At 61.3% G+C, this 56,190-nt stretch carries 55 protein-coding genes and 5 pseudogenes (2 of these 60 cut by a window edge); 35 read left to right on the forward strand and 25 right to left on the reverse strand.

The features are described from left to right. Together B5E41_RS06005 and B5E41_RS06010 are read right to left on the reverse strand one after the other, a co-directional pair. Positions 1-569, reverse strand: partial view of a UdgX family uracil-DNA binding protein gene (locus B5E41_RS06005; RefSeq protein WP_088391847.1) — the start only. Its footprint begins 886 nt before the window's first position; only the first 569 of its 1,455 coding nucleotides appear in the window; its start codon is at positions 567-569; its stop codon lies beyond the left edge, outside the window. Continuing rightward, positions 569-1,801 (reverse strand): putative DNA modification/repair radical SAM protein, encoded by a 1,233-nt coding sequence (locus B5E41_RS06010; RefSeq protein WP_088391849.1) that lies wholly within the window; start codon positions 1,799-1,801, stop codon positions 569-571. Before B5E41_RS06010 ends, B5E41_RS06005 begins: the two co-directional genes overlap by 1 nt. Before the next feature lie 266 nt (positions 1,802-2,067). On the opposite strand from B5E41_RS06010, the gene greA reads away from it, so the two are divergent. Together greA and B5E41_RS06020 are read left to right on the forward strand one after the other, a co-directional pair. Continuing rightward, on the forward strand, positions 2,068-2,544 hold the full coding sequence (gene greA, locus B5E41_RS06015; RefSeq protein ID WP_004672775.1) for a transcription elongation factor GreA: 477 nt from the start codon (positions 2,068-2,070) through the stop codon (positions 2,542-2,544). A 26-nt stretch (positions 2,545-2,570) separates the two neighbouring features. After that, complete coding sequence (locus B5E41_RS06020) at positions 2,571-3,629, forward strand: glycosyltransferase family 4 protein (protein ID WP_088391851.1); 1,059 nt, start codon at positions 2,571-2,573, stop codon at positions 3,627-3,629. Between the two features lie 217 nt (positions 3,630-3,846). On the opposite strand, the gene B5E41_RS06025 is transcribed toward B5E41_RS06020, so the two are convergent. Then, positions 3,847-5,181, reverse strand: coding sequence for a dicarboxylate/amino acid:cation symporter (locus tag B5E41_RS06025; protein WP_088391853.1), 1,335 nt, complete (start codon positions 5,179-5,181; stop codon positions 3,847-3,849). Between the two features lie 225 nt (positions 5,182-5,406). Between B5E41_RS06025 and B5E41_RS06030 the strand changes: the two genes are divergently transcribed. Together B5E41_RS06030 and B5E41_RS06035 are read left to right on the forward strand one after the other, a co-directional pair. After that, entirely contained in the window at positions 5,407-7,281 is a 1,875-nt protein-coding gene (locus B5E41_RS06030) for a sensor histidine kinase (RefSeq protein ID WP_088391855.1), read from the forward strand. A gap of 4 nt (positions 7,282-7,285) precedes the next feature. After that, the gene (locus tag B5E41_RS06035) at positions 7,286-8,632 is read left to right on the forward strand and encodes a sigma-54-dependent transcriptional regulator (protein WP_088391857.1); all 1,347 of its coding nucleotides are present in this window, start codon (positions 7,286-7,288) and stop codon (positions 8,630-8,632) included. Positions 8,633-8,638: 6 nt separating this feature from the next. On the opposite strand, the gene B5E41_RS06040 is transcribed toward B5E41_RS06035, so the two are convergent. Further along, positions 8,639-9,106: an Lrp/AsnC family transcriptional regulator gene (locus B5E41_RS06040; RefSeq protein ID WP_009992419.1), complete on the reverse strand. Its 468-nt coding sequence runs from the start codon at positions 9,104-9,106 to the stop codon at positions 8,639-8,641. Between the two features lie 231 nt (positions 9,107-9,337). Here B5E41_RS06040 and trxB point away from each other — a divergent pair, with 231 nt between their 5' ends. The 6 genes from trxB to B5E41_RS06070 all read left to right on the forward strand — a co-directional run bounded on the left by trxB (position 9,338) and on the right by B5E41_RS06070 (position 15,682). Next, positions 9,338-10,312, forward strand: a complete 975-nt coding sequence (trxB, locus tag B5E41_RS06045) for a thioredoxin-disulfide reductase (RefSeq protein WP_088391859.1) — start codon at positions 9,338-9,340, stop codon at positions 10,310-10,312. Positions 10,313-10,334: 22 nt separating this feature from the next. Beyond that, positions 10,335-11,231 carry a LysR family transcriptional regulator VtlR gene (locus tag B5E41_RS06050; RefSeq protein ID WP_064803999.1) on the forward strand — a complete coding sequence of 299 codons (897 nt, stop codon included), beginning with the start codon at positions 10,335-10,337 and terminating at the stop codon, positions 11,229-11,231. Positions 11,232-11,785: 554 nt separating this feature from the next. After that, on the forward strand, positions 11,786-12,079 hold the full coding sequence (locus B5E41_RS06055) for an ArsR/SmtB family transcription factor (RefSeq protein ID WP_064804001.1): 294 nt from the start codon (positions 11,786-11,788) through the stop codon (positions 12,077-12,079). Further along, on the forward strand, positions 12,079-13,245 hold the full coding sequence (locus tag B5E41_RS06060; protein ID WP_088391861.1) for an MFS transporter: 1,167 nt from the start codon (positions 12,079-12,081) through the stop codon (positions 13,243-13,245). The genes B5E41_RS06055 and B5E41_RS06060 overlap by 1 nt, the downstream gene beginning before the upstream one ends. A gap of 25 nt (positions 13,246-13,270) precedes the next feature. Next, positions 13,271-14,395, forward strand: a complete 1,125-nt coding sequence (locus B5E41_RS06065; RefSeq protein ID WP_064810921.1) for an alkene reductase — start codon at positions 13,271-13,273, stop codon at positions 14,393-14,395. Positions 14,396-14,881: 486 nt separating this feature from the next. Continuing rightward, the gene (locus tag B5E41_RS06070) at positions 14,882-15,682 is read left to right on the forward strand and encodes an aminoglycoside phosphotransferase family protein (protein WP_088391863.1); all 801 of its coding nucleotides are present in this window, start codon (positions 14,882-14,884) and stop codon (positions 15,680-15,682) included. On the opposite strand, the gene B5E41_RS06075 is transcribed toward B5E41_RS06070, so the two are convergent. Continuing rightward, positions 15,679-16,701 (reverse strand): NAD-dependent epimerase/dehydratase family protein, encoded by a 1,023-nt coding sequence (locus B5E41_RS06075; protein WP_088392023.1) that lies wholly within the window; start codon positions 16,699-16,701, stop codon positions 15,679-15,681. The two genes, B5E41_RS06070 and B5E41_RS06075, sit on opposite strands and share 4 nt — an antisense overlap. 94 nt (positions 16,702-16,795) lie before the next feature. Between B5E41_RS06075 and B5E41_RS06080 the strand changes: the two genes are divergently transcribed. Together B5E41_RS06080 and B5E41_RS06085 are read left to right on the forward strand one after the other, a co-directional pair. Next, complete coding sequence (locus B5E41_RS06080; protein WP_088391865.1) at positions 16,796-17,722, forward strand: LysR family transcriptional regulator; 927 nt, start codon at positions 16,796-16,798, stop codon at positions 17,720-17,722. A gap of 36 nt (positions 17,723-17,758) precedes the next feature. After that, entirely contained in the window at positions 17,759-18,268 is a 510-nt protein-coding gene (locus B5E41_RS06085) for a GrpB family protein (protein WP_088392025.1), read from the forward strand. A 105-nt stretch (positions 18,269-18,373) separates the two neighbouring features. On the opposite strand, the gene B5E41_RS06090 is transcribed toward B5E41_RS06085, so the two are convergent. Next, complete coding sequence (locus B5E41_RS06090) at positions 18,374-18,661, reverse strand: DUF2188 domain-containing protein (RefSeq protein ID WP_064804010.1); 288 nt, start codon at positions 18,659-18,661, stop codon at positions 18,374-18,376. A gap of 229 nt (positions 18,662-18,890) precedes the next feature. Here B5E41_RS06090 and B5E41_RS06095 point away from each other — a divergent pair, with 229 nt between their 5' ends. Next, a complete protein-coding gene (locus B5E41_RS06095) occupies positions 18,891-19,988 on the forward strand; it encodes a calcium:cation antiporter (RefSeq protein ID WP_088391867.1) in 1,098 nt (365 codons plus the stop codon). A 39-nt stretch (positions 19,989-20,027) separates the two neighbouring features. Here B5E41_RS06095 and B5E41_RS06100 read toward each other — a convergent pair whose 3' ends face one another. The 6 genes and pseudogenes from B5E41_RS06100 to B5E41_RS06125 form a co-directional block, all read right to left on the reverse strand. Further along, the gene (locus B5E41_RS06100; protein WP_088391869.1) at positions 20,028-20,717 is read right to left on the reverse strand and encodes a glycosyltransferase family protein; all 690 of its coding nucleotides are present in this window, start codon (positions 20,715-20,717) and stop codon (positions 20,028-20,030) included. 72 nt (positions 20,718-20,789) lie between these two features. Beyond that, positions 20,790-21,659 carry a 3-deoxy-manno-octulosonate cytidylyltransferase gene (locus tag B5E41_RS06105; protein WP_088391871.1) on the reverse strand — a complete coding sequence of 290 codons (870 nt, stop codon included), beginning with the start codon at positions 21,657-21,659 and terminating at the stop codon, positions 20,790-20,792. A 47-nt stretch (positions 21,660-21,706) separates the two neighbouring features. Beyond that, positions 21,707-22,612 (reverse strand): glycosyltransferase family 8 protein, encoded by a 906-nt coding sequence (locus B5E41_RS06110; protein ID WP_088391873.1) that lies wholly within the window; start codon positions 22,610-22,612, stop codon positions 21,707-21,709. Between the two features lie 180 nt (positions 22,613-22,792). Then, positions 22,793-23,179: a type II toxin-antitoxin system VapC family toxin gene (locus B5E41_RS06115; protein WP_088391875.1), complete on the reverse strand. Its 387-nt coding sequence runs from the start codon at positions 23,177-23,179 to the stop codon at positions 22,793-22,795. Continuing rightward, positions 23,176-23,358 (reverse strand): annotated as a pseudogene (locus B5E41_RS32650) (type II toxin-antitoxin system Phd/YefM family antitoxin); the annotation flags it as partial. The pseudogene B5E41_RS32650 and the gene B5E41_RS06115, both read right to left, overlap by 4 nt. Before the next feature lie 47 nt (positions 23,359-23,405). Further along, on the reverse strand, positions 23,406-24,608 hold the full coding sequence (locus B5E41_RS06125) for a pyridoxal phosphate-dependent aminotransferase (RefSeq protein ID WP_088391877.1): 1,203 nt from the start codon (positions 24,606-24,608) through the stop codon (positions 23,406-23,408). A 268-nt stretch (positions 24,609-24,876) separates the two neighbouring features. Here B5E41_RS06125 and B5E41_RS06130 point away from each other — a divergent pair. From B5E41_RS06130 to B5E41_RS06145, 4 genes and pseudogenes are all read left to right on the forward strand, one after another. Then, positions 24,877-25,405 (forward strand): annotated as a pseudogene (locus B5E41_RS06130) (ArnT family glycosyltransferase); the annotation flags it as partial. A 157-nt stretch (positions 25,406-25,562) separates the two neighbouring features. Continuing rightward, positions 25,563-27,944: a marine proteobacterial sortase target protein gene (locus B5E41_RS06135; RefSeq protein ID WP_088391879.1), complete on the forward strand. Its 2,382-nt coding sequence runs from the start codon at positions 25,563-25,565 to the stop codon at positions 27,942-27,944. Beyond that, entirely contained in the window at positions 27,934-28,695 is a 762-nt protein-coding gene (locus B5E41_RS06140; RefSeq protein ID WP_088391881.1) for a class GN sortase, read from the forward strand. The genes B5E41_RS06135 and B5E41_RS06140 overlap by 11 nt, the downstream gene beginning before the upstream one ends. Before the next feature lie 59 nt (positions 28,696-28,754). After that, a complete protein-coding gene (locus B5E41_RS06145; protein ID WP_088391883.1) occupies positions 28,755-29,897 on the forward strand; it encodes a PQQ-dependent sugar dehydrogenase in 1,143 nt (380 codons plus the stop codon). Positions 29,898-29,918: 21 nt separating this feature from the next. Here B5E41_RS06145 and B5E41_RS06150 read toward each other — a convergent pair whose 3' ends face one another. Further along, positions 29,919-30,350 carry a hypothetical protein gene (locus B5E41_RS06150; RefSeq protein ID WP_245303057.1) on the reverse strand — a complete coding sequence of 144 codons (432 nt, stop codon included), beginning with the start codon at positions 30,348-30,350 and terminating at the stop codon, positions 29,919-29,921. A gap of 174 nt (positions 30,351-30,524) precedes the next feature. Here B5E41_RS06150 and B5E41_RS06155 point away from each other — a divergent pair, with 174 nt between their 5' ends. The 3 genes from B5E41_RS06155 (at position 30,525) to B5E41_RS06165 (ending at position 32,718) form a co-directional block, all read left to right on the forward strand. Next, entirely contained in the window at positions 30,525-31,415 is an 891-nt protein-coding gene (locus tag B5E41_RS06155; protein ID WP_088391887.1) for a DMT family transporter, read from the forward strand. A 486-nt stretch (positions 31,416-31,901) separates the two neighbouring features. Then, complete coding sequence (locus B5E41_RS06160; protein WP_003561293.1) at positions 31,902-32,117, forward strand: cold-shock protein; 216 nt, start codon at positions 31,902-31,904, stop codon at positions 32,115-32,117. Positions 32,118-32,265: 148 nt separating this feature from the next. Further along, entirely contained in the window at positions 32,266-32,718 is a 453-nt protein-coding gene (locus B5E41_RS06165; protein ID WP_011426247.1) for a BA14K family protein, read from the forward strand. A 61-nt stretch (positions 32,719-32,779) separates the two neighbouring features. Here B5E41_RS06165 and B5E41_RS06170 read toward each other — a convergent pair. After that, positions 32,780-33,656 (reverse strand): annotated as a pseudogene (locus tag B5E41_RS06170) (oxidoreductase). A 35-nt stretch (positions 33,657-33,691) separates the two neighbouring features. Here B5E41_RS06170 and B5E41_RS06175 point away from each other — a divergent pair. Next, a complete protein-coding gene (locus tag B5E41_RS06175) occupies positions 33,692-34,150 on the forward strand; it encodes a winged helix-turn-helix transcriptional regulator (RefSeq protein ID WP_088391889.1) in 459 nt (152 codons plus the stop codon). Here B5E41_RS06175 and B5E41_RS06180 read toward each other — a convergent pair. The 3 genes from B5E41_RS06180 to B5E41_RS06190 all read right to left on the reverse strand — a co-directional run bounded on the left by B5E41_RS06180 (position 34,147) and on the right by B5E41_RS06190 (position 36,791). Next, positions 34,147-35,523, reverse strand: a complete 1,377-nt coding sequence (locus B5E41_RS06180) for an ATP-binding protein (protein ID WP_011426250.1) — start codon at positions 35,521-35,523, stop codon at positions 34,147-34,149. The two genes, B5E41_RS06175 and B5E41_RS06180, sit on opposite strands and share 4 nt — an antisense overlap. A gap of 74 nt (positions 35,524-35,597) precedes the next feature. Continuing rightward, positions 35,598-36,299, reverse strand: a complete 702-nt coding sequence (locus B5E41_RS06185) for a response regulator (RefSeq protein WP_011426251.1) — start codon at positions 36,297-36,299, stop codon at positions 35,598-35,600. Continuing rightward, positions 36,300-36,791, reverse strand: a complete 492-nt coding sequence (locus tag B5E41_RS06190) for a MarR family winged helix-turn-helix transcriptional regulator (protein WP_088391891.1) — start codon at positions 36,789-36,791, stop codon at positions 36,300-36,302. A 260-nt stretch (positions 36,792-37,051) separates the two neighbouring features. On the opposite strand from B5E41_RS06190, the pseudogene B5E41_RS06195 reads away from it, so the two are divergent. Beyond that, positions 37,052-37,249, forward strand: a pseudogene (locus tag B5E41_RS06195) (branched-chain amino acid aminotransferase); the annotation flags it as partial. Positions 37,250-37,292: 43 nt separating this feature from the next. On the opposite strand, the pseudogene B5E41_RS06200 reads toward B5E41_RS06195, so the two are convergent. Further along, positions 37,293-37,547, reverse strand: a pseudogene (locus B5E41_RS06200) (hypothetical protein). Between the two features lie 183 nt (positions 37,548-37,730). Beyond that, entirely contained in the window at positions 37,731-38,348 is a 618-nt protein-coding gene (locus B5E41_RS06205) for a DUF1236 domain-containing protein (protein WP_088391893.1), read from the reverse strand. Between the two features lie 285 nt (positions 38,349-38,633). Here B5E41_RS06205 and B5E41_RS06210 point away from each other — a divergent pair, with 285 nt between their 5' ends. Further along, on the forward strand, positions 38,634-39,326 hold the full coding sequence (locus B5E41_RS06210; protein WP_088391895.1) for an MBL fold metallo-hydrolase: 693 nt from the start codon (positions 38,634-38,636) through the stop codon (positions 39,324-39,326). Positions 39,327-39,334: 8 nt separating this feature from the next. Here B5E41_RS06210 and B5E41_RS06215 read toward each other — a convergent pair whose 3' ends face one another. From B5E41_RS06215 to B5E41_RS06230, 4 genes are all read right to left on the reverse strand, one after another. Beyond that, positions 39,335-39,676, reverse strand: coding sequence for a tRNA-binding protein (locus B5E41_RS06215; RefSeq protein ID WP_011426255.1), 342 nt, complete (start codon positions 39,674-39,676; stop codon positions 39,335-39,337). Positions 39,677-39,687: 11 nt separating this feature from the next. After that, complete coding sequence (gene proC, locus B5E41_RS06220; protein WP_088391897.1) at positions 39,688-40,515, reverse strand: pyrroline-5-carboxylate reductase; 828 nt, start codon at positions 40,513-40,515, stop codon at positions 39,688-39,690. 1 nt (position 40,516) lies between these two features. Beyond that, the gene (locus B5E41_RS06225; RefSeq protein WP_004680153.1) at positions 40,517-41,017 is read right to left on the reverse strand and encodes a type III secretion system chaperone family protein; all 501 of its coding nucleotides are present in this window, start codon (positions 41,015-41,017) and stop codon (positions 40,517-40,519) included. Between the two features lie 388 nt (positions 41,018-41,405). Next, on the reverse strand, positions 41,406-41,666 hold the full coding sequence (locus B5E41_RS06230) for an accessory factor UbiK family protein (RefSeq protein WP_064810952.1): 261 nt from the start codon (positions 41,664-41,666) through the stop codon (positions 41,406-41,408). A gap of 204 nt (positions 41,667-41,870) precedes the next feature. On the opposite strand from B5E41_RS06230, the gene lgt reads away from it, so the two are divergent. The 6 genes from lgt to B5E41_RS06260 all read left to right on the forward strand — a co-directional run bounded on the left by lgt (position 41,871) and on the right by B5E41_RS06260 (position 47,861). Beyond that, positions 41,871-42,719, forward strand: a complete 849-nt coding sequence (gene lgt, locus B5E41_RS06235) for a prolipoprotein diacylglyceryl transferase (protein ID WP_088391899.1) — start codon at positions 41,871-41,873, stop codon at positions 42,717-42,719. A gap of 18 nt (positions 42,720-42,737) precedes the next feature. Beyond that, entirely contained in the window at positions 42,738-43,838 is a 1,101-nt protein-coding gene (locus B5E41_RS06240) for a class I SAM-dependent methyltransferase (RefSeq protein WP_088391901.1), read from the forward strand. A 109-nt stretch (positions 43,839-43,947) separates the two neighbouring features. After that, complete coding sequence (gene pgeF, locus B5E41_RS06245) at positions 43,948-44,742, forward strand: peptidoglycan editing factor PgeF (protein WP_088391903.1); 795 nt, start codon at positions 43,948-43,950, stop codon at positions 44,740-44,742. A gap of 5 nt (positions 44,743-44,747) precedes the next feature. Continuing rightward, a complete protein-coding gene (locus B5E41_RS06250; RefSeq protein WP_088391905.1) occupies positions 44,748-45,899 on the forward strand; it encodes a M24 family metallopeptidase in 1,152 nt (383 codons plus the stop codon). 102 nt (positions 45,900-46,001) lie between these two features. Further along, positions 46,002-46,823: a hypothetical protein gene (locus B5E41_RS06255; RefSeq protein WP_088391907.1), complete on the forward strand. Its 822-nt coding sequence runs from the start codon at positions 46,002-46,004 to the stop codon at positions 46,821-46,823. Between the two features lie 105 nt (positions 46,824-46,928). Further along, positions 46,929-47,861, forward strand: a complete 933-nt coding sequence (locus B5E41_RS06260; RefSeq protein WP_011426263.1) for a ribose-phosphate pyrophosphokinase — start codon at positions 46,929-46,931, stop codon at positions 47,859-47,861. 202 nt (positions 47,862-48,063) lie between these two features. On the opposite strand, the gene B5E41_RS06265 is transcribed toward B5E41_RS06260, so the two are convergent. Continuing rightward, complete coding sequence (locus B5E41_RS06265) at positions 48,064-49,608, reverse strand: hypothetical protein (RefSeq protein ID WP_088391909.1); 1,545 nt, start codon at positions 49,606-49,608, stop codon at positions 48,064-48,066. Between the two features lie 334 nt (positions 49,609-49,942). Between B5E41_RS06265 and B5E41_RS06270 the strand changes: the two genes are divergently transcribed. From B5E41_RS06270 to B5E41_RS06290, 5 genes are all read left to right on the forward strand, one after another. Beyond that, the gene (locus B5E41_RS06270; RefSeq protein WP_085860135.1) at positions 49,943-50,557 is read left to right on the forward strand and encodes a 50S ribosomal protein L25/general stress protein Ctc; all 615 of its coding nucleotides are present in this window, start codon (positions 49,943-49,945) and stop codon (positions 50,555-50,557) included. A 226-nt stretch (positions 50,558-50,783) separates the two neighbouring features. Beyond that, the gene (locus B5E41_RS06275) at positions 50,784-53,135 is read left to right on the forward strand and encodes an EAL domain-containing protein (protein ID WP_088391911.1); all 2,352 of its coding nucleotides are present in this window, start codon (positions 50,784-50,786) and stop codon (positions 53,133-53,135) included. Positions 53,136-53,159: 24 nt separating this feature from the next. Continuing rightward, positions 53,160-53,873: a substrate-binding periplasmic protein gene (locus B5E41_RS06280; protein ID WP_088392027.1), complete on the forward strand. Its 714-nt coding sequence runs from the start codon at positions 53,160-53,162 to the stop codon at positions 53,871-53,873. An 89-nt stretch (positions 53,874-53,962) separates the two neighbouring features. After that, the gene (gene pth, locus B5E41_RS06285; protein ID WP_088391913.1) at positions 53,963-54,694 is read left to right on the forward strand and encodes an aminoacyl-tRNA hydrolase; all 732 of its coding nucleotides are present in this window, start codon (positions 53,963-53,965) and stop codon (positions 54,692-54,694) included. Further along, positions 54,691-55,152, forward strand: coding sequence for a GNAT family N-acetyltransferase (locus tag B5E41_RS06290; RefSeq protein WP_088391915.1), 462 nt, complete (start codon positions 54,691-54,693; stop codon positions 55,150-55,152). Before pth ends, B5E41_RS06290 begins: the two co-directional genes overlap by 4 nt. Before the next feature lie 9 nt (positions 55,153-55,161). On the opposite strand, the gene clpS is transcribed toward B5E41_RS06290, so the two are convergent. Further along, the gene (gene clpS, locus B5E41_RS06295) at positions 55,162-55,473 is read right to left on the reverse strand and encodes an ATP-dependent Clp protease adapter ClpS (protein ID WP_088391917.1); all 312 of its coding nucleotides are present in this window, start codon (positions 55,471-55,473) and stop codon (positions 55,162-55,164) included. A 325-nt stretch (positions 55,474-55,798) separates the two neighbouring features. Here clpS and ychF point away from each other — a divergent pair, with 325 nt between their 5' ends. After that, a protein-coding gene (gene ychF, locus B5E41_RS06300) for a redox-regulated ATPase YchF (protein ID WP_088391919.1) crosses the window boundary here: on the forward strand, positions 55,799-56,190 show its beginning. 712 nt of this gene lie beyond the right edge of the window; only the first 392 of its 1,104 coding nucleotides appear in the window; its start codon is at positions 55,799-55,801; the stop codon falls past the right edge of the window.

Genomic DNA, 56,190 nt, shown 5'->3' on the forward strand with positions numbered 1-56,190 from the left:
GCAATCGTCAGGCGCTCCCCGTTCCAGGCCGCCGAGCCCTTGGGCGTGGCAATCAGCCAGTCCATGTCGGTGAAACGGCGTTGGAAAAAGGGAGCCGTGCGCCTGACGATATGATGGTCCGGCTCGAACCAGGCGAGGAATTTCCGACGACCTGCCGATACCGCGCCGACCTCCTTGAAACGGACGAAGGCCGTCATCTTGTGCGCGTCACGCTGAACGTTCTTCGCCATCAGCCTGGCCCGCACGATATCCTCATCGGAAGAGACTTCAAGCAGCTGCCGGTCCAGTTGCAGCCGCCAGAGCAGGCGGTAAAGCAGGGAAAACCGCGCCGGATCGGAATGGCAAAGAACCGTCTCCGCAAGCTCAATGAAGGCGGGCGGCACCGTCATTGGCTTGCGTGATGTCGCAGGCTCCGGCGGCATGGCGTCACGTTGAAACGAAAGATCGGCCTCGTTGCTTTTTTCGCGCCAGTCGATCTCCTCGGGCAAGATGCCGGCGGCCGCCAGGGCGCGTGCGGCATCGCGCCATTCGCCAAGCTCTCCCCGTCCCGCAAGCACGACCCGGCGCATCACAGCAACGACAATTGTTCAGGCTGCGGCTCGAACATGGCGCGCAGGTCCGGGCGGTCGATCAGCCGGCGGGGCGACCAGCCTTCCGCTGAGATGAAGGCTTTGACCTTCTTGATCGAAACTCCGAGCCGCAAGAGATCGTCGAGCCGGAGCCGGCGAAAACGGCGCGCCGAAACGATGGCCTTCACCGTCTTGGTGCCGAGACCGGGCACGCGCAATAACCGCTCGCGCTCGGCTTTGTTGATGTCGACGGGAAATTCAGCCCGGTTGGCAAGCGCCCAGGCAAGTTTCGGATCGAGATTGAGATCGAGCATGCCGCCCGCCTGGTTTGCGGTGATCTCGTCGATGCCGAAACCGTAGAACCGATAGAGCCAGTCGGCTTGGTAAAGCCGATGCTCGCGCATCAGCGGCGGCTTGATCAGCGGCAGGTTCTTCGAAGCATCGGGGATCGGGCTGAAGGCCGAATAATAGACACGCCGCAGGCCATAGCTGCTGTAGAGCCGGCCGCTGCTCGCAAGGATGGTCGCGTCGTTCGCCCCATCCGCCCCGACGATCATCTGCGTGCTCTGGCCGGCCGGGACGAAACGCTGGCGTTTCCCGGTCTTAAGCGTCGGTTCGCCGGCCGCTTCAATCTTCAGCCTGAGATCCTTCATCGATCGCCGGATATTGGCCGGCTTCTTTTCCGGTGCGAAGCGGGTGATGCCGCTGTCGGTCGGCAGCTCGATATTGAGCGACAGCCTGTCAGCATGAAGCCCCGCCTCCTCGATCAGACGCGGCGATGCCGCCGGGATTGCTTTGAGATGGATATAGCCGCGGAAATGATGCGTTACACGCAGCTCGCGGACGATACGGACCATCTCCTCCATCGTGTAATCGGAAGAGCGGATGATGCCGGACGACAGGAACAGGCCTTCGATATAGTTGCGGCGGTAGAATTCCAGCGTCAGCCAGACAACCTCCTCCGCCGTGAAGCGCGCCCGCTCGACATTGCTGGAGGAGCGATTGACACAATAGGCGCAGTCGTAGATGCAGAAATTGGTGAGCAGGATCTTCAGAAGCGAAATGCACCGCCCATCCGGAGCATAGGCATGACAGATGCCGGAACCCTCTGTCGAACCCAGTCCGCCGCTTGTGCTCGAATCGCGGTTCACAGTGCCGCTGGAGGCACAGGAAGCATCGTATTTCGCGGCATCTGACAGGATGGCCAAGCGTTCGGTTAGCGACTTCTTCATTAGAATGTTCTCTATATGTTCCATGGCCTAAAGTCAAATCCCGCCGCCGCCGCCTCTGCCCCGTTTTGGGGCACTTCACCCGATGGATCAGCGGGTTGCGTTTCATTTATGCGAATTTTCTGGAAATCAGCCGTGGCGATCTGCTATAAGCACGCGACTAGGATTGTGGCACGGTTCCGAAGTTCCCTTCGGGACCTGTTTTCTTTTGTGTGTGCCTGACTGTGCTGACGTAAGGCGGGCGGCCACAAGGAGTGAAGGACAGAAAAATGGTTGATAAGGTACCGATGACACAGGGTGGTTTCGTCAAGCTGCAGGAAGAGCTGCGCTGGCGTCAGCAGGAGGAGCGCCCGCGAATCATCGAGGCGATCGCCGAAGCCCGTGCTCATGGCGACCTTTCCGAAAACGCCGAATACCACGCCGCCAAGGAAGCCCAGAGCCACAATGAAGGCCGCATCACCGAGCTGGAAGACCTGACGGCGCGCGCCGAGGTCATCGACCTGACGAAGATGTCGGGCGACAAGATCAAGTTCGGCGCCAAGGTGAAGCTCGTCGACGAGGACACCGAGGAAGAAAAGACCTATCAGATCGTCGGCGACCAGGAAGCCGACGTCAAGGCCGGCCGCATCTCCATCTCCTCCCCGATCGCCCGTGCGCTGATCGGCAAGGAAGTCGGCGATTCCATCGAGGTCAACGCACCCGGCGGCTCGAAGGCCTACGAAATCCTCCAGGTTTCCTGGGGCTGATCGCCCGCCAGACATGAGATCCATCCTTGCCGGACATTCGTGACGTCGAGATCATCGCGCCCAATTTCAAGCGCCGGCTCTCCGGCGTCACGTCGACCATCGTCCAGCTGATCCCATGCCAGATCCGGCTCGGCATCCGGATCGTGACCCTCGGCCCCGGCCTGCCGGAAGGCCTGCCGAAACTGGGGTGGTCACAGCTCCCTGGTCTGTGGCGCAAGCCGGCGCGCCGGCGCCATCGCGTCTGGCACGCCCGGCGCAACAATGAGATGGCCGCCGGCATCCTGCTTCGCCATTTCTTTCGCATGCCGTTGAAGCTCATCTTCACCTCGGCCGCGCAACGCCGCCACACCGCCTATACGAAATGGCTGATCCGCCGCATGGACGCGGTGATCGCAACCAGCGACCGTTCCGGCTCCTTCCTCGAAGTGCCGCACACCGTCATCCAGCATGGCGTCGACCTTTCTCTCTTCCATCCGCCGGAAACGGCCGAGGACGGCATTGCTGCGACCGGCCTGCCCGGCCGTTATCTCGTCGGCTGCTTCGGCCGCGTTCGCCATCAGAAAGGCACCGATCTCTTCGTCCAGACGATGATCGAACTCTTGCCACAGCACCCCGAATGGACGGCCGTCGTCTCCGGCCGCGTGACGGCGGAGCACGTGGGCTTTGGCGAAAAGCTCAAGGCCGATGTCGCCGCCGCCGGCCTCGCCGACCGTATCCTTTTCCTCGGCGAAGTGCCTGACATCAAGGTCTGGTATCGCCGCCTGACGCTTTACGTCGCCCCTTCCCGCAACGAAGGCTTCGGCCTGACGCCGCTCGAAGCCATGGCGTCACGGACCGCCGTGGTGGCATCGGATGCGGGCGCCTATGCCGAGCTCATCGCCGAAGGCGAGACTGGCTCGGTGGTGGCCGCCGGCGATGGTGAGGCGCTGACGCGGGCAATCGCGCCCTATATCGCAGATCCGGCGCTGGCGATCGCGCATGGCGAGAATGCGTTGCGTCATGTCCGGGCGAATTTCGCGCTGGAGAAGGAAGCAAACGCGATCGGCGCAGTCTACGATCGCCTTCTCGGCGGCAATCGCGGCTGAGCGGAGCGAGAAGCGGCCTCTTGAAAAGGACGGCCACCCCTCCTCCGTCATGCTCGGGCTTGTCCTGAGCATCTGCCTCGGGTCGATAGGGCAGCAGATCCTCGGCACAAGGCCGAGGATGACGTCGCATAGAGAACGAGATCTATCGACAAGCGAACGGCCCGTCGGATGACGGGCCGCTGCAAATATTCAGAATGACGAACAGGTCGGCCTGCTATTATTCCGCCGGCTGAAGTCCGCCGGCCGCAGCGCCCTCTTCCGCCTGGCCGCCCAGCGCTCTAGCGAGCCGCGCCGTATCCAGCTCGTTTTCCCAACGGGCCACGACGATCGTCGCGACCGCATTGCCGACAAGGTTGGTCAGCGCGCGGCACTCCGACATGAAGCGGTCGATGCCGAGGATGAGCGCCATGCCGGCGACCGGCACGGAGGGCACGACGGAGAGCGTCGCGGCAAGGGTGATGAAGCCGGCACCGGTGATGCCAGCGGCACCCTTGGAGCTCAGCATCGCCACCAGGAGCAGCAGGATCTGGTCGCCCCAGGAGAGATTGATGCCGGTTGCCTGGGCGATGAAGAGGGCTGCCAGCGTCATGTAGATGTTGGTACCGTCGAGGTTGAAGGAATAGCCAGTCGGAATGACGAGGCCGACGACCGAGCGCTTGCAGCCGGCCTTTTCCATCTTGTTCATCAGGCCCGGAAGGGCGGCTTCCGAGGACGAAGTGCCGAGCACCAGCAAGAGCTCTTCCTTGATGTAGCGCAGCAGCGCCACGATCGAGAAGCCGTTGTAGCGGGCGACCGCGCCGAGCACGATGAAGACGAAGAGCAGCGACGTGATGTAGAACGTGCCGATCAGCATGGCGAGGTTGGCGATCGATCCGACGCCATACTTGCCGATGGTGAAGGCCATGGCGCCGAAGGCGCCGATCGGGGCAGCCTTCATCAGAATGGCGACGAGCTTGAAGACCGGAGCCGTCAGGGCGTTGAGGAAATTGACGACCTGCTCGCCCTTTTCGCCGACCATGGCGAGCGCGATGCCGAAGAGCACCGAGAAGAACAGCACCTGCAGAATATCGCCGTCGGCAAAGGCGCCGACGATCGTCGTCGGGATGATATTCGTCAGGAAGCCGACGATGCTCTGCTCATGCGCCTTATCGGCAAAGGTGGCAACGGCCTTCGGGTCGAGCGAAGCCGGATCGATGTTCATGCCGGCGCCGGGCTGCACGACATTGGCGACGATCATGCCGATCACCAGCGCCAGCGTCGAGAACGTCAGGAAGTACAGCATCGCCTTGCCGGCGACGCGGCCGACCTTCTTCAGGTCGCTCATGCCGGCAATGCCGGTTGCGACCGTCAGAAAGATCACCGGCGCTATGACCATCTTAACCAGCTTGATGAAGGCGTCGCCGAGCGGCTTCAACTGGGTGCCGAGATCGGGATAGAAATGGCCGAGAAGGATACCCGCCGCGATGGCGGCGAGAACCTGAACATAAAGATGAGTATAAAAAGGCTTCCTGCCCTTGCTGTCTGCGACTGCATCCAATGGTGCTGCGATCATGATATCCTCCTAAGGGCTCGCCCGGAACGAACTCCGGCCTCCCGAGCCGTTCGCTTCACTCCAACAGCTCAGCCGTTGTTGCGCTGTTCTTCGCAATCGCCGTGCCAATTTCGTGCCATCCGCATAAGCCGTTGTTTTCATCTCAGAAAAAATTTCTGACGGGCCAACAACCGATCCTGACAATGCGAAAACCCACACAAATCCATTTGCGTCCCGTGCGGAAAAATGCACAAATCCGTCATGTCCTTGTCAGTCTCGCAAAGGCTTTGGCCCTCCCTGCCCTTGCACCACCGCATTCGCCGGATGTGGTGGGCCTATGTGGTGCTCGCCCTTTCGGCCGTCGTCGGAGGTCTCTTGGCGAGTGGCGAGGTCGGCCGGCGCCGGGCGGAAGCGGCCCTGGAGGAACAGGCCCGCACCGATGCGAGGATGAACGTGGCGCTGCTGCGCACCGTCCTCGAAAAATACCGGGCGCTGCCCTTCGTGCTGTCGCAAGATACCACGCTCGCCGCCGCCCTGGCGGGACGCGACGCTGGCACGTTCGAGCAGTTGAACCGGAAGCTTGAGACGCTGGCCGCCGGTACGAAGGCCGCCGTCATCTACGTCATCGACAAGGATGGTATCGCGGTTTCGGCCAGCAACTGGCGTGAACCGACGAGCTTCGTCGGCAACGACTATCGTTTCCGCGAGTATTTTCGGGGCGCCGTCGCTCAAGGGCAGGCCGAGCATTTCGCGCTCGGCACCGTCAGCAAGAAGCCCGGTCTTTATATTTCGCAGCGGATATCAGGCAGCAACGGTCTCCTGGGCGTCGTCGTCGTCAAGGTGGAATTCGACGATGTCGAGGCGGATTGGCATGCCTCGGGCGCCCCGTCCTACGTCATCGACGATCGCGGCATCGTCCTCATCACCAGCGTTCCCTCCTGGCGATTCATGACGATCGGCCGCATTGCCGAGGATCGGCTGACCGCGATCCGCGAGAGCCTTCAATTCGGCGACGCGCCGCTGCAGCCGCTGCCGCTCGATATCATCAGGCACCTTGGCGACAGGCTTGCTGTCGTCGAGATCGTCACGCCCGGCGGCGCCGGAAAGACCAGCTTTCTCGATGTCGGGATGCCGATCCCTGCGACAGGCTGGCATCTGCAGCATCTTGTTGCATTGGGGCCGTCCGTCGATGCGGCGGTCCGCGAAACGCGCATGCAGGCGCTGCTCTTGCTATTGCCGCTCCTGGCGGGGGCAGCCTTCCTCTTGCGGCGCCGCCAGACGATCACCCTCAGGATCTTCAGGGAGCAGCAGGCGCGCGAAGAACTGGAACATCGCGTGGCCGAGCGGACGCTGGATCTCAGCCAGGCGCGCGATCGCCTCCAGGCCGAGATCGCCGGCCATCGCAGCACCGAGCAGAAGCTGCAGGCGGTGCAGCAGGATCTGGTGCAGGCCAACCGGCTGGCGATCCTGGGGCAGGTTGCCGCCGGTGTCGCCCATGAGATCAACCAGCCGGTGGCGACCATCCGCGCCTATGCGGACAATGCCCGCACCTTCCTCGACCGCGGCCAGACGGCGCGCGCCGGTCAAAATCTCGAAAACATCGCCGCACTGACGGAGCGCATCGGCTCGATCACCGAGGAACTGAAGACCTTCGCCCGCAAGGGCCGCGGTGGCGCCGAGCCGACAGGCTTGAAGGACGTCATCGAGGGGGCGGTGATGCTGCTGCGCAGCCGCTTTGCCGGCCGCATGGATACGCTCGATATCGCGCTGCCACCGGCCGAGCTGCAGGTCATGGGCAGCCGGATCCGCCTCGAGCAGGTGCTCATCAACCTGCTTCAGAACGCCCTGGAGGCCGTGGCGCCGAAGGCCGAAGAGGGGCGCGTCGAGGTCAGGACATCGGCCGATGCGGAGACGGTGACGCTGACGGTTGCCGACAACGGCCCCGGCATTTCTCCTGAAATCCGCAAAGGCCTGTTCACGCCGTTCAACACCTCGAAGGAAAAAGGTCTCGGCCTCGGGCTTGTCATCTCCAAGGATATCGTCGGCGATTACGGCGGCCGAATGGAGGTCGAGAGCGATGGCGAGGGAAGCCGGTTCATCGTTCATCTGAGGAAGGCTTGAGATCATGGACATGGCCATACCCGTTGCTTTGATCGACGATGACGGCGATCTGCGCCGCGCCACGGCCCAGACGCTGGAGCTCGCCGGCTTCTCCGTTTCCGCCTATGACGGCGCCAAAGCGGCGCTGGCCGACCTGCCGGCCGACTTTTCCGGCCCGGTCGTCACCGATATCCGCATGCCCGAGATCGACGGGCTGCAGCTGTTCGCCACGCTTAAAGACATGGATGCCGACCTGCCCGTCATCCTGATGACCGGCCACGGCGATATCCCGATGGCCGTCCAGGCCATCCAGGACGGCGCCTATGATTTCATCGCCAAACCCTTCCCGGCCGACCGGCTCGTCCAGAGCGTCCGCCGCGCCAGCGAGAAACGTCGGCTTGTTCTGGAAAACCGCATGCTGCGCAAGGCTGCCGACGATGCACAGGAGACTTTGCCGCTGATCGGCCAGACGCCGGTCATGGACAATCTCAGGAAGATCCTTCGCCACATCGCCGATACCGATGTCGACGTGCTGGTCGCCGGCGAGACCGGCAGCGGCAAGGAAGTGGTGGCGCAGATCCTGCATCAGTGGAGCCATCGCCGAAACGGCAATTTCGTGGCACTGAACTGCGGGGCGCTGCCCGAAACCGTCATCGAAAGCGAGCTGTTCGGTCACGAAGCCGGCGCCTTTACCGGCGCCCAGAAGCGCCGCACCGGCCGCATCGAACATGCAAGCGGCGGCACGCTGTTCCTCGACGAGATCGAGAGCATGCCTCTCGCCACGCAGGTCAAGATGCTGCGGGTGCTGGAGATGCGCGAAATAACCCCGCTCGGCACCAACGAGGTGCGCCCAGTCGACCTGCGCGTCGTAGCGGCCGCCAAGATCGACCTTGGCGACCCCGAGGTGCGCGGCGATTTTCGCGAGGACCTCTATTACCGGCTGAATGTCGTGACAATTTCGATTCCGCCGCTGAGGGAGCGTCGCGACGATATTCCGCTGCTGTTTTCCCACTTTGCCGCCCGCGCCGCCGAGCGCTTCCGCCGCGACGTGCCGCAGCTTTCGGAGGCGGTTCGCCGCCACCTCGCCTCGCATCCCTGGCCCGGCAACGTCCGCGAACTCTCCCATTATGCCGAACGCGTGGTGCTGGGCGTCGAAGGCGCCGCCGCCCCGTCCCTTCCCCCACAACCGACCGGCGGCACACTGCCCGAACGGCTGGAACGCTACGAGGCGGAAATCATCCGCGACGCGCTCGCCAGCAATGACGGCGACGTGCGCCGCACCATCGAAGCGCTCGGCATTCCGAGAAAGACCTTTTACGACAAGCTGCAACGCCATGGCATCAACCGGGGCGGCTATGCCTCGCGCAAATAGGCTGTTTCAGACTTCGACCAGTCCCAGCTTCTTCACCTGCCGGATCGTCAGCATGGTGCGCACGGTATCGACATGTTCGTTCGCCGTCAGCACCTCGATGACGAAATCCTGGAAATGGGTGAGGTTTTCCGCCACACAATGCAGCAGGAAATCGCTGTCGCCCGAAACCATCCAGGCCTGGCGCACCAACGGCCACTCGGTGGTGGCGGCGGCAAACGCCTTGAGATTGCCTTCCGACTGATGTTTGAGCCCGACCATGCAGAAGGCGACCAGATCGAATCCGAGCTTCGGGCTGTTCAGCATGGCGTGATAGCCTTCGATGATGCCGGCTTCCTCGAGCTTGCGCACCCGGCGCAGGCAGGGCGGCGCCGAAATACCGACGCGATCGGCGAGTTCGACATTGGTCATGCGGCCGTCGGCCTGCAGCTCCCGGAGGATCTTTATGTCGATGACATCGAGCTCGGTGCGACCCACATCATGGCCTTTCTTTAATTCTCCGCGGCGAGCTTCTATATAAAGCTGCGGAATACGCAAGAAAGTTTCAAGCCGATGACGGATTCTTGCACAACAGGGTGATTTGCCTTGTTGGTAACGCAAGGCTGCCCTTGAATAAAAGCATTGGACGTTCATAAATGGCGCATGGACCGCGAAACGGCCGCAATCGCCTTTTAGCCGCCGCCCTCCTGCCAGTCGAAAGGAAATGACATGCCCGCCCGCCACACGAAGGTGCTCATCATCGGTTCCGGACCCGCCGGCTATACTGCCGCGGTCTACGCCGCGCGCGCCATGCTGAAGCCGGTTCTGATCGCCGGCCTCGAACAGGGCGGCCAGCTGATGATCACCACCGATGTCGAGAACTATCCGGGCTTTGCCGATCCGATCCAAGGTCCCTGGCTGATGGACCAGATGCTGCAGCAGGCAAAACATGTCGGCGCCGAGATCGTCAACGACCTCGTGACCGAGGTCGACATGAACCAGCGGCCGTTCGTCGCCCGCACCGACAGCGGCCAGGTCTGGACCGCCGATACGCTGATCATTGCCACCGGCGCCAAGGCCAAGTGGCTCGGCATCGAAAGCGAACAGCATTTCCAGGGCTTCGGCGTTTCGGCCTGTGCCACCTGCGACGGTTTCTTCTATCGCAACAAGGACGTGATCGTCGTCGGCGGCGGCAACAGCGCCGTCGAAGAGGCGCTGTATCTCTCCAACATTGCCAAGTCGGTGACATTGGTACATCGCCGCGACACTTTCCGCGCCGAGAAAATCCTGCAGGAACGTTTGTTCGCCAAGGAAAACGTCAAGGTGCTGTGGAACACCGAAGTGGCCGAAATAACCGGCACGCCGGCCAAGCCCCCGATGCCGCAATCCGTCACCGGCGCCCGCCTGCGCGACGTCAGGACCGGTGCGATCACCGAGATGCCGATCGACGGCGTCTTCGTCGCCATCGGCCATGCGCCGGCAACCGAACTCTTCAAGGACAAGCTGAAGCTGAAGGACAACGGCTATCTCTGGACCGCGCCGGATTCGACCGCGACCAGCCTTGAGGGTGTTTATGCCGCCGGCGACGTGACCGACGACACATTCCGTCAGGCCGTCACCGCCGCCGGCATGGGCTGCATGGCAGCGCTCGAAGCCGAGCGATATCTGACGGGTCACATGCCCGTCGCCGTGGCCGCGGAGTAAGATCGGCATGAGAGGCGGGGGAATGCCACTGGATTGGGACAAGCTGCGTATTTTCCACGCGGCGGCCGAGGCGGGTTCTTTCACGCATGCGGCGGATAAGCTGCATCTGTCCCAATCCGCCATCAGCCGCCAGGTGAGCGCGCTCGAGCAGGATGTCGGCACCAAGCTGTTTCACCGCCATGCGCGCGGCCTGATTCTGACGGAACAGGGCGAACTGCTCTATCGCACCGCTCATGACGTGCTGCTGAAGCTCGAAACCGTGAAGATGCAGTTGACCGAGACGACGGAAACGCCGTCCGGCAAGCTGCGCGTCACGACAACGGTCGGTCTCGGCCAGGGCTGGCTAACCGACAAGATCCAGGAATTCCTGCAGCTCTACCCAGACGTTCAGATCCAGCTGATCCTCGACAATGAGGAAGTGGATGTGAACATGCGTCATGCCGACTGCGCGATCCGTCTGCGCCAGCCGCAGCAGTCCGACCTCATTCAGCGCAAACTCTTCACCGTGCATATGCACGTTTATGCGGCGCCCTCCTACATCAATCGCCATGGCGAGCCGCAGAAGATCGAGGATCTCGACAATCACCACATCATCACCTTCGGCGAGCCGGCGCCGAGCTACCTGCTCGACGTCAACTGGCTTGAGGTCGCCGGCCGCTCCTCGGACAACAAGCGCATCCCGCATCTGCAGATCAACAGCCAGACCTCGATCAAGCGCGCCTGCCTGCTCGGAATCGGTGTCGCCTGCCTGCCGGACTATATCGTCGGGCGCGACCCCGGCCTTATTCAGCTGCCGATCAATGCCGACGTACCGTCTTTCGACACGTATTTCTGTTATCCCGACGAAATCAAGAATGCGGCCAAGCTGAAGGCTTTCCGTGATTTCATCGTCAGCAAGGCCAGAAACTGGAATTTTTAAGCCAGATTTATGGAATGATTTCCATACTATGCATTGGGCGCATGACTGGCATGCACAAATGAGGGTTGCCGTTTGCCCATTAAACCACCATATCGCACATAGCTGATGCACATGGTGGCTTTTCCTCCCAGTTCCACCGCATTAGCTGTTCCCCTCTGGAGGTTTTTGAACCTTCACACTTATAAGGGCCCTGGTTTTCCAGCGGCCCTCTTTTTTTTGCCTTGCAGCTTAGGAATATGCCGCGCCGCAAAAAAATTGTGCGGCGCATAACAGGTATGCACAAAAAAGCATTGAAACCTGCCTAAGGAAGCACCATATCCAACCCAGCTGATGCATTTCGTGGTTTCTCTCCCAGTTCCACCGCATTAGCTGTTCCCCTCTGGAGGTTATTGACCTTCACAATTCAAAGGGCCCTGGTTTTCCGGTGGCCCTCTTTTTTTGCCCAAAATTTACTCACGCGCCAAAAGCCGCCGCCTCACGTCTCCGTGATTTGCATATCGGCATGCGTCGAACCATATATCGAGAAAATTCGATTTATGGATCGACCGACCGCGATGGATAAAGACGAAATCATCAAGGCACTCGCCCACCCCACCCGGATGGACATTCTGAGCTGGCTGAAGAATCCCGAGGAACATTTCCCCACGCAGGAGCATCCCTTCGAAATGGGCGTCTGCGCCAGCCAATTCGAGCGCTGCGGCCTATCCCAATCGACGGTTTCCGCCCATCTCGGAACGCTGCACCGCGCCGGTCTCGTCACCACCAAACGCGTCGGCCAGTGGATCTTCTACAAGCGCAACGAAGAAACGATCGCCGCTTTCCTCAAGCAGCTGACACAGGATCTTTAATGCCCCTCGCCCTTCTCGTCCTCGCCTTGAGCTCCTTTGCGATAGGCACGACCGAATTCGTCATCATGGGTCTGCTGCCGGAGGTCGCCACCGATCTCTCGGTGACGATCCCACAGGCCGGATGGCTGGTAACTGGTTACGCGCTGGCAGTCGCGATCGGCGCGCCCGTCATGGCAGTCTCGACCGCTAAATTGAAACGGCGCACGGCGCTGATTGCGCTGATGGCCTTCTTCATCGCCGGCAACCTGCTTTCCGCTCTGGCGAGCGATTATTGGGTGCTGATGATCGCCCGCGTCGTGACCGCTCTCTGCCACGGCGCCTTCTTCGGCATCGGCTCGGTCGTCGCCGCCGGACTGGTTGCGGAAGACCGCAAGGCCCGCGCCGTCGCGCTGATGTTCACCGGCCTCACCCTTGCCAACGTCCTCGGCGTGCCGCTCGGCACCGCGATCGGCCAGGCCTATGGCTGGCGCGCCACCTTCGGCGTCGTCACCGTCATCGGCATCGTCACCATTCTTGGACTGATCGCCATCCTGCCGAAGGACAAGAAACAGGAAAACGGCAGCATCCTGCGCGAGATCGCGGCACTCAGGAATGGCGGCCTCTGGCTGGCGCTTTCGACCACCGTCTTCTTCGCTGCCTCGATGTTCGCCCTCTTCACCTATATCGCGCCGCTCCTGCGTGATGTCACCGGCGTTTCGCCGGAAGGCGTCACCTGGACGCTGTTCCTGATCGGCCTCGGCCTGACCGTCGGCAATCTCATCGGCGGCAAGCTTGCCGATTGGCGGCTCGGCGTAACACTTGCCGGCGTCTTCGCCGCGATCGCCGTCACCTCGCTTGCCTTTAGTTATACGAGCCGCTTCTTCATCCCGGCTGAGATCACCCTCTTCCTCTGGGCGACCGCAAGCTTTGCCGCCGTGCCGGCGCTCCAGGTCGGCGTCGTCGGCTTCGGCAAAGATGCGCCGAACCTCGTTTCGACGATCAATATCGGCGCCTTCAACACCGGCAATGCATTCGGCGCTTGGGCGGGCGGCCTGGTAATCGATGCCGGCTTCGATCTCACCCGCGTTCCGCTCGCCGCAGCCCTGATGGCCCTGGTCGGCCTGGGTGCGACGGCGCTCACCTATCTCTCCGCCAGGGGCCGGGCTGCGCTTGCCCCCGCAGAGTGATCCTCCCGCAAAAGAAAGGACCATCATGGCAAAGCTTTTCGAACCCACCAAGGTTGGCGATATCTCCGTCAAGAACCGCATCGTTATGGCGCCGCTTACCCGCAACCGCTCGCCGGGCGCGATTCCCAACGACCTCAATGTCGAATATTACCGCCAGCGCGCCACGGCGGGCCTGATCATCACCGAAGCGACCGCAATCACCCATCAGGGCCAGGGTTATGCCGACGTGCCCGGCCTCTACAGCAAGGAAGCACTCGCCGGCTGGAAGCGCGTCACCGACGCCGTCCACGCAGCCGGCGGCAAGATCGTCGTCCAGATGTGGCATGTCGGCCGCATCTCGCACACGACGCTGCAGCCGGACGGCGGCAAGCCGGTCTCCTCGACTAATCGCATCGCCAAGGCCAAGACCTATCTGGTCAATGCCGACGGCAGCGGCAGCTTTGCCGATACCTCCGAGCCCCGCGCGCTCGAAACCGCCGAGGTCCCCGGCATCATCGAGGATTACCGCAAGGCAGCCCGCGCCGCCATCGATGCCGGCTTCGACGGTGTCGAGATCCATGGCGCCAATGGTTATCTGCTCGATCAGTTCATCCGTGACGGCGTCAACGACCGCACCGACCAATATGGCGGCTCGATCGAGAACCGCGCCCGCCTGACCTTCGAGGTCGTCGATGCCGTGGTGAGGGAAATCGGCGCAGGCCGTACCGCAATCCGCATCTCGCCGGTGACGCCGTCGGGCGAAAGCTATGATTCCAATCCGCAGGCGACCTTCACCCATGTCATCGAGGGGCTGGCAAGATACGGCCTCGCCTATATCCACGTCATCGAAGGCCAGACCGGCGGCGAGCGCGACTACAAGCAGGGCGACAACCCCTCCTTCGATTACAGAGCGCTGCGCCAGGCCTATGAAAAAGCCGGCGGCAAGGCGAACTGGATGGTCAATAACGGCTATGACCGCGATCTCGCGATCGACGCCGCCGAAAGCGGCCGCGCCGATCTGGTCGCTTTCGGCAAACCCTTCATCGCCAATCCCGATCTCGTCGAACGACTGGCAAAGAACCTGCCGCTCAACACGCCCGACCAGTCGACCTTCTACGGCGGCACCGCCAAGGGCTATCTCGACTATCCCACTCTCGAAAAGGTCGCCTGAGGTTTCAGGCGCACATCAAGAAATCTCGCCTCTCGGCGGGATGTCTCAGGCTGGCCGAAAACCACCGCAAACCCCGCGACATCATCCTTGGCCTGGTGCCGGGGATCTGTGCCGGCCCAATTAAGCTACTGAAAAAATAGATGTTTTCCTGGTCAGGCAATTGCAGTCGTCAGATGCTCGGCACAAAGCAACTGCCGTCCGGTTCGCGTCGGAAAATGCCCCCACCCTAACCCTCTCCCCGTTCTGACGGGGAGAGGGGACGTGCCATTCCGAGAGGCGGATGGGAGGGAGAGGTCGCGGCAAATCCCCTTCGCCCCGTTTACGGGAAGAAGGTGCCGGCAGGCGGATGAGGGGCTGGTTTCGCCGATCTCCGGAACCGGACACCGTGGCACAAGGCGTGGCATGACGGAGGAGACTTTGTCGACAAATACAGAAATCCCACTGAGAGGTGGGATTTGTGCGTTCAATATCTCTATATAGGATGTCATGTTTGCACCCTATCTCGATCGCTGGTCGCTCATGTCGGACGGCGAGCCCATCATCACCCATTCCAGCCGCCTGCTGCCGGTCCTCTGGCAGGAGAGACCCGCCATGCTGAAAGTGGCGACCGATATCGACGAACGATACGGCGCGCTGTTGATGCAATGGTGGGACGGCGACGGCGCGGCTCATGTCTATGCACACGAAGGCGACGCCGTATTGCTGGAAAGGGCAACCGGGAAACGCTCCCTGCTTGCCATGGCGACGGATGGAGAAGACGACGAAGCGAGCCGCATTCTCTGCCGCACCGCAGCGCGGCTGCATGCGCCGCGCGAAAGACCACCCCCCGATCCCATTCCCCTCACCCGCTGGTTCCGCGATCTCGAACCGGCCGCCGGCAAACATGGCGGCACGCTTGCCGATTGCTCGGCGATCGCCAAAGCCCTCCTTGCCGATCCGCGCGATCTCTCCGTCCTCCATGGCGACATCCACCACGGCAACATTCTCGATTTCGAGGAGCGCGGCTGGCTAGCGATCGATCCGAAACGGCTCCACGGCGAGCGCGGTTTCGATTTCGCCAATATCTTCGCCAACGAGGAATTGCCGACCATCACCGACCCCGCCCGCTTCCGCCGCCAGCTCGCCATCGTCTCTGCGGAGGCGGGGCTGGAGCCGCAGCGGCTGCTGCAATGGATCGCCGCTTATTCTGGCCTTTCCGCCGCCTGGTTTCTCGGCGACCCCAATATCGAACAGGCGGAAACGGCCTTGACGGTCGCGCGGATCGCGCTGGCCGAGCTGGCGGTCTAAGGCGCCTTCTGCAGCGTATGCCCGATAAAGGCGGCCGCGGTGTCACGATGCGCCTCGGGCAGGCAGCCGAGAGCCACCAGTGAGGCTCTGACCGCCTCGTCGATCGGCGTCTGCGGCTCCTCGCCAAGTTCGGCGACAAGCTTGGCGTTGTTCATCCTGAGCGGCACTTTCCAGAGATAGCGCATCTCGTTGATCTCCCGCATCAACGGAACGAAAGGCGCGGCGAGCGGCACGATCCACCAGGGAAACCGCCCGATTTTCGCCTTGCCGCCGGCGACACGCTTGATCGCTTCTGCCATCTGCATGCCATCTGCATCCCAGAAGCCATCCATATGATAGACGGCGAAGGGCGGCAGCTGATCGGCCCGCTCGATGAGCCGGGTGATGGTTTCCGCCATGTCGGGCAGATAGGTCCACTGATGGCCGATGCCGCGCCGTCCCAGATTCTTAATGGTGCCGACCGGCTTGCCCGGCGTCACCAACCCCGATGAGAACCAGCTATTGGCCGTTGCGCCCGGACCGAAGAAATCGCCAGCCCTGACGACGATCGCGCCGGTGCCGGATTGCGATGCCGCCTTCAGCCGCTTCTCCATCTCGACGCGGATCGCTCCCTTCTTTGTAAGGGGATGCTGCGGGCTTTCCTCCGTCGGCGACTGCAGGGCATCGGGACCGAAATTATAGACGTTGCCCGGCAGCACGATCCGCGCCCCGGCGACGCGAGCGGCAGCGATTGTATTGTCGAGCATCGGCAGCACAAGCCTTTCCCAATCGCGATAGCCGGGCGGATTGACCGCGTGGACAATCAGGCCAACACCTTCAGCCGCCTTCAGCACGTCGCCGGCATTCATCGCATCGCCCTGCAGCCATTCGAATGCCGGCTCGTTCTTCGACGCCTTGGCGGCATCACGGTTGAGCGCCCGGATGCGCCAGCCACGGGCCCGAAGCCTGCGGGCGATCGCGCCGCCGATACCGCCGGTCGCGCCGAGAACCAGTGCCGTGATCTTCGTCTCTCCATTCATCGCAATGATCTCCTTCAATTGCATGAGATGACTATGCTCCTGCTTTCAGATAAACAAAATTGACGAAATAGGTAGACCGGCTATACAAAAACATATGACGCTCGAGCCAAGCTGGGATTTCTACCGCAGTTTCGTGACCGTGCTCCAGCAGGGCTCGCTTTCGGCCGCTGCGCGCGAACTGGGGCTGACCCAGCCGACGATCGGCCGCCATGTCGATGCTCTGGAACAGGCGATCGGCGCCGAGCTCTTCATCCGGTCGCCGAACGGCCTCGTCCCGACCGACGCCGCACAGGCGCTGAAACCCTATGCCGAAACGCTGGCGGCAACCGCCGCCGCCCTTTTGCGCACCGCATCCGGCGAGCGCGAGAGGGTAGCCGGAACGGTAAGGGTCAGCGCCAGCGAGGTCGTCGCCGTCGAGATCCTGCCTCGGATTTTCGGGCCCTTGCAGGAAGTCTATCCCGAACTCCAAATCGAGCTCTCGGCATCCGATACCATCGAAGATCTGGTAAACCGCGAGGCCGATATCGCCGTACGCATGGCCGAGCCGCAGCAGGATGCTCTCATCGTGCGCCGCATCGGCGACATCCCGATCGGCTTCCACGCCCACCGCCGCTATCTCGAACGGCACGGCACTCCGCAAGCCATGGCGGACCTCGCCAACCACCGGCTCATCGGCTTCGACCGGCAGACGGCCTACGTTCGCATGGTGATGAAGCGCTATCCCGCGTCCGAAGGCATCAAATTCTCCTACAGGACCGACAGCAATCTTGCCCAGCTCTCTGCAATCCGCGCCGGCGTTGGCATCGGCTTCTGCCAGATCGGACTGGCCCGAGAAAACCCCGACCTCGTGCATGTCCTTGCCGATGCGTTCGAGATTCCGCTCGGTACATGGGTGGTCATGCACGAAAGCCTGAAGACCTCACCGCGCTGCCGCGCCACGTTCGACGCGCTGGTCCAGGGGCTCCGGACTTACCATCGTCATTCCACAGGCGCGCAAGCGGAAATCGAGATCGATTTTTGATGAGAATCATGTGCAATCTCACAGCATCCTATGGAGATGACGATGCACAAGCCGGTTGAACTCGTGAGCTATGACAGGGTATGGCCGGATGCTTTCCAGCGCATCCAAGCCAAGCTGCTGGCCTTGCTGCCGCAGGCGCTCACCATCGATCACGTCGGCAGCACCGCCATACCTGATATGACCGCCAAGCCGCTCATCGATATCGACATCGTTCTTCCCGCTCTCGAGCATATCGAGAGTGCGACACAGGTACTTCTCTCGCAAGACTACGAGCCGCGCGGCAACCGCTATGACGACGAGGTTTGGGCATTCTTGTCGAGAGGTTCGGTGCCGGCCGAACGAGTCTACCTTTGCCCGGCCGGCAACGGTACGCATCGAAACAGGCTGGCTTTCCGGGATTATCTCATCGCGCATCCGGAGGCGGCGGCCGATTATGCCGCGCTGAAACGCAGGCTGGCAGCCGAATTCAGGATGGACGGCGATCGCTATACCGCTGAGAAGCGCGAATTTGTCGACACGATCGTCACGCGGGCATTGAAGGGATAGAGCATCTCGCGCAAAAGCGTGCGCCAGTTTGCGATAACGGCATGCGCAAACACGAGGACCTAAAGCGCAGCGAGCGAATCTGAAAGATCGCGACGCGCTCTAGGGTTAATGTCCGGCGCTCTGCGAGGCTCCAGCCGATCGCTCCTGCCATAGGCCATCGACCACCTCGGTTTCCGGCCGGTCGCCGCCCTCGGCATATTCCTCATGCCATTTGCCGTTTTCGTCCTGCCAGCTGATCTCGGCGGAATCGCCCCCGACCTGCTGTTCGGCCGCGACGATGCGCGCAGCTTCGAGCGCCTCGGCATGGGTCGGGAATGCCTCGGAATAGACGCCTCCCAGCCTGTAGGCCCAACCGCCGTCATGCGGCACGACTTCATAGACCACCTTGATCATGCATCCGTCTCCTCATCATCTTGTTGCGCATGCGCATGCTTCCGGACAGGGTCCGGATCATCGCGGCCGCGTGACGAGAATTCGAGGACGCCGCGATCTGCTTTCCGGCCCCGATGGCGTCAGTATTCCATTAAACGTCGAAGACTGCAAATAGCAGAGTGCCGCCGCGTGCTTCCCATCCGAAATCAGCGACTTAATTAAAGGCGTGAATCGCAACGGGAGCTGAGATTTGGGCATCGCGTCACGCCTTAAAGAGGAGAGGTTTCTGGTCCTTGCACTCGTCGTCTCGGTGACTGCCTATCTTCTGGAGCATACGGTCATGGAGATGGGGCCAGGCCTGGCGCTCATCGCCGCCGCAGCACTCGTCGCCACCATCGTGCTCGCTTCGATCCGCGTCGCCCATCATGCCGAACTGCTAGCCGTCAAGGTCGGCGATCCCTACGGCACGATGATCCTGACACTTTCTGCCCTCGCCGTCGAAGTCATCATTCTCGCCATCATGATGAGCGGCGAAAGCTCTCCAACGCTGGTGCGCGACACGATCTATTCGGCCCTGATGCTCGATATCAACGGCATTCTCGGTCTCGCCGCCCTGCTCGGCGGCCTCAAGCATGGCGAGCAGCCTTATAACGACAATTCGGGAAAGACCTATGGCGTGATGATCCTGACCGCCATGGGCATTTCGATGATCGTGCCGGAATTCGTGCCGCGAGATCGGTGGCATTATTACTCCGCCTTCACCATTGTCGCGATGATCGCTCTCTACGGCCTCTTCCTGCGCATGCAGGTCGGCCAGCACAGCTATTTCTTCAGCTACAGCTACCCGCGCTCCGAGCGGAAGAAGGAAAGTCGCGACGAACACGGCGCTGACGGACCGGCCGCCGTCTCGATCGCCACCATCCTCGTCGGCGTCGTCGTCATTGGCCTGCTGGCGGAGTTCATGTCGACCTTCATGACCGAAGGGCTGCGCGACAGCGGCGCACCAATCGCCGTCACCGCCGTCGTCGTCGCGGCGATTTCAGCCGCGCCCGAAATCCTGACCGCCTTGCGAGCGGCTCTGAGAAACCGCATGCAGGCGACCGTCAACATTGCCATGGGCGCCTCGCTTTCCACCGTCATCCTGACGGTGCCCGTGATGGAGGCGATTGCACTTTATACCGGCCAGCCCTTCATCATGGCGATGACCCCGGTGCAGACGGTGATGGTGACGATCACCTTGATTGCCGCGGCGATCAACCTCAACGACGGCGAGACAAACGCCATCGAGGGCATGACACATTTCATCCTCTTCGCCACCTTCGTCATGCTGACGGCTCTGGGGCTCTGAGGACTCCCTCCCCGCGGAGGAAGGGAAAGAACAGGCTGTTTAGGCGGGCTGTTGGGCGAAGAGCAGACGTTCGCGGGCTGCGAACCATTCATCGGCGTAATCGTCGTTCTTGTATTCCTCGAAATACGGCCCGCCGTCGGTGAAATGGACGTTCTTGGCGTCTTCGCGGTAGTCGTATTCATTGACGAGGTAATTCCATATCACCGGCAGTTCGCCGATGAGGTCGTCGTTCTCAAGCCACTTGAACTGGTGCAGCTGCAGGCCGGTCGCCGTGTTGACGTAGTCGGGCGTCAGGGCGCGGCATTTGTCGTTGTTGAAGAGAATGAAGCTCGACCAGTTCTTCTTTTCGTACTTGGTCTGCGTCTGGCCGAGGAACTTGGTGTCGATCTTCGGCTGATAATCGTGTTTGACGCACATGACGGCGTAACGCTCGTCGCGCAATGCCCAAAGCTCGGCGATATCGGCACGCATCAGCATGTCGCAATCCATGAAGATGCTCCAGCCCTCGAAACCGCTGAGATAGGGCGTCAGGAAACGCGAGAAGGAGAACTCCGTGGATTGCAGCGCGTTGCGCTCGCGGGTGAAAATCCCGCCAAGATTGGAAAGTGCAATGGGCGAGAACTCAACCGGGATCGACGACTTCTCGATGATGCTCTGCACGAGAACGTGGTAGGCGACCACTTCCTTGGGATCGAATCCCACAAAAATTCGGACGTTTTGTTGTTCCATTGTCCACCTTGATCGTCAGTATCGGCAACAGCTTTCTTGCCACCCACGCCTGTTAGCAAAGGCCCGCGACAGTCATCCCTTCGACTTTTCGAGAAAACGCTGCTTACGGGTTTTCGGTTTGAAGCGCCGAAAGAAATTGTCGACGGCGCGGATGAATTTGGTGACGGACATCAGCCTGTCGATCTGGCTGTTCGTATTGTCGAGCCGCTCCGACAAGACCTCGGCCGCAGTCATCGCGATCTCGATCGGCGGCACCTCAGGAAACCGTTTGGCGAGCGCCGAATAGGGGCTGGCATCGACGCCGCCCATCATTGAGATCGACCCCATGCGCGCGAAGAGGCGCAGGAAGATCTGCTCGAACGTCCAATCGTGAACGTCGAACACCTTCCACTTCTCGCTCCGCTTCGCCGAAAAGCCGGCAAGCAGGATCTTGCCCGGCAACTGCAAATCGGCGAGCCACAACGCTACCGCAAAGCCGCTCGTCGCGATCTTGCCGATCGGATAGAGATCGGCGAGCATTTGCGTCAGATCAAGGTGGCGGGCCTCAGCGCCTTCGAAGCAGCTCTTTTCGCTGAAATTTTCCTCGACGGAGACCCGGATGTTGACGACACCGAGGAAATCGTCGCCGCCAAAGAAGCGCAAGACATCCGCCGCCTCGCGCCGGTGGACGATATGGGCGCCCATCACGTCGCTGCGGGCAACCAGCATGGAGTGGCCGACGAAGGGTTCGTCGAGCACCTTGTAGACCTTGTTGAAGAAGACGTAGAGCGCCGTCTCCGGCAATTTGCTCCGCAGCCGTTCGATATCGACCGCCTCGCTGTTTGCTACCAGCACGATATGGGAATAGCCCGACAACAGCGCCTTCCACGCTTCCGGCGTCAGGAAATTGAAGCCATCATCCGGAGTGGTCGTAGCCTTGTTATCGCTGGGAATTGCTTCCATATCGCCTCACATGCACTTTCCAAGGACGACGCGCTCCGCCCGCCCGACTAGCTGTTGCTGAAATAGGCGCGCATCCGGGCAAGCCGCCTCAGCCCGCCGATCTGCTTTCCCACATGCGAGAGGAAGCCCGCCACTCGGTCCGTCATCGACGGTTGCCTGCAGAAGGACGCCCAGGGCGTGTTGCGAAGATCCTCGGCATAACGATTGGCCATCCGCCGGTGCACCCAGGGAACGTTCGCCTGCCACGGTTTCTTGCGGCCGGTGAAATGAAAGATGGCCGGCCGATCGACGAAAGGCAGCAGGCCCGTTTGTGTATTCCAGCGCGGATCGAGCACCAGCCAGTCGCGGTCAAAAGTGACGTTCAGCGCATCCTGGTCGTTATTCTCGAACAGATGCGACCGCTCCTCGAAGATTTCCCGGGTCCTGGCGAAGAGCCCCCTCGCCCGGCAGGACGACCAGTCAAACAGCAATACGCCGGCATTGAAGTAGCGGCCGCCCTCACCCATGCCGATCTTGCGCTGGCGCGCGCCTGATTTCTCGGGAAAGGCCATGACATAGTCGTCGACGGCGGCAAGCGCCTTGCCTTGAAAATCAAGGGTGAAGAGTTCGTCGACAGCCGCAACCGCCAGCACGTCGGCGTCGAGGTAAAGCAGGCGCTCGATATGGTCGGGTATATCCCGATCCATGTAGAGCCGCGCCAGTGTGGCCGCCGACCAGCGGCCCCGCGCCTGAAGGCCGGTGTCGGCCGTCTTATAGGGCAGCACCCTGATCGCCATACCATGAAGCCGCCCAAAATTATTGACCTCGGCGACCTGGTGCGGCTTGAGGTCGATGCCGAGAAGCAGGAACTCTACATCAGCATTTGTAAGATTGCGCTTAACGGAAAGCAGAGTGCAGCAGGCGGCCGGGAGCATGTTAACGTCAGAACAGACGATGACGGCACTCTGCTGCAAAATCCGGCCCCCCGAAGCGGCAAATTGAACTTGATGCCGGATATCTAGTTGGTTTGGCGGCTGCCCGCAACCGCAGATCATCCGCCCCACCGGCACTCCGCGTCACGTTTTGAATCGGAATTCAACGACTTGCGAGGCGAAGCGGAATCTGTGCGGCAGCGCGTTGAATCGGGACGTGAGCTATAGTCGCAATGCCAGAGGATGATCGACGAGCAGCCGGTCGACGGTGGCAAGCTGCAGGGCCTTCGACCTTGCACGCGCCGGCAGCAGCCGATCAAAGGGATCGCGCGTCTCCAGTTCGGGATCGGCAGCGGTGATGACATGCTGAATTTCGATCCCCAGCAGGATCAGCCCTATTTCCTCAAGAGAACCGGCAATGTCTTCGAGCGGTATGCCGGGATCCAACGTTCCCAGACGAGCCCTGATCGCCGTCTCCCAAAGGCTTGCGACGCTGACGAAGCCCACGGTTTTGCTGTCGCCGAGCAGCGACGCGATCTCTGGAAATCGCGCGCCGGCGTCCTTCCTCAGGATCGCGAGAACGATACGAGTATCAAGAAGAAGTCTCATGACCCCGGCAAAGGCCTCAGGAGGAAATCCTCCGGCAGCGGATCGTCAAAATCATCCGTGAATGGCACGGGATAGGGAATACCCCGAGCCCGAAGATATGCCTGACCGGCCTCCAGATTCAAACCGCCGCGTTTCTGATGGGGCACGAGGTCGAATACGGGCCGGCCGTTTCGGGTCACGAAAGGCCCGCCGTCACCGGCAGGCCCTCGATATGATGGCAACAGGCCTACTTGCAAGCGCCGCAGAAGCGCTGGATGCGGCGGCAAGCTTCCTCAAGCAGATCTTCCGATGTCGCATAGGAGATCCGGAAATTTGGGCCGAGGCCGAAGGCGGAGCCGTGAACGACGGCGACGCCTTCCGATTCCAGAAGCTCGGAAACGAAATCTTCGTCCGTCTCGATGATCTTGCCCGACGGCGCCGCCTTGCCGATCAGGCCGGCGCAGGACGGATAAACATAGAAGGCGCCTTCCGGCACCGGGCAGACGATACCCTTGGCCTGGTTCAGCATGGAGACGACGAGGTCGCGGCGGCCTTCGAAAATCTTCTTGTTCTCGGGGATGAAATCCTGCGTGCCGTTCAGCGCCTCGACAGCCGCCCATTGGGCGATTGACGTCGCACCCGAGGTCTGCTGACCCTGGATCATGTCCATCGCCTTGATGAGCTGAATCGGCCCGGCGGCATAACCGATACGCCAGCCGGTCATCGCATAGGCCTTGGAAACGCCGTTCATCGTCAGCGTGCGGTCGTAGAGCTTCGGCTCGACTTCGACGGGCGTGACGAATTTGAAGTCGCCATAGGTCAGGTGCTCGTACATGTCGTCGGTCAGCACCCAGACATGCGGATGCTTCATCAGCACATCAGTGAGCGCCTTCAGCTCGGCATGCGTATAGGCGGCGCCCGTCGGGTTGGATGGCGAGTTGAAAATGAACCACTTCGTCTTCGGCGTGATCGCCTTTTCGAGATCGGCAGGCTGGAGCTTGAAGTTATGCTCCTGGGTGGCCGAAACGAAAACCGGCGTGCCGCCGCAGAGCGCCACCATCTCCGGATAGGAAACCCAGTAAGGCGCCGGGATGACGACTTCATCGCCCGGGTTCAGCGTCGCCATGAAGGCGTTGAACAGGATCTGCTTGCCGCCGGTGCCGACGATCGTCTGCTCCCAAGAATATTCCAGACCGTTCTCGCGCTTGAACTTGGCGGCGATCGCCTTGCGCAGCTCGGGGATGCCGGAAACCGGCGTATACTTCGTCTCGCCGCGGTTGATCGCGTCGATGGCAGCCTTCTTGATGTTGTCGGGCGTATCGAAATCCGGCTCGCCTGCGCCGAGGCCAATGACGTCGCGTCCTTTTGCTTTCAGCTCACGCGCTTTCTGGGAAACGGCGATGGTGGCTGAAGGCTTCACACGGGAAAGAGCATCGGCAAGGAAGGCCATGATATCGGTCCTATTGGTTGAAACGGGCAGAAAGCCGGGACCGGAGTTCTGCGGTTAGCTCTATGTCCAATGTATGACGGCATTTCAAGGGCAAAGGCGTGATGGAGGCAATGATTCTTATTGATCGTTTCGCCGCACCGGCGGTAGGTCCGCCGTGATTTTCGCCGAGGCTCGCGCGCGCGAACGCAGCCGGCCGCGCCGGCGGCGAGATCCCGCTCAGGCCGATCTTCCTTTCGATCCGATGCCGCCGCCTGTCGCGCTGCGTCGGGCCGGACCAAGCTATCAGGGCCGCGAGTTCCGGATTGTCAGCTATATCACCGCCCTGCTCTACCAGCTCTTCGGCTGGCACGACTGGTACGGCCGCGTGGTTGCGGCTGCCTTCGGTCTGGTGACGGTGTTTTCTCTGCACAGGCTGACGGCGCTGTGCTGGGGCATCATGCACGCCCATGCGGCGGCGCTTGCCTATGCGCTGATGCCGGCAGCGATCATGATCGACGGCTCGTTTCTTCCAGATCCCGCGATGCTGGCCCTCGTGACCCTCGGCATCTGGCTGTTCGTCAAATACTGGGCCGGCGGCAGCGGCTGGCTCTTGCCGCTTGCCACGGCGAGCGTCTCGCTCGGCGCACTGTCAAAGCCGCCAGGCCTCGTCGCCGGCGCTGTCATCTTCTATTTGATGGTTTGCTGGATTCTGGTGAAGAAACAGAAGCAGGCAACCCAGGTCTCCCTGTGGGGGCTTGTGAGCTTGGCTATCGTCGCCGCTTATTTACAGCTGGGTGATTTATCTCTGCCGTAATCATGTTTTTCGTCTTTTAAAATCAGAGAGATCGCCGGATTCTATCGCCGCCACGAATAAGCCGCAACAAATGCCGCACGCCGCCGCAATTCGGTCGCGAGCGCGCCGAGATCGAAGCTGCATCATTCCCTCATCCAAAATTGGTTATTGAGGGTAGGCCAATGTTTCTGGAAGATGAGTTCGCCATCGGGCGCATACGCATGCGCCGGATCTCCATTTCATGTCTTGTCGCCGTCACCGCTTTTGTCGCATGCATCGCCGCGATGCTGGGACTTGCCTCCGCCGCCCGCGCCGAGACGCGGCAGGCATCCGGTGAGCTCGCGGCCCTTGTCCGGCCGAACGACGTCAATAGCGGCTCGCTGCTCTTCCCGTCGAAGGAACCGGGCTTTTATGTCGAAGCGCCGCGGCTGAAGACCGATGTCGCAATCGATGTCTCCGGCCCGATCGCCAGGGTGAAGGTCACCCAGCGTTTCCAGAACCCGAGCCAGGGCTGGGTCGAGGGCACCTACGTCTTCCCGCTGCCCGACAATTCGGCTGTTGACGCGCTGAAGATGCAGATCGGCGAACGCTTCATCGAAGGCCAGATCAAGCCGCGCCAGGAAGCCCGCGAGATCTATGAGCGGGCCAAGGCCGAGGGCAAGAAGACGGCGCTGCTCGAACAGCAGCGGCCGAACATCTTCACCAACCAGGTCGCGAATATCGGTCCCGGCGAAGAGATCGTCGTGCAGATCGAATATCAGCAGACGGTCCATCAGTCCGGCGGTGAATTCTCGCTGCGCTTCCCGATGGTCGTCGCGCCGCGCTATAATCCGGCGCCGATCGTCCAGACCGTCGAGTTCAATAACGGCGCCGGCTTCGCAACACCGAGAGACCCGGTGGAAAATCGGGAGAAGATCGAAGCCCCGGTGCTCGACCCGCGCGAGAATGCCAGGATCAACCCCATCTCGATGATCATCAACCTCAAGGCCGGCTTCCCGCTCGGTGAGGTCAAATCCTCCTTCCACGACGTCGATATCGGACAGGACGGCGACCAGGCGAGAACGATCCGCCTGAAAGAAGACGCGGTTCCTGCCGACAAGGATTTCGAGCTCACCTGGAAAGCCGCTCCGGGCAAGACGCCAAGCGCCGGCCTCTTCCGCGAAGCGATCGATGGCAAGACCTATCTGCTTGCCTTCGTCACCCCGCCCACCGCGCCGGATGCGGCAGCGCCGGCAAAACGCGAGGTGGTCTTCGTCATCGACAATTCCGGCTCCATGTCCGGCCAGTCGATCGAACAGGCAAGACAGAGCCTGGCGCTTGCCATCTCCAGGCTCAATCCCGAGGACCGCTTCAACGTCATCCGTTTCGACGATACGATGACGGATTATTTCAACGGCCTCGTCGCCGCCATCCCCGATAACCGCGAAAAGGCCATCGCTTACGTCCGAACCCTAAACGCCGATGGCGGCACGGAAATGCTGCCGGCGCTCGAGGACGCGCTGCGCAACCAAGGCCCGATCGCAAGCGGAGCGCTGCGCCAGGTCGTCTTCCTGACGGATGGAGCGATCGGCAACGAACAGCAGCTCTTCCAGGAAATCACCGCAAACCGCGGCGATGCCCGCGTCTTCACCGTCGGCATCGGCTCGGCGCCGAACACCTATTTCATGACCAAAGCCGCCGAGGTCGGCCGCGGCACCTTCACCCAGATCGGCTCGACCGATCAGGTGGCAAGCCGCATGAGCGAACTCTTCGCCAAGCTGCAGAACCCCGCAATGACCGATATCGCCGCAACCTTCGAAGGCATCGAAGCCGAGGATATCACGCCGAACCCGATGCCCGACCTCTATAGCGGCGAACCCGTCGTTCTGACGGCGGAACTGCCGCAGGAAAAGCCTACCGGCAAGCTGCAGATCGTCGGCAAGACAGGCAACCAGCCCTGGCGGGTCGAGATGGACATCGCCAATGCCGCAGACGGCAACGGCATTTCCAAGCTCTGGGCGCGACGCAAGATCGACGATTTCGAGGCCCGCGCCTATGAGCACCAGGATCCCGCGGCACTCGACAAGAACATTGAGACGGTGGCGCTCGCCCATCACCTCGTCTCGCGCGTTACCAGTCTGGTCGCCGTCGACGTCACGCCGTCGCGGCCGGCAACCGAAACGCTCGGCTCGGCGAAGCTGCCACTCAACCTGCCCGAAGGTTGGGACTTCGGAAAGGTCTTCGGCGAAAATGCTGTCCCGTCTGGCGGCGCAGAACGCCACGGCGCGGCCACGCCGGTTGGAAGCGCCGAACCGCAACGGACCGCAGCCGCAACGCAGGATCTCGCTGCATCGCCCGAGATCGCCAACTTGATGGCCGCGGCGCCGACGGCGAAAGCCGCCACGCTGATCGCGCAGAAGAGCTCGACCGTGAACCTGCCGCAGACGGCGACACGCGCCGACGAGCAGATCATGCGCGGGCTCACCATGCTGCTACTGGCGCTGGCGGCGGCGAGCGGGCTCGCTATCTGGCGCCGCCGCTTCAAGGGTCTCGTCTCGGCCGGAGCCAAGCGCGATGGTTTCTAGCAACAATCAGGAAGCGGCCGAATTCGAGCCGCTTCCGACCTATCTGGAACTCGCCATGGCCGCCGCCACGGCCCACGACATGCCGAAGGCGCGAAGGAGAAAGGGTTTCTTCCTCTGGCGTCTTTCGCCGATCGAGAAGACGATCGCCTTCGCCATTGCCGGTCTTGCCTTCTATGGCCTGGCGCTGATCGGCGACGGTTTTCTGCTGAAGGCGAAGGCGGAAATCTCGCAAGTCCTGCTGAAGCGTGCTTTTGCCGCCGAACTGAGCGGCAAGGAGACGAAACCCTGGCCCTGGGCCGATTTCACCACCGAAGCCAGGGTGCGTGCGCCGCGCCTCGGCAAGGAGGCAATCGTGCTTTCCGGTGCCTCCGGCGAAGCGCTCGCCTTCGGTCCGGCCTGGCTCGCCAATACACCGCACCCGGGCGACGAAGGCACCTCCGTCATCGCCGCCCATCGCGACACCCATTTCCGCTGGCTGCAATATATAAGGCCGGGCGATACGATCGAAGTTACCCGCCGCGACGGCAAGCTATTGACCTTCAAGGCCAGCGAAGGCCGCATTGCCCCCTGGGACGCGAGCGGCATCGACCCTTCCTCCGATGGCCGCCGCCTCGTTCTGACCACTTGCTGGCCCTTCGATGCGACCGAACGCGGACCGCTGCGCTACATTCTCGAAGCCGAACTGGTCGATGGTAACGCGACCGGCTCCGTTCAATCGGCAAACACAAAGCCGTTATCACAGACAGACTGAGGCTTGAAGCTCTGCCCCGCCCACTCCACGTTCCGGGTGGAGAGACGACGGGGAAGCAAATGACGAGAATATTCGCCTTCCATTTCGCCGCGGCGCTGGTTCTGTTCGGCGCCACATCGGCCAATGCGGCCGATACCGTCAACACGCAGGGCCCTGCGGTTCGCGTCGAAAAACTGGCGGATGGTCTCGAACACCCCTGGGCGGTCGAAGTGTTGCCCGACGGCGCCTATCTCGTCACCGAGCGGCCGGGCCGCATGCGCATTATTCGCGATGGCAAACTTTCCGAGCCGATCGGCAACGTGCCCAAAGTCAATGCCCGCGGCCAGGGCGGTCTTATGGACGTGGCGCTTGCCACGGATTTTGCCACGAGCAGAAAACTCTATTTCACCGCCGCCATCGCCAATAGGCAGGGCTCCGGCACCGAGGCCTTCAGCGCGACGCTGTCCGCCGACGAAAAGACGCTTGAGGCGGTGACGCCGATTTTCACCATGCGGCGCTTCACAACGGGCAACATCCAATATGGCGCGCGCATCGCGATCGCCCGTGACGGCACACTGTTCATCAGCGTCGGCGACCGCGGCGACCGCGACCGATCGCAGGACTGGCAGGACGATGCCGGCTCGATCGTCCACATCAATGCCGACGGCAGCATCCCCGCCGACAATCCGTTCAAGGACGGCGGCAAGGCGCTGCCGGAGATCTGGTCGAAGGGCCACCGGAACCCGCAAGGCATCTCTTTCGATGCCAAGGACGGCAAGCTCTACACCGTCGAGCATGGCGCACGCGGCGGCGACGAGATCAATCAGATCGAAGCGGGAAAGAATTATGGCTGGCCGATCATCACCTACGGCCGTGACTATTCGGGCGCCGAGATCGGCGAAGGCACCGCCAAAAAAGGGCTGGAGCAGCCGCTGCACTATTGGGATCCTTCGATCGCGCCCGGCGCGCTCGCTGTCTATCGCGGCGACATGTTCCCGGAATGGGACGGCGACTTCCTCGTCGCGGCGCTGAAATTCCAGCTGCTCTCGCGCATGCAGCGCGACGAGAGCGGCGCCTTCGTCGCCGAAGAGCGCTTATTCGAAGGCGATTACGGCCGCATCCGCGACGTCATCGTGGCGCCCGACGGCGCGTTGCTGATGGTGACGGACGAGGACGACGGCGCGCTGCTCAGGGTCTCGCGCGCTCAGACCAACAACGGTTGAGATCTCGCCAGGCTCAAGCGTCTACTTACAGCTATATTCCCAGATGAAGTACTGAGGATGCCTGGCGTCGGGATCCTTGTCTTGCTCCGGATCCTTGCTCAACCAAATATTTCCGAGCGAGGAAACACCGTTCCGGCAGCTGTCCTTGATCAAAATCGCCACCATCTCGAAAACCTGCAAATGCCGGTCACGAAAAGACATTTCGGCTAGCGGGCCTGTGTATTTCTTCCCGTTATGAGTGACTTCAATTCTGCGGCTGTTCGGGCCTAAAGCGGTAACGAGATAGCTGAACTTCGAACCACTGCGCTCTACTGTTCCGCTCCTTACCGCATCGCGGGCATCCGCTGGTTCTGTGGCAAGTGCCAAAAGCCCGCACAGCACAATGAACTTCAAATAATTTCCACCCATAAAATACGCGCTCCCGTTACCTGCCCATGATGCTTGCTTGATCATGTACAAGATCAGCGATCGGCCGGCATTACTACGGTTGCGATCCTTCGCTCCACAGTCACGTGATCTGCTTTGCGGTTAAGGGAATAGATCGACCCGTCAAAGTCTTCGCCCTTGCCTGGAGGAAGCGCAACTGTTAACCGCTCGGACAGATCTCCCTTCCCCCACGAGGATGACATGACGCGTATTCAGGCGAACCTCCTCCTGTTGCTTGCTGCCGCCATCTGGGGCGGCGGGTTCGTCGCGCAGTCGACGGCGATGAAGGCGATCGGCCCCTTCTGGTTCATCGCCTTGCGTTTTGCCGTCGCCACATTGGCCGTCCTGCCTTTCGTTCTTCTGGAAGCGCGTAAGGCAGAGGTGAAGACCAGCGCGCGCCATGCCAGGCTTTACGTCCTCACGGGCCTTGCCCTTTTCAGCGGCGCCGCCACCCAGCAGGTCGGCCTGCAGACGACGACGGTAACGAATTCCAGCTTCATCACCGGCCTCTATGTCGTCTTCGTGCCGCTCATTGCCGTGTTCTTCCTGCGCCGTGCCCCGCATTGGATCATCTGGCCGGGCGCGCTGATGGCGCTCGCCGGCATCTATTTCCTGTCCGGCGGTCATCTTTCGGCGCTCACCTCAGGCGATCTCCTGACCGTGGTCTGCGCCGTCTTCTGGGCGATCCAGATCACCCTTGCCGGCACGACCGTCTCCGAGAGCGGAAGGCCGCTCGCGCTGGCGGCCACGCAATTTGCCGTCACTACGGCCTGCGCGCTGGCCATTGCCGCAGCTGTCGAACCGATCAGCCTTTCGGCGATTTGGTCCGCAGGACCTGAGATCCTTTATGTCGGCATCTTCTCGTCCGGTCTGGCCTTCGTGCTGCAGGTGATCGCCCAGCGCTATACGACGCCGTCGCAGGCGGCGATCTTCCTATCATCCGAGGCGCTCTTCGGCGCATCGCTCGCAGCCCTGATTCTCGATGAGTCGATGCCGGCCGCGGGATATACAGGTTGTGCGCTAATGTTTATCGCTATGCTTGTAGTCGAGATCGTCCCCGGCTTTGCTCGCCGTCGCTTGCCGGCCGCCTGAACACGCGTCCCAATATGGGTGGATGCCGGATTCGAAAAAAATTTTAAGGAACCCGCAAAGCCCGTTTACGTTGCATTTTTGGCAAAATCTGCCCGAAACTTACATTGCAGACGATATAAATCGTTAATCATCTCCCATTCGCGGCGGAAATTTTGCGTTTTTGCGCAAACCAGATGTCGGTAGCAGTGTGCCCGCAAGGATACGTTAAAAAACTTTTGCTTGCCAAAATCCCTTAAACGCAGCACTCTCGGCGCGTTCGGGCATTTTGCGAGCATGGGAAGTCCTTAAGTATTTGCGCGCCGGGAACGCTAATATTCCGGTCAGCCGGTTCCAAATAAGGCAGGCGAAAGTTCTGCTTGGAGCAGGCCGAGGTAGAGGGGACCTTTTTCTCACATTTCAAGACTTGCCTGCCAACGCCTCTCGCAAGGAGGCAATGCTATGATGCTGCCCGTGTGGATGGCGGGCAGAGAGAAAAGGACCTGACGCATGGCCGAGACTGGCACTGTAAAATTCTTCAATACCGACAAAGGCTTCGGCTTCATCAAGCCGGACCGGGGCGGCGCCGATATCTTCGTTCACATTTCTGCCGTACAGGCCTCCGGGCTGGCCGGTTTGACGGAAAACCAGAAGGTAAGCTTCGACACGGAGCCGGATCGCCGCGGCAAGGGCCCCAAAGCCGTCAATCTGCAGATTGCCGGCTGAGCCCTTAACAAGGCTGTCGAATTCGAGTTGAAGCCCGGCAGCAATGCCGGGTTTTGTCGTTCAGCCTTCGTTCAGCTGCGGATTTGTAGGAATGTTGTCATCGAGAAAGGAACCGACATTCGGTTCCCGGAATTAGGGTATCACGCTTATGAACAGGCTCGCCAAAACTCTTTTGCTGACGGCAACGGCTGCCGCACTCACCCTCTCCGCCATCGGCGAAGCATCGGCCCGAGACCGCCATTGGCGCCGCAATGACGCGCTGGTTGGTGGCGCCGTCGGGCTTGCGACGGGTCTGATCGTCGGCTCGGCTATCGCCAACGCCAATAACGGCCCTGTTTACGATGAACCTCGCTACATCGACCCGCCCTACGAGCCGGATTACTATGAACCCGCTCCCGTCTACCGCGCCCCGCGCCGCGTCTACGTTGAAGAGCCGCGCTATGTCGAGCAGCCGCGATATTATGCGCCCGTCCGCACGGCCGTGGAGCCCTGGTCGCCGCAATGGGAGCGCTACTGCTCTTACCGTTACCGCTCCTTCGATCCGCGCAGCGGCACCTATATCGGGAATGATGGCCGCAGCCACTTCTGCACCGCCGGCTGATCGCTCGACGATCCCCGATACAAAGCGCCGCTCTTCAGCGGCGTTTTTGCGTTTGAGGCCCTCACCCGGCTTTCTTTTCCCAAGGCATCGGCCCTATCTCGGCGCCAGGCTCGAAATCGGTCGAGACGCTGACGGCGCGCCATTCCCGGTCGGCTGCGATGCGCGCTGCATCCGCCTTCTCGACATTGCGCACCGCATCACTGCCCAGCAGCAGCCGGAACGGCGGCTCCTCGAGACCGGCAATGTGGATAACGACCGCAGCCGCTTTGGCCGGATCGCCGGGCTGACGGCCGTCATACTCGCGCTGGAAGCGCACCGTGGCGCCGACGGTTTCCGCATACTCCGCCCGACCCTCTGCAAGCACGGTCGAGGCGCCGGCGAAATCCGTCCGGAAGCCGCCCGGCTCGATTACCGTCACCTTGATGCCGAATGGCGAAACCTCTTTCGTCAGCACCTCGGAGAAACCCTCGACACCGAATTTCGCTGCCGAATAGGCGCCGCGTCCGGCGGGGCCGATGCGGCCGCCGACGGAAGAAAACTGGATGATATGTCCGCCCCCCTGCCCACGCATCAGCGCAATCAGCGCCTTGCTCATGATGATCGTGCCGAGCAGGTTGGTTTCGATCTGCGCGCGAAAATCGGCAAGGCTGGTATCCTCGATCGAGCCGACATTGCCGAAGCCAGCATTGTTGACGAGCACGTCGATACGGCCGAACCTTTTGACCGCTGCTTCGACGGTCGCGGTCGCTGCCGCCTCGTCCGTGACGTCGAGTGCCAACGTCAGAACCTGATTGATGCCCATAGCGCTTGGAAAGATCGGCAAGCTGTGCCGGATTACGTGCCGTCGCCACCAAATAATCGCCGGAGGCCAGAACCGCCTCCGCCAACGCCCGGCCGAGACCGCGCGAGCTCCCCGTAATTAACCAAACCTTGGACATCGAAAACCTCTTCTTCATTGGTTCCCTCCCCATGTATGTTCTGTTGTTTCCAATCGAAAGAAGGTACCAACACGATCCATACACACCTCGAGGTAACAAAGGTGGCCGGCGACATATTCGATTTCTGCAGTGACATGACGGATGAACAGGATGCCCGGGCGCGCACCCTGATTGAGCGGGCGGCGGCGAAATGGCCGCTGCGCATGCTGCACGCGCTCTCGGACGCGGGGGCACCCTTACGCTTCTCGCGTCTGATGGAGCGAGTCGAGGGCATCAGTCAGAAGGTGCTTACGCAGACTCTGCGCACCCTCGAAAGCGATGGCCTCATCATTCGCACCCTCTATCCCGAGGTGCCTCCGCGTGTCGAATATGAATTGACGCCGCTCGGCCGCGACCTCCTCGTGCAGGTCGCAACACTCTGGCGGTGGGTCGTCGAGCGCCTCGGCGATTTCGATGCGCGCAAAGCCGTAAAGCTCACGGCAATGGGCGTTTAAGCCGGAATACGGATCGTCGCTCTCAAGCCCCCGAGCGGGCTGTCGGAGAGCGTGACGTTGCCGCCATGACTGCGGGCAATATCACGGGCGATTGCAAGACCAAGCCCCGTCCCTGATGCATCGAGGTTGCGCGCCGTATCCAGCCGGAAGAATGGCTTGAACACGTCTTCCCGGTTCTTTTCGGGAATGCCGGGTCCGTCATCATCGAAGATGACGGTCAGCCACTTGGCACTGTGCTTCGCCTCGATGTCGAGCCTGTTGGCATAGCGGCGCGCATTGGAGGCGAGGTTGGTGACCAAACGCATGAAGGCGTTCGGCCTTACGGAGATATCGTCGTCGCCCTCGATCGAATAGTTGAACGTCTTGCCGTGCAGTGCGAAGTCGGACTCGAGCTTGGCGAAGATCTCGCTGAGCTTCAGCTCGCCGACATCTTCCTCGACCTCGCCGCGGGCGAAGGCCATATAGGCCTCCAGCATCGTCTGCATGTCATTGACGTCGTCGTTGAGACCATGCAGGTCGGGATTATCACCGGCGAGCGCCAGTTGGAGTTTGAAGCGGGTGAGGATGGTTCGCAGATCGTGGCTGACGCCGGAAAGCATTGCCGTGCGTTGCTCGATCTGCCGCTCGATGCGTTCGCGCATCAGAATGAAGGCAAGGCCGGCGCGCCGGACCTCGTCGGCGCCGCGCGGATAGAAATTGTCGGGCTTCTGCCCTTTGCCGAAGCTTTCGGCAGCCCGCGCCAGCATCAGGATCGGCCGGATCTGCCCGCGCAGAAAGAGGATCGAAATGCCAAGCAGCACCAGCGACGTGCCGACCATCCAGACGATGAAGATATGGGTGTTGGAGGCATAGGTCTGACTGCGTTTAGCCAGCACCCGCAGGATCTTGTTCTCGAGCTTGATGCGGATTTCGACGAGGTTCGAGTTGCCGACCGTGTCGATCCAGAAAGGCCGGTGAATCTCATCGGTGATCTCATCGCTGAGAATGCCGTCAAGGATCGAGAAGAACGGCTTGACGCGCGGCGGCGGCAGATCGCCGTCCGGCTCGATCGAAATCTGCAGGTTGAGCTGATCGCGCGCGATCCGGATGATCTCGCTATAGTCCGAATTCTGCGGATAGGTCTCGACGATCTCGATGATCGCGGCGATGTCGCGGGTGACGGCGAGCGACAGCCGCTCGGTCACCATTTGCCAGTGACGCTCCATGAAGACGGCGGCGACGACGGATTGCAGCAGCACCATCGGGATGATGATGATCAGCAGCGAGCGCGCGTAGAGCCCGGTGGGCAACCGGCGCCGCAGCCAGCGGACGATCCAGCGCCAGCCCGCCGCCGGAGCGCGGTCTTCCCGCCGCAAACTGTCCATTGTCACCATCGTCGGTCCCGGCCGTTCAGAGCACGATGCGGGAAAGTGTGAACGTCATCGGCATCATGCTCTACTTCTTAAATCTAGTCGATGCTCAGCCTGTATCCGATGCCGCGCACCGTCTGCAGCCAGACGGGGTTGGCCGGATCCTCCTCGATCTTGCGCCTGAGCCGGTTGATCTGCACGTCGATCGTTCGCTCACCGACCTCGGTGTCATTGCCGATCAGCTCGTGGCGGGGGATGGTGTCACCGGCGCGCCGCGCAAAGAGCAGCATGATTTCCTGCTCGCGATCGGTCAGCCGGATCACCTCGCTGGCTTTCTTAAGCTCCTTGCGGGTCAAGGAGAAAGTGTAGGGCCCAAACATGACCTGTTCGATCTTCAGCCCCTCACCGTTGGCGTTGCGGCGCAGGATATTGTTGATGCGCAGGACCAGCTCGCGCGGATCGAAGGGTTTGGAGAGATAATCGTCGGCTCCGGCCTCGAGGCCTTCGATCCGGTTGCCCGATTCCGCCAGCGCCGTCAGCATGATGATCGGCACGTTCTTGATGGCCCGCAGCCCGCGGGTGACGTCGATGCCGGATTCGCCGGGCATCATCACATCCATAATGATGAGATCGAAATCGAGACCGGCAAGTTTGCGCTGCGCCTCGGCGCCGTCGGCCGCGACAGTGACGCGAAAGCCATTTTCCGCGAGATAACGATTGAGCAGCGCGCGGATGCGGGAGTCATCGTCGACCACCAGCAGATGCGCCGCATCGTCGGAAATACCTGTCTTGACCGCCATTCAATCCGCCTTCTTTCTGTCCCGCATGCCTCTGAGGAAGGCCTTCACGCCCTCCCGCACCTGCGCAGAGGCTCCTTCGAATGCCCGCTCAATGCGGCGCGATTGCGGCTCTGCAAGGGCAAGCGCCAGCTCGCGCCCCGACTTCGTTGGATAAAGCTTGCGCTGCCGCCGATCCTCGGGACCGGCCACCTGGCGAATATAGCCCGAATCAATCAGCTGTTTCAGCACCCTTGCAAGACTTTGCTTGGTGATCTTCAGTGTGTCGAGAAGATCAGCCACCGTCATGCCCGGATTGCGGTTGACGAAATGCACGACGCGGTGATGCGCCCGGCCGAAGCCGCTCTTTTCGAGGATGGCGTCAGGATCGGAAACAAAGTCGCGATAGGCGAAGAAGAACAGTTCGATGATCTCGAAATCGATACCGCCTGAATCTTCCATCGGCGTGGCCAACGGCTCCGGCTTGCCTGCTTTCGGACCGGTCTGTCGTGACACTCGGCATTTCCTTTCTCGTCCCGCCCGTTGCGGGAAATTTCCGCAATCAGTATTGGTGACATAAAGCGGCTGGTAGCTTTGCCGACTTTCGTGAGAGCCCGCCCGACTTCCAATTTCCCTGGCGTTTCTTTGGAAACCAAGGTCCGCCCGGAACCTCCGACGCAATAAGTAATTCCCCTAGCGTCTGTGGATAAAACGTAATGGGGACAACAATCAACAGCCATGGAGCGTGAAGCGCCGGAGGAGGTTTGGGATGGCTTGGCATCGAGGTGATCGAGCGCGCGATCCTGCCGGAGCTACTGCCTGATTTCAGCGAGTGTTTCCTCACCGGTTCGGCCGCGGAAGTAACGCCGGCCTCTGAAATCGGCCCGTATCGGTTTACGCCGGCGACGATCTTCGAAACCTTGATGAACGCCTATATGAAGGAAGTCCATCCGGCGGCGGTCGCCGCCGGATAACATCCTCATACAATTGGTCCGGCGCGCGAAAGCGCGTCGGGTATTATCTATGCGCCCGCGCCATGACCAGTCCGGCGAGCGTCGCCGATCAGGCCACCGATGCCGTCGGCGATCAGGCCGGCCATAGCCGCTTCCCCACCGACCATGCCGAGCAGCATGCCGCCGGCCACACCGCCGATCGCGCCCGCAATCGTGCGAGCAACGACGTTCATCGCGTGCTGCTTCAAAGCGGCACTCGCGGCGTTGCCGCCGATTCACCGGCAATTAACTGGATGACGAGCGGAAGTAACGCTTCCATGATTTCTCCTCTGGCGATCTCCCCGATCGCCGATCTATGCCGAACCCTCGGCATATTAGTATTTTATCATATCAAGAAGGGAAAGCGTTTAGAAAAATCAACCTCTGCGGGATTGAGACGGAAGGGGGGATTGCCCGGACGAGGCGGCCTGCCAACCGCCTCGTTTCGTATTTGCCGATGATCTTACTGATAGACGTAGACGATCCGGCGCGTCCCTGGATCGACCAGAACGGGTCGGTCGTTGATCCTTGTGTAGCGATATTCATAGTCCGGAATCGTCTGGAAAGTGACGTCGGCAGGCACTTCCGCGCCGACGACCACATCGCCGCCAAGCCGCACCGTCTCGGTCGGATTGGTTTCGATATAGGTCCGCACCGTCTCCGGCGGCGTGATCGTTTCCACGGCTCCGACCGGACCGATCAATTCATCGCCCGGCGCCGGTTGCGGGTCGGCCGTGACAACGCTGGCGGTCGACTCGTAGGTCACGACGGGAACGCCGATCTCGGCGCGATGTTGCTCGACGATCACCTGGTTGCCGCCGTAATCCATCTGTAGATAATCGGCATAGACCCAGCCGCGCATGCCGTTGACGTCGACGCGGCACCAGCGGCTGCCTTCGATGCAGCCATCGAGCACCGCGGTCGAACCGCGGGTGGCAAGCCCGACTGCCGGATATTGCGGGCCCGGACCTGCGCGGACGTTGAGATCGTTGACCGTGGTCGCCACCATCTCCGCCTGCGCCAGACCGCCGCTCGCCAGGAGCACCGCTCCAACCAACAGGATGTTTCTCTTCAAGGTCATGTAAGCGTCTCCTTGGTTTCGATGGCCGGACAACGCGCGGCGTTCCACGATGTTCCCCTGCGTTGCCGCCGACAAATCGGCGGCTTCTGGGAGCCACGCACAAGCATCTGAAAAACAAGACAAAGCTCGATTCCACCGCTGCAGGGAGATGGCGGAAGGCCCTATAAATTTGTGTTGCAGTCGGTCTTTTTGCCGTGAAAGAGGTGGTGGCAGCAGCAGATTCCGGCTGTCCTTGCCACCGTTTCGAACTATACCTGGGCACCCGAGAGACCAAGCGAGGCACATATGGGCATGCTCCAGGCCGGCATCATTCCGGTGACACCTTTTCAACAGAACTGCACGGTTTTCTTCGATCCCGAGACCCAGGAAGGCGTCGTCGTCGATCCGGGTGGCGACGTTCCGCTCATTCTGCAGGCGATCGAGAAAAGCGGCCTGAGCATCAAGGAAATCTGGCTGACGCATGGCCACCTCGACCATGCCGGCGGCGCCAAAGAGTTAAAGGAAGCCCTCGGCGTCGACATCGTCGGCCCGCACCAGGACGACCTGCCACTGCTGCAGCGCATCGAAGCCCAGGCGGCGAAATACGGCATATCAGGATTGCGCAATGTTCTGCCGGATCGCTGGCTGAAGAACGGCGACAAGGTCTCCTTCGGCGCCCACGAATTCGAGGTCTATCACACGCCCGGCCATGCCCCCGGCCACGTGATCTATTTCAACCGCGCGCAGAATTTCGCCCATCTCGGCGACGTGCTCTTCAACGGCTCGATCGGCCGCACCGATCTGCCGGGCGGCAATCATCAGCAGCTGTTGGATTCGATCCGCGACAAGGTCCTGCCGCTTGGCGACGACGTCGGATTCATCTGCGGCCATGGGCCCGGCAGCCGCATCGGTGACGAACGGCGAAGCAATCCGTATCTGCAGGAAATCAGAGCCGGTGGAGCCTCTGGCGCCTCAGGCGGGACCGACAAAACGATGTGAGCCAATACTCACATCATCTTCATGCCGTTCGGCACCGGCTGTTCGACCGCCGCAAGCACGATCGCGCCGTTCCCGTCCTCGAATCCCAGCGTCAGCACTTCCGAACGGAACGGACCGATCTGCCGCGGCGGGAAGTTGACGACGCCGAGCACCTGCCGGCCGATCAGGGTTTCCAGCGTATAATGCACGGTGATCTGCGCCGAGGATTTCTTGATGCCGATCTCAGGGCCGAAATCGATGAGCAGCTTAAAAGCCGGCTTGCGCGCCTCCGGGAAAGGGCTCGCTTCGATGATCGTACCGACACGGATGTCGACACGCTCGAAATCGGCGTAGCTGATCTCTTCCGCCACGTGGCTCTTCCTCAGCCGGCCAGTTCTTCGGCCCGCTTGCGCGCCGCCGCAAGGGCTGCGTCGAACAGGGGCTGCATGCCGTTCTCCGCCATCAGCACGGCGAGCGCCGCCGCCGTCGTGCCGCCGGGAGACGTCACATTCTGCCGCAGCCGCGAAGCATCGTCGGGGGACTGGTGCAAGAGTTCACCAGCCCCCGCGACCGTTTCCCGCGCAAGACGCATGGCGAGGTCCGCCTGCAGGCCGAGCTTTCGGCCTGCCTCCGCCATACATTCGACGAGATAGAATACATAAGCCGGGCCGCTGCCGGAAAGCGCCGTCACGGCATCGATATCGGCCTCCGCAGGCACCCATTCGACCGGGCCGGAGACGCTGAGAAGGGCATGGACGCGTTTGCGCTGCGGGTCGCTGACCCCCGAATTGGCATAGGCCCCGGTCACACCGCGGCCGACCATAGCCGGCGTGTTCGGCATGGCTCGTACCATGGCGGCTTTGCCCAGATGTCTTTCGAGAAAACCGAGCGTCTTGCCGGCTGCGACCGAGACGACGACCGTCGCCGGTCCGACGGCGCTCTTCACCGCCGGCAACACCGTCTCCATCACCTGCGGCTTGACCGCGAGGAACAAGACGCTCGCCTTCAATTCCGCAGGGACCGCGGTCAGATGCGTCGCACCGGCTTCCTTGATCGTCGCCAGCATCGCCGATGAGGGGCCGGGATCCACAACGATGACGGCCGAGCCCGGAACGCCGCTCTTCAGCCAGCCGGAGAGCATGGCTCCGCCCATGTTTCCGGCGCCGATCAGCACAACGGGATTTGCCGAGGAGAAAGCCTTCGCCGGCATCTTATGCCTCACCCACCGTTTCGAACAGCACGGCTTCCATCGCCTTCGCCGCGTCCATGCCGGACCAGACAACGAACTGGAATGCCTGGAAATAGGCTTCGCATGTGTCGAGCGCGCTGGAAAGCAGCACCTCTACCTGGCGATTGGTCGGCTCCGCCCCGCCTGCAAGCAGCAGCGACTGCCTGAAAATGACGACATCTTCCTGACGCCAGAGGTCGAAATGACCCATCAGCACCTGCCCGTTGATCGCCGAGAGCAGCTTGACCACCTCGTTGACCCTGATGTCGGGGACTTTGATATCGAAAGCGCAACCAAGATGCAGCGCCTCGAATTCCTCCATCCAGGAAAAGGAAACATGATAGTCCGCCCATCGCCCCTCGACCGTCATTGCGATCTCATCCTCGCCGGATCGCTCGAACGACCAATCGTTGTTGGAGGCCACGTACTCGATCATATCGACCGGGTTCGACTGACGCTCGACTTCCAATTCCATCAGGTTCATGCAGCACCTTCTTGACCGGAACGAATGCGGCTTAGCTTGGGATACGAACACAAGAAAGACACACGCAATACCGGAAACCACCATCGGATGATCGTTGAACCGCTGCCAGACTTAACGCAGATAACCTGCCCGGAGCTTACCAAGTCGCTTCGAATCATCATTTAAAATCAGTGTATAATGACCCTTGCCACCTGCCAGCCCCCAGAAGGGAAAATAGGGCAGACCTGCTGTGGAAAGCACTTCGAAACTCAATTCAGAAGGGAGATTAAACGACTCTGCGTATTGGCTTTTTTGGCAGTGTCCACAGGTGGAAAACTCACCCGGAATTTTTTGTGACAGATGCGGCGTGTGGCATGAAGGCAACGCCGCATTTGTGCCCGATCGGGATTTAGCGGCCCTCGCCGGCGAGCTTGGCCTCCAACGCCGCGATACGGGCGGCCAGTGCCTCGTTTTCATCACGCGCCTTGATCGCCATCTCGCGCACGGCCTCGAATTCCTCGCGCTTGACGACGTCCATGCTGTTCAACCAACGCTCGGCCTGGGCGTTGAAAGCCGTCTCGATCTCCTTGCGGACACCCTGGGCGGCACCTGCCGCGTCGGTCATCAGCTTGGCGAACTCGTCCATGATGCGGTTCGTTCCGGTCGTCATGGCGTTTTTCTCCCTTCGCATAAGGTGAATTCAGCCCTTCGGGGCCTCGAAGATTGAGGTAGGGCTTCGCCACCCGCGATGCAAGCGCTTTGCGCGGGATAGCCTTACCCTGAAGCGGCCAGCGGAGGAGCGATCACGAACAATGCACTTGACCGTCCGGGATCGCGGCGGCATGTTCCGCCGACCTCAACGGATGGGAAAACCTTGCCGACAGCAGCCAATCTCCTTGCCATCATGCCTTTCCCGGACATCGATCCGATCGCTTTTTCGATCGGTCCGTTGGCGATTCACTGGTACGGCCTGGCATACGTCGCCGGCATCCTCCTCGGCTGGGCCTATGCGCGCCGCCTCGCCGCCAACGACGGTCTCTGGCCGGGCAATACATCGCCGATGACCAAGACGCAGCTCGACGATTTCATCGTCTGGGCCGCCCTCGGGGTCGTGCTCGGCGGCCGCCTCGGCTATATCTTCTTCTATGACCTCTCCGCTGTCCTGCGCGATCCCATCCGCGCAGTCGAAATCTGGAACGGCGGCATGTCCTTTCACGGTGGCCTGACCGGCACGACGATTGCCATGATCATCTTTGCCCGCCGCAATGCCATTCCGATCTGGAGTCTGTTCGATATCGTCGCCGCCGTCGTTCCCTTCGGTCTGTTCTTCGGCCGCATCGCCAATTTCATCAATGGCGAGCTCTGGGGCCGGCTGACCGACGTCCCCTGGGCCGTGGTTTTCCCGACCGGCGGTCCCTTCGCCCGCCATCCGAGCCAGCTCTACGAGGCCGGCCTTGAGGGCATCGTTCTGCTCCTGGCGCTTGCCGCCCTCGTCTACGGCATGCGTGCGCTGAAAAGCCCTGGCTTCATCACGGGCGTCTTCGTCTGCGGTTATGCACTGTCGCGCATCTTCGTCGAGTTCTTCCGCGAGCCGGACGCCCAGCTCGGTTACCTCCTCGGCACCAATTGGCTGACCATGGGCATGATCCTCTCCTCTCCGATGATCCTGCTCGGCCTCTGGGCGATCCTGCGGGCCCGCCGCCAGGCTGCGCCTCAGCTCTAAACCGGCAGGACGCGCAACATGACCACCGCTCTCGGCGAAAAGATCAAGGCGATTATCCAGGCCAACGGCCCGATCAGCGTCACCGACTATTTCTCGCTCTGCCTCGCCGATCCCGAGCACGGCTATTACCGCACCCGCGAACCGTTCGGCCGTTCGGGTGATTTTGTCACCGCGCCCGAAGTCAGCCAGATCTTCGGCGAGATGATCGGCGTCTTCGTCGTCCATGCCTGGCAGCGCCACGGCAAGCCGGCAGATGTGCGCCTGGTCGAGATCGGCCCCGGCCGCGGCACGATGATGGCGGATATGCTGCGTGTCATCGCCCGCATCGCCCCGCCGCTCTTTGACACGATGAGCCTGCATCTCGTCGAAACCAGCGAGCGCCTGCGCGACGTCCAGAGCCAGACGCTCGAAGCCTATGGCGAGCGGATCGCGTGGCACGATGGCTTCGATGAGGTCCCGACCGGCTTCACGCTGATTGCCGCCAACGAATTATTTGACGCGATTCCGATCCGGCAGTTCGTGCGCACGCAAACGGGCTTCCGCGAGCGCATGGTTGGGCTTGACGCCGATGGTGAACTGACCTTCGCCGCGGGTGTCGCGGGCCTCGATCCTGCCCTACTGCCGGAACCGGTGCAGAACCTGCCGCTCGGCACGCTCTTCGAGATCTCGCCCGCCCGCCAGGCCGTGATGATGGCGATCTGCGAGCGGCTGCGCGCCTTCGGCGGCACGGCGTTGGTCATCGACTACGGCCATCTCGTCACCGGCTTCGGCGATACGCTGCAGGCGGTGCGCATGCATGAATTCGACCCGCCGCTCGCCCATCCCGGCGAAGCCGACCTGACGAGCCATGTCGATTTCCAGCAGCTCGCCGAGACGGCGCTGACATCAGGCCTCCATCTGAACGGCGCCCTGCACCAGGGCGACTTTCTGACCGGCCTCGGCATTCTCGAACGCGCCGCCGCCCTCGGGCGTGACCGCGAACCGCACACCCAGCAGGTCATCCAGTCGGCGGTCGACAGGCTTGCCGGCGCCGGTGAGGGCCGGATGGGCGAACTCTTCAAGGTCATGGCGGTCTCCCATCCTGCCGTCGATCTCATGCCCTTTCGTCCGGTGGATTGACAGGGCGCACGCGGCTGAGCCAACATCCGCGCGGAACAGGAACTTGAAGCGCGCCGCGATGCGCTGCGCTCGGGACAAAACAAACCTCTCGAAAAACCCGGAACTACAGATGCAGGACGCGGCCTCTCCCGCACCGATCCAAAGCGCGCTGCTGAACGAAGCGACGGGCGCCGCCATCCGCCACGGTTATTTCACCCGGGCGGGCGGTGTCTCCGAAGGGATCTATCGCGGTCTCAATGTCGGCCTCGGCTCCAACGACGAACGCGGGAACGTCGTGGAAAACCGCCGCCGCGTCGCCGCCTGGTTCGATCTGCCGCTCGAGCGGCTGGCAACTGTTCATCAGGTGCATTCGCCCGACGTCGTGACGATTGGCGCCGATTACGACGGCGCCCGCCCCGACGCGGACGCAATGGTGACGGCAGTTCCCGGCATTGCCCTTGGCGTGCTGGCCGCCGATTGCGGTCCGGTCCTCTTTGCCGACCCGGAAAATCGCATCATCGGCGCCGCCCATGCCGGCTGGAAGGGCGCGCTGACCGGTGTTCTCGAAAACACCATTGCGGCCATGGAAGCCCTGGGGGCAGACCGTGCCAGCATACTGGCCTGCCTCGGCCCCTCGATCAGTCAGGCGAGTTACGAGGTCGGGCCGGAATTCGTCGATCGCTTCGTCGCCGAAAATCCTGACTACGAGCGCTTTTTCAAGCCGTCCGCAACGCCGGGCCGGGCCATGTTCGACCTGCCGGCACTGACGATCGACAGGCTGACGAGGGCTGGCGTGCAGGCCGAAAGCCTCGGGATCTGCACCTATCCGGATAACGATCGCTTCTTTTCCTATCGCAGGACGACACATCGCAACGAGCCGGACTACGGCCGTCAGATTTCGGCGATATCAATCAGGGAGATTTGAGCAGAATGGCACTGCACTTCGAAAAGGCCGAGTACTCAAGCCGGCTTGCGCGCCTCACCGAAAAGATGAAGGAAGAAAAGCTCGACGCCCTGCTGCTCTTCGCCCAGGAAAGCATGTACTGGCTGACCGGCTATGACACCTTCGGCTACTGCTTTTTCCAGACGCTGATCGTCAAGAGCGACGGCACCATGGCGCTGATCACCCGCTCGGCGGATCTTCGCCAGGCCAAACACACCTCGATCCTTGAGGACGTCCACATCTGGGTCGACAGGGTCAATGCCGATCCGACGCTCGACCTGAAGAACCTGCTGGTCGAGATGGATCTGCTCGGCGCACGCATCGGCGTCGAATATGATACGCACGGCATGACCGGCCGCGTCGCCCGCCTGCTCGACGCGCAGTTGACCACTTTCGGCCAGATCGTCGACGCTTCCTATCTCGTCAGCCGTCTTCGTCTCGTCAAGAGCCCGACGGAGGTCGCCTATGTCGAGCGCGCTGCCGCTCTCGCCGACGACGCGCTCGACGCCGCAATCCGGCTGACGAAACCGGGCGCCGACGAGGCCGATATCCTCGCCGCCATGCAGGGTGCGGTCTTTTCCGGCGGCGGCGATTATCCCGCCAACGAGTTCATCATCGGGTCCGCTGCCGACGCCCTGCTCTGCCGCTACAAGGCCGGCCGCCGCAAGCTCGACGCCAGCGACCAGCTGACGCTCGAATGGGCCGGCGCCTACGCGCATTACCATGCCGCCATGATGCGCACGATCGTCATCGGCGAGCCGATGCAACGCCATCGCGAGCTCTACAATGCCTGCCGCGAAACCATCGAGGCGATCGAGACCGTGCTGAAGCCCGGCCACACCTTCGGCGACGTCTTCGACATGCATGCCAGAATCATGGACGAGCGCGGCCTCGCCCGCCACCGGCTGAATGCCTGCGGCTATTCGCTCGGCGCCCGCTTCTCGCCCTCCTGGATGGAGCACCAGATGTTCCATGCCGGCAATCCGCAGCCGATCGAGCCGAACATGTCGCTCTTCGTGCATATGATCATTGCCGATTCCGATACCGGCACGGCAATGACGCTCGGCCAGACCTATCTGACGACGGCGGATGCGCCGCGCACACTTTCCCGTCATTCGCTCGATTTCATCGGCCTTTGAAGACCGGGACTAACCGGTGAGAATCCGGAATTGACAGAGGACCGTCCCCGCCCGCATAAATCCGGGCGGGCTGATGGGATTGTGGGAAGGACGGATCACGGGATGACGCGAGCTGCGACTGTGCCCACGCTCCTGTTCGTCATGGCTCTGCTGACCGCCTGCAACACCACCGACGCGCTGACGCCGCAAGTCGGCATCGGCGAATCCTCCGGAGCTCCGCCGTCAAGCCCGGTGACGCAAGGCGAGGCAGAACGTCTGGCCGGCGCCCGCCAGCCGATTTTTGCCGGGAGCACGCAGCCGAGTGGCTATCATCCGGCCTATGATCAGTCGCAAAGAACCTATCGACCCGGCAGCGGCGCCCCGCCGACGACGATGCAGGAGCAGGCAGACGCGCTGTCGAGGAACGGCTCCTCGCCCGCCGCCTCCGCCCCGATCGAGGGACAGGCGCTGCCGCCGGCTGCCGCCGGCGCCCGGTCTCCAACACAGCCCGACCAGCGGCCTGACACGCAGCAACCGCAGCAGACCGCCGCCCTCACCCGCGGCGCCTCTTCCGCGCGTGGCAATACGGTGCGCTTCCTGCCGATCATCGGGGCGCCGGTACAAGCCGTGACTCCGCTCTCGCGCCAGCTCGGCGCCGAGGCGCGCGCCAACGGCCTTTCCATCAAGAGCTCGAACGATACGAGCAGCGATTACATCCTCAAAGGTTATCTCTCAGCCTTCAGTGACGACGGCAAGGTCACCGTGGTCTACGTCTGGGACGTTCTCGACAGCGGCGGCGCCCGCCTGCACCGCATCCAGGGGCAGGAAAGCGTACCGACGGCCGCCGCCGACCCCTGGGCGGGTGTCCCGGCTTCGGTGATGCAGCAGATCGCCTCGAAAACCATCGCGGAATTCACCTCCTGGCGGCAAACTCAGGGCGGTTAGTCACAAACTTTTTGCAAATATGAAAGTCTGTGGCGCCTTTGCCCTTGCATTCACTGGGAAGCTGACTAAAAAGCGCGGCTATCAGCGCATAACAGGCGGACCAAAATGAAGGTTTTCGCAGGCAATTCGAACCGGCAACTCGCCGAAGCGATCTGCAACTATCTCAATGTTCCTTTGGGAAGAGCCAGTGTCCGAAGGTTTGCCGACCAGGAAATCTTCGTGGAAATCCAGGAAAACGTGCGCGGCGAGGACGTCTTCCTCGTGCAGCCCACTGCCTTTCCCGCCAACGACCACCTGATGGAGCTGCTGATCATGATCGATGCGATGCGTCGTTCGTCGGCACGCCGCATCACCGCCGTTCTTCCCTATTTCGGCTATGCCCGTCAGGACCGCCGCGCATCCGGCCGAACGCCGATCTCCGCCAAGCTGGTTGCCAATCTCATTACCGAAGCCGGCGCCGATCGCGTCATGACGCTCGATCTTCATGCCGGTCAGATCCAGGGCTTCTTCGATATACCCACAGACAACCTCTTCGCCCTGCCCGTGCTGACGCGCGATATCAAGAGCCATTATGACCTCAGCAACGTCATGGTCGTTTCGCCCGACGTCGGCGGCGTGGTGCGCGCGCGCGCGCTCGCCAAGCGGCTGGACTGTCTTCTGGCCATCGTCGACAAGCGTCGCGATCGGCCAGGTGAATCCGAAGTCATGAACATCATCGGCGACGTCACCGGCAAGGACTGCCTACTGATCGACGATATCGTCGACTCCGGCGGCACCCTCTGCAATGCGGCCGACGCACTGCTCGCCCAGGGTGCCTCCAGCGTCACCGCCTATATCACGCACGGCGTTCTCTCGGGCGGCGCGGTCACCCGCGTCACCTCCTCGAAGCTGCGTGAACTCGTCATCACGGATTCGATCCAGCCGACAACGGCGGTGCTTTCAGCGCACAATATCCGCGTCGTGACGACGGCCCCGCTGATCGGCGAAGCCATCAGCCGCACGAGCCAGGAAGAGTCCGTCTCCAGCCTCTTCGATTAAAAAGCCTCCACCGTCATGCTCGGCCTTGTGCCGAGCATCTGACCGTTGGCGGAAAAGCGCTTATTCTCAGAAACTTAATCGGCCGGCACAGATCCTGGGAACAAGGTCGAGGATGACGCCACGGCTTTTGCAGTGGTTTGTCAGCAGCCTGAAGGCCGGCACAAGGCCGGCCTCTTTCATTTCTGATTCCAATCGAGAACGTTCAAGGCTGCTGAGGCTGCGCAGGTAGTGCGTCCTGACCTTGATCTGGTTCCTGCTCCTGGTCCGGCTCCAGCCCCTGATCCTGATCCGGACCATCCGGTCCCTTGATCTGCTGGCCGTTGACCGCCACGGAACCATCTCGGCTGATGCTGACGTCCCAGCGCGAACGGCCATCCGGATCGGTCTTGGCAAAGCCCTTCACCATCATGATTCCGAAGGAGACCTGGTTGAGATCGGGATCCGTCTTGGCAAGCTCCTGAACCGCCGCGATCGTCTTGTCGAGATCGCGGGCAAGGATCGTCGCCTCCATCGAATAATCCTTCTCCGTATCGACGCGACCTTCGATCTTGCCGGTTATATCGACGTCATAGACCTGCGATTTGGCACTGATCTTCGGAAACTCGACGGCAAGCCGGCCATCGCGGAAGAGCTTCTTCGCCATCTCCTCGCCGGTCTTCTCGGACGCCGAATCTTTGAAATCCACCGCCATGAGGGCGTCGCCGAAGCTTGCGAAATCCAGATTCGGAAGCGCGAGTTGGAAATCGAAGCTGGTCGGCATGAAGGCCGAATAATTTGCCGGCATTAGCCGCGTGTCGAGGCTGATCTCCTGCCCATTCATGCCGAAGCCGAAACGCATGGCGTCACTCGGCCCCTCGATGGCGAGGTTGTAGCCGAATGCCTTGGCGCCGCCCTTGCCCATCTCGCTGCTGACGGTCAGGTCGTTGACCCCGATCGTCTCGCTGAACGAAGTCAGAAGCGGGAAGGCCTCCTTCACTATTCCCTTTATCTTGTCGCTGTTTTCCGGACTCAATTCCTTCTCATCGAGATGGTCGAGCACGAAGAAGACCATCTCGCGAATATGCTTGGCCGGCAGGCCGTTCACCTTGGCCTCGACATTGATCGAGCCGGCACGAAGTTCGATGGGCGGCATTTGCAGGCCGGAAACCTGCTCGACGAAATCAGACATCGAGCCGCTGCCGGCAAAATCGATCCGTCCATTGCCGCCTGTGCTGTCGGTCGAACTCAGCTTCTGGTCCATGCTGGCGATGCTGGCATGGACCTCCTCGGTCTCGGACTTGCTGGCCATCTTGATGTCTTTGGCCGCGAAGGTGCCGGAGCGCAGATAGCTGATCGCCGGGTCGAAGACGCCGGAATAAACAAGCGACGCGATGGAATAGGTGAAATCCGTCGGCTTCTGGTCTGGACCCTTGAAATGGCCCGAGACGTTGAGTTTGTTGTCGCCTTCGACGTTCCAGAGTCCACTGTCGAGCGGCGTGGCGAACATCGAAAACGGTGTCAGTCCTGTGATCGTAAACGTCGCCGGATCGGCCTTGGTAAGCAGCTTCGCCAGATCGTAGATGATCTCATAGCGCGTGCCGGCCGGATTGACGGTGATGAGACCGCTTTTTGCCAAATCCTGGGGAAGCAGCTTCGTCAGGGTCTCCTTGACCGCGTTGGCGCCCTCCTGGTTGATCTCCGCGCCCTCGGCCCCGGTGAAAAGGCAAAGGGCAAGTATACTCGTTGCCGTGACAAGTTTGAGACGCATAGTCTGGTTTTCTCCTCAGCCGCTTTTTGATTGCGGCCATCCAAAGATGCGAAGCGCGCCGATGTCAAGCCAAGTGGCGATAAGCACTGGCAATCTTGCCTTTGACCAGGTGCAGATCGCAATGATGGAGCGCCCCGGCGAAAGCCCCTCCATCGCCGAAAAACCGGTGCAATGGGCAACTTGCGTTTCCGAGCGACTTATACTATAGGCCACCGGTCCGCGTAGACACCCTTGGAGGCAACGCGGATGAGGATGGGAAAACCCGCCTCCGGTTCGACGGAACAAGGCTTTTGCCTGCCGCCGAACTCTCCAAATAACCTCGAAAGGAAAAGCCATGAGCCAGGAAACTTACGAGCTCAAGGCCGAGGCGCGCGAACGGGTTGGTAAGGGGTCCGCCCGTGAACTTCGCCGCAACGGTTTGATTCCCGCTGTCATCTATGGTGACAAGCAGGCCCCCATTGCCATCGCTATCAACACCAATGAGGTGACGAAGCGTATTCACGCCGGTGGCTTCATGACCACCGTAGCGACCATCGAAGTCGACGGCAAGAAGTACAAGGTTCTGCCGAAGGACTACCAGCTCGATCCGGTCCGCGACTTCACGCTGCATGTCGATTTCCTTCGCGTCTCCGGCAACACCCAGGTGACCGTCGAAATCCCGGTTCACTTCATCAATGAAGCAAAGTCTCCGGGCCTCAAGGTCGGCGGCGTTCTGAACATCGTCCGCCACGAAGTTGAAGTTCACTGCCCGGCCGATGCGATCCCGGAATTCTTCAACATCGATCTCAGCGGCAAGAAGATCGGCGACAGCATCCATATTTCGGAAGTCACCCTTCCGAAGGGCGTCAGCCCGGTCATCGACCGCGACTTCACGATCGCGACCATCGTCGCTCCGGCTGGCGGCGTCGACGAGAGCGGCGCGGAAGCTGAAGGCGAAGCCGAAGCCTGATCGCTTCGACCAATTGAAAGCATATGGCCCGCCTTACCGGTGAACTGGCTCCCGAACGTCCTACTTTCGAGAGCCGAGTCACGGGGAAGGCGGGCTTTTCATTGCCTGCCAAGCCTCGGTTTCAGCAACATTTAACATATTCGTGAAAGCATGGGCCGTCAGCTGTGAAGAAGCCGGCCCGAACGCGCGACAGCAAATAAGCCGGCCTGGGGGAGTAGACGGAACCATGAACAATTCCGTTGAGAACAGGTTTTTTGGGATTGTTTGCGGAGCGCTGCTTGTTTTTGTCGCTCCGCTTTTTGTTCTCTTCCTTTTTCTTTCCTCGGAACGAGCCGATAAAGAAATACGCGACCATATCTCTGTTCTTCTTGTCGCCAATGCTCAGGCGCTGGCAAAACCGCTCTGGGACCTCGATGAGGAAAGCGTCACCCAGATCAGCGCGACGGTCGTTTCCCAAGGCGCCATCGTTAAGGTCGAGGTGCGTGATCAGTCAGGCCAGCTCGACGTCAGCCAATCCACCATTCCGCGCTCCTTTGACGGCAAGCTCGTGCAGGTGTCGCGCGCCATCATCTACAACACCGTCGACGGTCCGAAGAACCTCGGCAGCATCAGCGTCTATTATCCCGCCCTCGGACTGTTCTCCGGTCTGAAGCAGGAAGAGGTCGTCTTCATTTCGATCTTCATCTTCGCGGTTCTGACCGTTTTCGGCACCGCGCTGATCGGCAACCGATTTTTCGTCATCCAGCCGCTGATGCGTCTGACGGCGGCAATCGAGGCCACCCGGCAGCTCGGCTCGCGCCATCACGTCGACTGGCAGTCGAACGACGAGATGGGACGGCTTGCCCGCAGCTTCAACGAGATGCAAACCAAGCTCGAAAGCGAGGAGAAGGAGCTGAAGCTCGCCCATCGCCGCGCCACCGATATCTACAATCTGACGCCCGCCATGCTCTTCTCGCTCGATGAGGAAGATCGCATCACCGCCGTCAGCGACTATTGGCTGCTTGCCACCGGTTATAGCCGTGCCGACATCATCGGCCGCAATTTCGCAGATCTGGTCACGTCAAGCAGCCGCGACAAGTTCGTCAAGCGTCGTCAGGCCGAAAACGGCATGACGGTCACCGTCAAGTTCGTCTGCCTGGACGGCCGCACCATGGACGTCCTCATCATGGAATCGGAAGCGGCCACCGGCGCTCACGATCGCCTCTCGCTGTCCGTCATGACGGATGTGACCGAGCTCAAGGCTTCGGAGGATCGCAATCATCGCCAGGCAATCACCGACCATCTGACCGGCCTCCTCAACCGCCAGGGCTTCGAGGCGGTGCTCGATAACAAGATCGCTGCCGCAGACGCCGCCGGCCAGGAGCTCGCCTGCCTCTTCGTCGATCTCGACCGCTTCAAGTGGATCAACGACAATATGGGGCACGCTGCCGGCGACACGGCGCTGATCGAGCTCGTCGAGCGCCTGAAAACCCATCTTGCCCCCTCCGACGAGGCGGCCCGTCTCGGCGGCGACGAGTTCGCCATCCTGCTGCCGGCGAAGGACGCCGAAACACGCGCAAAAGCGATGTGCGAGCAGATCGCCTCAATCTTCGAAACGCCATTTGCCCCGGACATGCATCTGAGCGCGTCCATCGGCATCGCCATCTACCCACATCACGCCGCGACCGCGGCCGAGCTGCTGCAGAAATCAGACATGGCGATGTACGCCAAGAAACGCGACGGCAAGAACGGCGCACAGCTCTTCGACAAAGCCATGCTCGACCGCGCCCGCAGCCGCGCCGAAATCGAGGCCAATATCGAAGCCGGCCTCGTCGACAATTGGTTCGAAGCCTTCCTGCAGCCGATCGTCAATCTGAACGGCCGCGGCATTGCCGGTTTCGAGGCGCTGATGCGCCTCAACCATCCGCAGAGGGGTCTGATGCCGCCGGCCGAAATTATCAGCGTCGCCGAGGAGACGGGCAAGATCGTCCGCGTCGGCAACGTCATCATGGAAAAGGCGATTTCCAACCTCGCGAAAATCTCTCGTATATCGGGGATGCAGGATACCTACCTGGCCATCAACTTCTCGCCACTCCAGTTCGAGCCGGCACTGCCGGCCCGTCTCGCCGCGATCGTCGGTCGCCACGACATCCGCCCCGAGCGCATCGTGGTCGAGATCACGGAAGCCGTGCTGATGCACGACAACCCGCAGATTCGCATGATCGTCACCGAGCTCCGTCGCTTCGGCTGCCGCATTGCGCTCGACGATTTCGGCACCGGCTACTCGTCGCTTAGCTACCTCAACCGTTTCCCTGTCGATATCATCAAGATCGACCAGTCCTTCACCCGCGCGAGCAACGACGGCGACGACGAGGTGCGCCAGAAGAGCCGCATGCTGATCGAAGGCATCACCACCCTGTCCCACAAGATGAACTGCACCGTCATCGCCGAGGGCATCGAGACGGAAGAGGAATGCCGCACGCTTCACCAGATGGGTCTGGACTATGGCCAGGGCTATCTCTTCCATCGTCCGCAGCACGCAGCCGCACTCATCGAGGAATTGATGGCTCCGCAGTCGGCCGTCGCGCGCGCCTCGTAAATGAAGAACGAAGGAGACGACACGATGAAAAACCTCCTGCTTCTCGCATGTCTGGCGCTGCCATGCGCGGCCCACGCACAGACGGTTGCTTTCACCACCGAGGATTACGCCCCGTTCAACTATCGCGAAGGCAAAGAGATCAAGGGCGCGACGGTCGAGCAGGTCGAAAAGGTGATGGCCGCGATCGGCGTCGACTATACGATCGAAGTCATGCCTTGGGCGCGTGCTTTCAGCCTTGCCCGCACCGCGCCGATGACATGTGTTTTCGCCACCGCCCACAACAGCGCGCGTGACCCATTGTTCAAATGGGTCGAGCCGCTGCTCATCGACCGAAACATCCTGATCACCCGTAAGGGTTCGGGCATCACCGCCAGCAATCTCGAAGAGGCAAAAAAATATACGATCGGCACCCAGCGCGAGGACTACACCGAGACGATCCTGAAGGAGAAGGGTTTCACCAAGCTGGACGTCACCAGTGACTTCAACGCCACGCTGCGCAAGCTGCTCAGCGGTCGCATCGACATGATGCCGATCTCCGAACTCTATTTCGAAAAGCTGAAGGCCGATCAGCCGGTGGAGATCGTAACCGTGCTCTCCTCCCAGCCAATGGGTATCGCCTGCGAAAAGAGCTTTCCCGACGATCTGCACGCCAAGATGCAGGCTGCCCTCGACAAGCTGATCGCCGATGGCGACCAGAAGCAGATCTTCCTGAAATATGGCATGAACCTCTCGGAATGATGCCGCCGCCGGGCTCGCGTTTCCGCTTGACTTTACTGTCGTTTCCGGATGGTGAACGTCGGGAAACGCATAAGCGAGGATGACAGGCCATGCTGATCATTGCAGGTCTCGGCAATCCCGGCAGCAAATACGCCGGTAACCGTCACAACATCGGCTTCATGGCTGTTGACGCCATTCATCGGCGCCACAGCTTTTCCCCCTGGTCAAAGAAGTTCAAGGCCGAGATCGCCGAGGGCGAACTCGGCGGCGAAAAGGTGCTGCTGATCAAGCCGCAGACCTACATGAACCTTTCCGGCGAAGCCGTCGGCGAGGCGATGCGTTTTTACAAGCTCCAGCCCGCCGACCTTGTCGCGATCTATGACGAGCTCGACCTTCCCGCGGGCAAGGCGCGGCTGAAGACCGGCGGCGGCCATGGCGGCCATAACGGCATCAAATCGTTGGACGCCCATTGCGGCAAGGAATACCGGCGACTGCGCCTCGGCATCGGCCATCCCGGCGTCAAGGAAATGGTGCAGAACCATGTGCTCGGCGACTTCGCCAAAGCCGACAAGGTGTGGCTGGAGCCGCTTCTCGATACGCTGGCCGACAATGCCGATATGCTGGTGCGAAAGGAGGATTCACAGCTGATGAACAAGATCGCGCTGGCGCTCGGCGGCAAGGCCGACGAGGAAAAGCCGCGGAAGGAAAGCAAGGACAGCGAGAAGAAGCCGGCGGGCCAGTCGCATATCCGCCAGGCCCGCAACAACAACCAGTCAAGGCTGCCGGTCAGCGGCCCGATGGCCGACATGCTGAAGAAGATGTTCGGCAACAAGGGGGAATGACGCCGGTGCCGGACCAGGATTTTACCATCCGCAGTGCCGCTCCCGGCGATCTCAAAGGGCTGGCCGTCCTCTACCGGCATCTGAATCCGACCGATCCCATCCTCGACGGGACCATGGCCGAGGAGCGCTTTTCCGCCATTCTCGCCCAGCCCGGCATGACCGTATTCATCGGCTTTGCCGGCCCTCACGCCGCCGCCACCGTCACACTGGTCGTCGTGCCGAACTTGACGCGCGGCGGCGCCTCCTATGCGCTGATCGAAAACGTCGTCACCCACGCCGAGCACCGCCGGCACGGCTATGCCGGCGCCGTCATCGGCCATGCGGTGAATGAGGCCTGGAAGGCCGGCTGCTATAAGGTGATGTTGCTCACCAGCTCGAAGAACCCGGCGACGCTGCGCTTCTACGAAAATTGCGGCTTCCTGCAGGACAAGACCGGCTATCAGATCCGCCGGCTGTGAGCTGAAGGGCTATTCCTCTGGCTCGGTGGTGAACATCAGCGGGAAACCCATCTCCTTGGCAAGGTCGATACCCTCCTTGGCCTTGGTCTCGGCAATGTCCTTGGCGCAGACCACGACCACGCAGGAGCCGAGCTTGTGCGCCGTCATCATCACCCGATAGCCGGTCTCCTCGCTCATGCGGAAGACGACTTTCAGGATCACGATGACGAATTCGCGCGGTGTGTAATCGTCGTTGACGAGAATGACCTTGTAGAGCTTCGGCTTGTCCAGCTTCGGCTTCACCTTGGTCTTCGGTTTCAGGGCAACGTCACTGTCACTCATCGGAAAATCCACCCGTTGATGACATGGTCAGGGTTCTTCAGAACAACTAATCATTGTCGATGACGAATTTTCGACGGTGCGCCGTGGCTGCCCCACCTTGAAGCAGGAAATTCGCCGAGTTGAAGCCGGATGTCATTGCGGCCGGCAACAGCGATCGTGCAGTTGACGAAATCCGCAATGCATCGAAACCGCGATCGCCCTCGAAAATAGGCCGGCGCCGTTCCTTGGGCAAGTGAGCAACGTTAAAAGCTCGCTAAGACTTGACCATATTGCTCCTTTATCCCATAGGCACCAGCAAGAAATTCAAGAACAGCAGGTTTTAGCCATGGGCTTCAAATGCGGCATCGTCGGTCTGCCGAACGTCGGCAAATCGACCCTCTTCAACGCGCTCACCAAGACGGCGGCCGCACAGGCGGCGAACTACCCCTTCTGCACCATCGAGCCGAACACCGGCGAAGTCGCGGTGCCCGATCCGCGCATGCGCAAGCTCGCCGACATCGCCAAGTCCAAGGAACTGATCCCGACCCGCATCTCCTTTGTCGACATTGCGGGCCTCGTCCGCGGCGCCTCGAAGGGCGAAGGCCTTGGCAATCAGTTCCTCGCCAATATCCGCGAAGTCGACGCCATCGTGCACGTGCTGCGTTGCTTCGAAGACAGCGACATCACCCATGTCGAGGGCCGTATCAATCCGGTCGCCGATGCCGAGACGATCGAGAC

This window comes from Rhizobium esperanzae, from assembly GCF_002204185.1.
Classification (GTDB): Bacteria; Pseudomonadota; Alphaproteobacteria; order Rhizobiales; family Rhizobiaceae; genus Rhizobium; species Rhizobium esperanzae.

Coding starts and splice junctions, on each gene's coding strand:
- B5E41_RS06010 (WP_088391849.1), bottom strand. CDS start 1,801: ATGAAGAAGTCGCTAACCGAACGCTTGGCCATCCTGTCAGATGCCGCG.
- greA (WP_004672775.1), top strand. CDS start 2,068: ATGGTTGATAAGGTACCGATGACACAGGGTGGTTTCGTCAAGCTGCAG.
- B5E41_RS06025 (WP_088391853.1), bottom strand. CDS start 5,181: ATGATCGCAGCACCATTGGATGCAGTCGCAGACAGCAAGGGCAGGAAG.
- B5E41_RS06030 (WP_088391855.1), top strand. CDS start 5,407: ATGCACAAATCCGTCATGTCCTTGTCAGTCTCGCAAAGGCTTTGGCCC.
- B5E41_RS06035 (WP_088391857.1), top strand. CDS start 7,286: ATGGACATGGCCATACCCGTTGCTTTGATCGACGATGACGGCGATCTG.
- trxB (WP_088391859.1), top strand. CDS start 9,338: ATGCCCGCCCGCCACACGAAGGTGCTCATCATCGGTTCCGGACCCGCC.
- B5E41_RS06050 (WP_064803999.1), top strand. CDS start 10,335: ATGCCACTGGATTGGGACAAGCTGCGTATTTTCCACGCGGCGGCCGAG.
- B5E41_RS06055 (WP_064804001.1), top strand. CDS start 11,786: ATGGATAAAGACGAAATCATCAAGGCACTCGCCCACCCCACCCGGATG.
- B5E41_RS06060 (WP_088391861.1), top strand. CDS start 12,079: ATGCCCCTCGCCCTTCTCGTCCTCGCCTTGAGCTCCTTTGCGATAGGC.
- B5E41_RS06065 (WP_064810921.1), top strand. CDS start 13,271: ATGGCAAAGCTTTTCGAACCCACCAAGGTTGGCGATATCTCCGTCAAG.
- B5E41_RS06070 (WP_088391863.1), top strand. CDS start 14,882: ATGTTTGCACCCTATCTCGATCGCTGGTCGCTCATGTCGGACGGCGAG.
- B5E41_RS06075 (WP_088392023.1), bottom strand. CDS start 16,701: ATGAATGGAGAGACGAAGATCACGGCACTGGTTCTCGGCGCGACCGGC.
- B5E41_RS06080 (WP_088391865.1), top strand. CDS start 16,796: ATGACGCTCGAGCCAAGCTGGGATTTCTACCGCAGTTTCGTGACCGTG.
- B5E41_RS06085 (WP_088392025.1), top strand. CDS start 17,759: ATGACGATGCACAAGCCGGTTGAACTCGTGAGCTATGACAGGGTATGG.
- B5E41_RS06090 (WP_064804010.1), bottom strand. CDS start 18,661: ATGATCAAGGTGGTCTATGAAGTCGTGCCGCATGACGGCGGTTGGGCC.
- B5E41_RS06100 (WP_088391869.1), bottom strand. CDS start 20,717: ATGGAACAACAAAACGTCCGAATTTTTGTGGGATTCGATCCCAAGGAA.
- B5E41_RS06105 (WP_088391871.1), bottom strand. CDS start 21,659: ATGGAAGCAATTCCCAGCGATAACAAGGCTACGACCACTCCGGATGAT.
- B5E41_RS06115 (WP_088391875.1), bottom strand. CDS start 23,179: ATGAGACTTCTTCTTGATACTCGTATCGTTCTCGCGATCCTGAGGAAG.
- B5E41_RS06125 (WP_088391877.1), bottom strand. CDS start 24,608: ATGGCCTTCCTTGCCGATGCTCTTTCCCGTGTGAAGCCTTCAGCCACC.
- B5E41_RS06135 (WP_088391879.1), top strand. CDS start 25,563: ATGTTTCTGGAAGATGAGTTCGCCATCGGGCGCATACGCATGCGCCGG.
- B5E41_RS06140 (WP_088391881.1), top strand. CDS start 27,934: ATGGTTTCTAGCAACAATCAGGAAGCGGCCGAATTCGAGCCGCTTCCG.
- B5E41_RS06145 (WP_088391883.1), top strand. CDS start 28,755: ATGACGAGAATATTCGCCTTCCATTTCGCCGCGGCGCTGGTTCTGTTC.
- B5E41_RS06150 (WP_245303057.1), bottom strand. CDS start 30,350: ATGATCAAGCAAGCATCATGGGCAGGTAACGGGAGCGCGTATTTTATG.
- B5E41_RS06155 (WP_088391887.1), top strand. CDS start 30,525: ATGACGCGTATTCAGGCGAACCTCCTCCTGTTGCTTGCTGCCGCCATC.
- B5E41_RS06160 (WP_003561293.1), top strand. CDS start 31,902: ATGGCCGAGACTGGCACTGTAAAATTCTTCAATACCGACAAAGGCTTC.
- B5E41_RS06165 (WP_011426247.1), top strand. CDS start 32,266: ATGAACAGGCTCGCCAAAACTCTTTTGCTGACGGCAACGGCTGCCGCA.
- B5E41_RS06175 (WP_088391889.1), top strand. CDS start 33,692: ATGTTCTGTTGTTTCCAATCGAAAGAAGGTACCAACACGATCCATACA.
- B5E41_RS06180 (WP_011426250.1), bottom strand. CDS start 35,523: ATGGTGACAATGGACAGTTTGCGGCGGGAAGACCGCGCTCCGGCGGCG.
- B5E41_RS06185 (WP_011426251.1), bottom strand. CDS start 36,299: ATGGCGGTCAAGACAGGTATTTCCGACGATGCGGCGCATCTGCTGGTG.
- B5E41_RS06205 (WP_088391893.1), bottom strand. CDS start 38,348: ATGACCTTGAAGAGAAACATCCTGTTGGTTGGAGCGGTGCTCCTGGCG.
- B5E41_RS06210 (WP_088391895.1), top strand. CDS start 38,634: ATGGGCATGCTCCAGGCCGGCATCATTCCGGTGACACCTTTTCAACAG.
- proC (WP_088391897.1), bottom strand. CDS start 40,515: ATGCCGGCGAAGGCTTTCTCCTCGGCAAATCCCGTTGTGCTGATCGGC.
- B5E41_RS06225 (WP_004680153.1), bottom strand. CDS start 41,017: ATGAACCTGATGGAATTGGAAGTCGAGCGTCAGTCGAACCCGGTCGAT.
- B5E41_RS06230 (WP_064810952.1), bottom strand. CDS start 41,666: ATGACGACCGGAACGAACCGCATCATGGACGAGTTCGCCAAGCTGATG.
- B5E41_RS06240 (WP_088391901.1), top strand. CDS start 42,738: ATGACCACCGCTCTCGGCGAAAAGATCAAGGCGATTATCCAGGCCAAC.
- pgeF (WP_088391903.1), top strand. CDS start 43,948: ATGCAGGACGCGGCCTCTCCCGCACCGATCCAAAGCGCGCTGCTGAAC.
- B5E41_RS06250 (WP_088391905.1), top strand. CDS start 44,748: ATGGCACTGCACTTCGAAAAGGCCGAGTACTCAAGCCGGCTTGCGCGC.
- B5E41_RS06255 (WP_088391907.1), top strand. CDS start 46,002: ATGACGCGAGCTGCGACTGTGCCCACGCTCCTGTTCGTCATGGCTCTG.
- B5E41_RS06260 (WP_011426263.1), top strand. CDS start 46,929: ATGAAGGTTTTCGCAGGCAATTCGAACCGGCAACTCGCCGAAGCGATC.
- B5E41_RS06265 (WP_088391909.1), bottom strand. CDS start 49,608: ATGCGTCTCAAACTTGTCACGGCAACGAGTATACTTGCCCTTTGCCTT.
- B5E41_RS06270 (WP_085860135.1), top strand. CDS start 49,943: ATGAGCCAGGAAACTTACGAGCTCAAGGCCGAGGCGCGCGAACGGGTT.
- B5E41_RS06275 (WP_088391911.1), top strand. CDS start 50,784: ATGAACAATTCCGTTGAGAACAGGTTTTTTGGGATTGTTTGCGGAGCG.
- B5E41_RS06280 (WP_088392027.1), top strand. CDS start 53,160: ATGAAAAACCTCCTGCTTCTCGCATGTCTGGCGCTGCCATGCGCGGCC.
- pth (WP_088391913.1), top strand. CDS start 53,963: ATGCTGATCATTGCAGGTCTCGGCAATCCCGGCAGCAAATACGCCGGT.
- B5E41_RS06290 (WP_088391915.1), top strand. CDS start 54,691: ATGACGCCGGTGCCGGACCAGGATTTTACCATCCGCAGTGCCGCTCCC.
- clpS (WP_088391917.1), bottom strand. CDS start 55,473: ATGAGTGACAGTGACGTTGCCCTGAAACCGAAGACCAAGGTGAAGCCG.